Genomic DNA, 57,671 nt, shown 5'->3' on the forward strand with positions numbered 1-57,671 from the left:
GCCGTCTTCATTCATAACCAGCACGCGTTCAAGATTGTGTCGATTACCGATTTCAAAATCATTTGGATCGTGGGCAGGCGTTATTTTCACCGCACCTGAGCCCATTTCCATATCAACATATGAATCAGCAACAATTTCCATCTCACGTCCGACAATTGGCAGCACCACCGTTTTTCCGATCAGATGCTGATAACGCTCATCATCCGGGTGAACGGCTACTGCTGTATCGCCAAGCATCGTTTCCGGGCGGGTTGTTGCAATTTCAATTGTTTCACCGGTTTCTTTTATCGGGTAATGCATATGATAAAACTTGCCCTGGACTTCTGCGTATTCGACTTCGATATCGGAGAGAGCTGTCCTGGTAGCCGGATCCCAGTTGATAATATATTCACCGCGGTATATCAGACCTTTTTCATACAGGCTGACGAACACTTCACGGACAGCATTGGACAGTCCTTCATCAAGTGTAAACCGCTCTCTGGAGTAATCAAGACCCAGACCAAGTTTTTCCCACTGCGACCTGATAAAATCGGCGTATTCTTCTTTCCAGTCCCAGGAAACATCCAAAAACTTATCCCGGCCAAGGTTGTGACGGTTTTCACCTTGTTCCTTCAGCTTTGCCTCCACCTTTGCTTGTGTAGCAATTCCGGCATGGTCCATACCCGGCAGCCATAACACATCATAGCCTTGCATTCGCTTCATCCGGGAGATCGTATCCTGCATCGTTGTATCCCATGCATGGCCCAAATGCAAGCGGCCTGTTACATTTGGCGGTGGAATAACGATTGTGAACGGCTCTTTTTCCTTATCGCCTGTTGCCCGGAAAAAATTCCCATCAACCCAAAATCTGTAACGGTCTTTTTCGATTTCATTCGGATTATACTTTGGTGACATGGCTGTTTTGTTTTCTTCATCCATCATGAGTTCCTCCCTATAACACTTATTTAACAATAAAAAAATCCTTTGCATCCCGAAAAAGGACGAAAAGGATTTGTTTTCCGTGGTACCACCTTTGTTCACAGGCAGAAAGCACCTATGCACTCATAGCATGATAACGGTCAGCAACCGGCTTCTTCTACCGAATTCAAAGAAGCAGCTTCATGGGCGACCTTCCAGAATCATTTTCCCGGGAAATTCCCACCAGACATTCCCTCTCTATAGAGTAATCATTCTGTACTCTTCCCACTCATCGCTTGTAATGATTGTTATTAATCCCACATGTGACGCATGTAACTGTATAATTTGTAACTAATTTTACCGTTTTTACATAACAAAATCAACTATTAGAATAAGAATGGCACAAAACAGCCTGTTATATACATACAATATTAGAAAAACTCAGGCCTAGCCTTATCTTTTCAGAGATCAGATGCCGGAAGTCAGATTTTTAGAAATCGGCGAGGCAGCCGATTTCCGTATTGACAACGTCATCCGAAATTGTGTACTTTCTTTTCGCAATATAAAAACGAATGAGGTGAATAAAAAATGGCACGTTATTATCGGTATCGTCTACCACCTTGGGCCAGGAATTGCATTGTTGTTATCGAAAAAGTAACTTTGCCGATTTTAATTTTTCAGCTAATCCGCACATTACTGTTTCCTACTTCACTGGATGTCTTTTTACTGGGAGCATTGGTCGGTTTGTTTATAGCATTTTATCTGGAATGGATTTAAGACTCAGATTCATTAGTTGATTCAGCCATGTCATCATCATATTCTGCAAATTCAGCCCACTTAAGACCAAGCTCTAATTGACGAAAAGCTGACTGCAACATTTGTGTCTGCTTGATCATGGTTTGCTGGTCAGATTTTACCGTATAGTTATCAATAAGTGATATGTAATGAGAAGGATCAAGCAAATAAATGGTAAGTAATTGTTGTTCACTTGCCGTTAATGAATTCATACGATTATATGCCGGGAATAGTTTAGCCAGTTGTGCCGGTGATTGCTCATAATTGCGCGCTTGCCTTTGAAGCAGTATTGACAGGTCTGAAACAGCATTATCATATGTTGCTTCTTCCCAATTTATCAAATACGTATGGCGGTCATGAAGAAAGTGAGATGATTTTAAATCCCCGTGGCATAGGCAATAATTCCATTTCTCTTCATTTTCCAGTTCGTTCATGAACCGGCCGACACGATGATCCAGTTCATTCAAAACATTTACAAGCACGTGATAATGTGTGCACACTTGCAGCTCAAACGGTGACATGAAACGATTCTGTTCAAAAAGCTGCACATAGTTTAATAATTTATGTTGGAGGTCTGAACATTCTTTCCGGTACGTGTCAAATCTCTCCAACACCGTTTCCATTTCAACCGATATTGATTCTTTTGTTTTTGCATGGATGTTTCCGATGGCTTCATATGCATTGGTGGTCGCCTCTTCATCACTTGGTTGACCCTCTGGGATCCAGGGTGTCAGATAATAATAATACGAATCATCCATTATGACGTAAAAATTGGATTGATCTGTTAAATAAACCGGTAATATGTTTGTTAAATGAAATGCGGATGCATGATGATATGTTTGTTCCCATGCTGAAACGGTATTTTCCGTCAGCTTGCTTAGCTTTAGTGCATACGTATTACGGCCATCACTCACCTTATATACGCGATTTGTTACCTTTTCGATCTTAGCTGGAATCAGGCCATAGGATTTGATTACCTTCTCTATTGTATACACACTATGATTTCACCACCTTTTGACAAGAAGCAGATACCCCTTACCGAAGAAGCAAGGGGTGTTTACTTTTTTATCCCGCATGTAACTGGCAGTAAGATCCCACTGCAAAACTATGAGGTTAAATCAAAGTGGGGAAGTGGGAAATCAACGACTGAATGAAATGTCACTTTATTTGTTTTTCTTATATGGAATATATAATAGTTGCCCTTCTTCCAGGTTTTCTTCATTCAAATGATTTTGTTTTAAAAGCTGAAGTGCAGAGATTTCATATCGTTCCGCAATGGACTCTACCGTATCGCTGACCTGGACAATACACAACCGCATTTTTGCATATGTTTCTTCCTCATCATCCCTGAACATATCTGCCAAATAACGGACATCTTCCGGTGATGACAGACTTTCATTACTCTCATCATGGTATGCTGACTCAGTGTACTCTACTGATATCGGTGATTCGGCCGGGCTTTCCTGAGATTCCATTTCCGGTATTGAGGGTTCCTGCTGCGGACTTTCATGATAGTCCGTCCCCAAAAACTCAGCAAGTGTTTGCGATTTCTTGCCTTTCCATCTCTCTTTTTCAGAAGTTGTCTCCTGTTCTGTCAACTGATCTTTATCCTGCCCATCTTCTTGAGGCAAAACCGGTGGATGCTGTGTCGTTAAATCAGTTTCTTCAGGTTCTGATTTCTCATTATCAATTTTTATATCAAATTCAAACGTCTCCTCGTCCCTGGGTGTAGCTGCAGACTCTTTTTTATCTTCCTCTTCATACGTATTGATGGCTTCATCACTGATACCATGTATTTCGATAGTCGAACTTAGTTTCAGCTGATTCTGATTAGGCAGTGTATAATCAAACGATTCGACACCTACCATGACATCATCCATATCAGCCACACGATATGCCGGAACAGAAATTTCAACGGGAAACCGATGTGTGAACTCCGCCTGATCATCATCAAGGCTGACGACCTTTTCCACATATCGCCTCGAATGATAATCATCAAAGTCAACTATATCTTCATCTTCTCCCTGGGTGAGAGGTTCTTTTCGGTAAGAACCATGGAGTTCAATAACACCCCTGATTGATATATAGTCACTGAATGGTTGTATGGAAATTTCCGGATCCAGCGAAATTCCAGTCATTTCACCTACTTCCTGTCCTTTTTCAAAAAAGAGCGATTCATCTAAGTCAAAACGAAATATTTCCTGGTTATTTTCCAAATGATTTCCTCCCTTCAATATATATTCCATATACTTATACGTCTTTAATTCAACTATATGACCCCAAATTGGATGATATGCTATTCTATAGAAATCGCCTCCAGTGTTTTTCGAACTGAGGACATACAAAAAAAGCTATCCCGAAGTTGGAATAGCTTTTTGTCTTTCATTTTCGATTGATCCCTTATAAGGCTATTTTCGCTGTTAATCTTTACTTTTCTATTTTTGAAAATGCTTTATTTACCGCTTCAATTGTTTTGTCAATATCTTCATCGGTATGCGCTGTTGATAAAAATACACCTTCAAATTGAGATGGCGGCAGAAGAATACCTTCTTCAATCATTGCCCGGTAATATTGAGCAAAATAGTCTAAATTAGCATTTTGTGCTGTTTCAAAATTAATGACCGGCTCATTCGTAAAGAAGAAACCAACCATTGATCCGGCACGGTTAATCTGAAGTGGTATGTCATAATCGATCGCTGCCTGCTTATACCCTTCTGCCAGTTTATCCACTTTTCGGTTTATTTCTTCGTAGGATGACGCATCCAGAGCTGTTAGCGTTTCATAACCTGCTGTCATGGCAAGCGGATTACCGGATAATGTACCTGCCTGATAAATCGAACCGGTCGGCGCGACACTTTCAATAATGTCACGTCTGCCGCCATAGGCTCCAACCGGGAGGCCACCGCCAATTACTTTCCCTAAGCATGTCATATCCGGTGTCACACCGAAATAGCCTTGCGCACTATTATAACCAACCCGGAAACCGGTCATCACTTCATCAAAAATCAAAAGGGATCCGTTCTCCTCGGTTATTTTTCTTAACTCCTGCAGAAAATTTTCTGTCGGCGGCACAACGCCCATATTACCTGAAACAGGCTCCGCAATCACAGCAGCAATATCATCACCGTACTCAGAAAATGCATAACGTACGCTTTCCACGTCATTATAAGGAACGGTAATGGTATTTTTGACAATCGACTCCGGAACACCCGGACTGTCCGGCAATCCCAGGGTCGCAACACCTGATCCGGCTTTAATAAGCAACGAATCACTATGACCGTGATAGTTGCCTTGAAATTTAAGGATTTTGTTACGGCCGGTGTATCCGCGAGCAACCCGCAAAGCACTCATTGTAGCTTCCGTACCGGAGTTTACCATACGCACCATTTCTACTGACGGAACACGATCAATGACAAGCTCGGCAAGTTTATTTTCCATGATAGTCGACGTACCAAAACTTGTCCCTTTTTCAGTGGCTTCCTTTAAGCTCGAAACAACACGATCATCGGCATGTCCCAAAATTAAAGGGCCCCAGCTTAATACATAATCGATATATTCGTTACCATCGATGTCCGTAATTTTAGAGCCTTTTCCCTGTTCCGTAAAAATCGGGGTCATGTCCACAGAATTAAATGCACGTACTGGTGAGTTCACACCACCAGGCATTAAATCCACCGCTTTCTTATGCGCAGCTTCTGACTTTTCAAAGTTTCGCATTATTCATCACCTCAGATTCGAAATTTCCAATTCATATGTTAATCGCACTTACCCATTAAAACCGGGGATTACTTAACTGCCAGCAGATGTCCGGCTGACCAATTATCCAAAGCGGCAAAAAACACTCAACTGAATCCATTTCATTTTATTCCTGAAGCCATTTTGCCACATCTTTTGCAAAATATGAAATAATTAAATCCGCTCCTGCTCTTTTCATGGCGGTTAATTTTTCAAGTACCAGTTCTTTTTCATCGACCCATCCGTTCATGGCAGCTGCTTTTACCATAGCATATTCGCCACTTACATTATAGGCGACGACCGGTTCATTGATATGATTACGTACATCACGGACGATATCCAAAAATGATAAGGCTGGTTTGACAATCAGGAAGTCTGCACCTTCTTCGACATCTGTTTCTGCTTCACGCAGCGCTTCACGCCGGTTTGCCGGGTCCATTTGATATGTTTTGCGGTCGCCGAACTGTGGTGTGCTGTCAGCTGCCTCACGAAAAGGGCCGAAAAATGCTGATGCATATTTTACAGCATATGACATGATTGGTATATTTTGGTATCCAGCTTCGTCCAGGCCCTGGCGAATAACCGTAACAAACCCGTCCATCATATTGGAAGGTGCAATGATATCCGCTCCGGCCTCTGCTTGTGATACTGCGGTTTTAGCCAATAGCTTCAACGATTCATCATTATCAACATCATGGTTGTGAATGACACCGCAATGTCCGTGTGATGTATATTCACACAGGCACGTATCAGCAACTACGAGCATTTCCGGTGCTTCTTTTTTGATAACACGGGTTGCTTGCTGAACAATTCCGCTTTCTATAAAAGCACCAGTTCCTTGTTCATCTTTCTCATTCGGAACCCCAAACAGCATCACAGCTTTAATCCCAAGTGACTGCAGCTCTTCCATCTCTCGTTTTACATGGTCCAGTGAAATTTGGAAGACACCTGGCATGGATGGTACTTCATTTTTAATATGTTCCCCTTCAACGATGAAAAGCGGATATATAAAATCATCCATTTTCAGGTGATTTTCACGGACAAGCGAACGCATTGCCGCTGAAGAGCGCAAACGGCGGTGCCGCTTAAATTCCCATTCATTACGCATGATCATCTATCCTTTCTGTTCGAAATAGTCACCCATTCGGGCAAGCATCCCATCAATTGTAAACTCATCCGGAACAAGCAGATTAACAAACCCGGCTTCAGACGCCCGTTTCTCGGTTGTGGTACCGATACAGGCAATTGGCAGGTTATAATTAAGCTTCGTTTCCTTCATCTTCATAAACGCATCAACTGAAGATGGGCTTGTAAATGTTATAACATCAAGATCATTTTGTGTCAGTATCGCATTTAACTTCTCTTTCATGGCAAAGTGATAGCCTGTTTCATAGACTTCCAATGTCTGAAATTGAATTCCGTGCTCCTGGAACCAATCGGGAAGCTCATTACGGGACCAATTTCCACGAACAAGCAGAACGGGTTCCTCCATATAGGCATATCCAGCAAAGAATTCGTTGGTCATTGTTTCAGCATTATATGTGGTCGGCATAAAATCTGCACGATAACCATAGCTTTCCAGGGCACGTGCTGTTTTTCGCCCCACAACAGCAAACTTGGCTTCCGAAAAGAGACCCTGATCCACATGATAGTCATTAAGAATTTGAAAAAAACAATCAACACCATTAGCACTGGTAAAAAATAGCCATTTGTTTTGCCTTTGATTCTGAATCAGGTTTATAACGTCTTCATCATACTTACATGAGATTTTTAAAAGGGGGACTTCGACAGGTATCCCACCGTATTGTGAGACTTTACGTGCGAATTCTTTTGCTTGCTTCTTTTCCCGCGTTATTAAAACTTTTTGTCCACCAAGCGGAGCAGCCATTAACTGTCAAGCTCCTTTTTAACGGCTTCAACAATTTCCCTGGCACCCTGGTCAATTAATTTCTGCGCTGCCTCTGTGCCGACTGTTTTCGGATCGGTTCCGCGCACCACTTCCTTTAAGATTGTTTTTCCGTCAGTTGTTCCGACAAAAGCAGTCATCACAATCGTATTACCTTCTAATGCCGCATGTCCTCCAATCGGTACTGAACAGCTTCCTTCCAATAATTTCAGAAATGTCCGTTCAGCCGTTACGGTTTTGGTCGTATCAGGGTCATTTATACGATCAAGCAATTGACGGAGTTCATGATCATCCGCGCGGCATTCAATTGCCAGAGCACCTTGTCCAACCGAAGGCACGCATACATCCGGCTCCAAATATTCAGTGATTAGTTCTTCACTTAATCCAACACGTTTTAATCCGGATACCGCCAAAATGATGGCATCGTAATTTTCTTCATGTAATTTTCGAATGCGCGACTCAATATTGCCGCGAATCCATTTAATTTCCACATCAGGACGTTCTGCGAGAATTTGTGCCTTTCGTCTTAAACTGCTCGTGCCAACGATCGCACCAGCAGGCAAATCTTTTAATAGCACATTATTTTTGGCAATATAGGCATCCCGATGATCTTCCCTGACTGGTATTGAGGTGATTACAAGACCCTCGGGCATTTCAGAAGGCATATCTTTCATACTATGTACAGCAAGGTCAATTTCCTGCTCATACATCGCCTTTTCGATCTCTTTAACGAAAAGAGCCTTGCCGCCTACTTTTGATAATGTGACATTAAGAATTTGATCCCCTCGTGTCACAATTTTTTTGATTTCAAATTCATTGGTAATACCAGCCTGCTGCAACTGGTCAACCACCCATTCCGTTTGGGTTAATGCCAGATTGCTTTTGCGTGATCCAACTACAATATTGCGCATCCGGATTCCTCCTTAGTATAAGGTTGACTTTAAATTCAGTGATTAATAATGTAAATGAAAGTTGGACAAATTACTGAACAGCAGGAAATTAGTCAGTAAAATAAGAAATGCTGCTGAACTGTACATTGATATAGCCTTCCCCTGGTAACCTTTTCCCAATCGTAACAGTAAGTAAAAAACATAAACGACAAGAACAAGTATTGATCCAATCGTCTTCAGGTCAAACCAATAAAACTCGGCATTTGCAGCATATGCCCAGGTAACACCAAGAATAATCGAAATTGTCAGGAGCGGCACCCCTATCGTAACTGCTTTAAACGATAACGCATCCAGCTGTTTCAAATCACCAATCCGCCACATCCAGCGAAACCCTTTTTTGTTCTTTAAAAACCGGTATTGGATGAGGTACATGAGTGAGAAAATAAATGAAACAGTGAAAAAACCATAAGACACAAATGCCAATGTTATATGCGCAATCAGCATTTCATGCACCAGCTCAATTCCCTGCCCTTGCATATGATTTGTTGCTCTGGTTGAAACAAATAATAAAAGAATAAAAAAACCTAATAAATTAATGAAAAACAACATAAATTGAACACGAAAAAGCTTATTGAGAATGAGTGATAACGTTATCAGCACCCAAGCATAAAAAGACAAGCCATCATATAATGTTAGTACTGGAAAACTCTTCTCTATAAATACTTGCTGTAATAAAAAAACGGTTTGCAAAAGCCAAACCATACTAAGTAACCAGAAGGCTGTTCTGTTCGCCTTCCGGTTATGCTGTATAAAATCAATAAAGTACCCTATCAGGCTTAATCCATAAATGATCAATATGATTTCGTAAAGCCATTTTGCTTCAGTCATAACAGAGACCCTTTCTCCTATTGTGTTGATGCATTATTTGCAATAGGAAAGGATACTTCTTCATTTGTTTCTTTTTTAGTATTGTTTTTTTCTGCCTGTTTCTGTAATTCATCCTGGACATTCTCTTCTATGCCAAAAATATCAATAAATTGCTGAAGTGCTTCTTCCTTATTTTCGTTAGCTGCCAATTCCTTAGCCTGTGTGACCGGTTGTTTCAGCAGCTGATTCACAATGCTTTTCGTGTGTTTGTTCAATACTTTTTTCTCACGTGCCGTTAAATCCGGCATTTTACGTTCAATACTTTTCATTGTCTCCGCTTGTATGGATAACGCTTTTTTGCGAAGTGCCGATATGACCGGGACAACGCCAAGTGTTTGCACCCACTCATTAAACGCAACAATTTCTGCTTCAAGCATATTCTCAATACTGTCGGCTGCTGCTTTTCTTGTTGCCAGATTTTCATCAACAATATGTTGCAGATCATCGATATCGTATAGGAATACATTATCCAATTCAGCTATTGCAGGATCCAAATCTCTTGGTACGGCGATATCGAACAGGAACAGCGGTTTACCTTTGCGTTTTTTCTGGATGGTTTGCACTGTATTCTTTGATAACACAACTGAATCAGCGCCGGTTGAACTAATCAGGATATCAGCATCCTGCAGTTGTTCATGCAATTCTTCGACAGGTTTTGCATCTCCCTGGAATGTCTCCGCCAATGATTTGGCTTTTTCGAGTGTACGGTTGACAACCGTAATATGGGAGGCTCCGGATCCATGGATATTTTTTGCGGCCAATTCACCCATTTCACCGGCACCATGTATGACAACATGCTTCTTCTTTAAATCGCCAAAAACTTTTTTCGCCAGCTCAACTGCCGCATAACTGACAGATACGGCATGTTCGCCAATCGCTGTTTCTTTATGCGCTTTTTTGGCAAAGGTGATGGCCTGCTTGAACAATTCATTAAATATTGTTCCGGTCGTATTATTTTCCTGGGCTGTCAAAAACGAATGCTTTACCTGACCTAAGATCTGGGTTTCGCCCAAAACCATTGAATCAAGCCCTGTAGCCACTCGGAATAAATGTTCAACGGTTGCATCACCTTCCGTTATTCGCAAGTAAGGTGAAACATCTTCTTTATCAACCTGCAGCCAGTCAGCAAGAAATTGCTTAATATAGAAACGACCTGTATGGACCTGGTCGACAACTGCAAAAATTTCTGTCCGATTACAAGTGGAGACAATTACATTTTCCAAAATGCTTTTTTGTTCCTTCAGCTTTAACATGGCGTTGTCAATATGGTCTTCGGAAATCATATACCGTTCCCTGATTTCCAGCGGGGCTGATTTGTAATTGAATCCGACTTTGAGCAAATGCACGCTAAATACCTCCAAAAAAATCATTAAAACATAAGTTTATTACTATTATAACATGGACAAGTTCTTACATTTATCTTAAAATGTGAACAGATTTTGAAACAAAACTTTTGGTTCAATCGTACTTCATTGTATTGTATGTTAATCCGTTTGTACTTTATCACATGCTCATGAAAGACGCAAGAAATCCGCCAGACGCGCCCATGTTTATGAAAGAAGGTGGACAGTTTGAAACGTCAGCATTCTTTTGCTGCCTATATATTAATCGGCATAGGTGTTTACTTTTTATTGCGAGAGCTGAAAATCCCGATTATAACCGATTTTTATTCATGGCCTACACTGCTTATTATTATTGGAATCGCATTACTTATACATAGCTATACATCGAAAGATTATCAGCATTTGTTAAGTGGAACGATTGTTCTGGGATTGGGCATCCATTTTCATGGATTAAATCATTATACTTTCTGGATTGATCATTGGGCGGTATATCCGCTGATTGTGGGGATTGCGGTGATTGTACGCAGTCTGAGAACAAAACATGGCCTATTTACCGGAATCTTAATCAGCGCCATATCCATCCTCTTAATATTTTCAATCCGATTGCCGGCAGCATTCGACTGGGTTTACGATTTAACCGCACTTCTGGAACGCTTTTGGCCGCTCATTTTGATTGGGATCGGGATATATTGGCTTAAAAAGAAAAGATAAAAAGAGGTTGGGACATAACCAAAATGATCAATTCTAAAGATGAACAATAAATTACTTTAGCGGAGTATATTTCCGTAGCGGTATATATGCACCAACTTAAGTTCGGATTTCCCTTTAGTAAAAGCGCTTTTGTCCCAATCTCTTTTTATCTGACGGTTACAGATATTGTCTGATCGCATGCCATGCATCGTCTTTTCCCTCGCCGGTTTCTGCTGAGAAGGGAATGATAATATCATCTGCTTCAATATTTAATACCTGATGTGTTTGTTTTAAATGTTTGCTGCGTTTTCCTTTAGGGACCTTATCCAGTTTTGTTGCAATCACGATAACCGGCAGTTCATAATACTTCAAAAAATCATACATGACAACATCATCTTTTGTCGGCTCATGCCGGATATCTGTAATCATGACACAAGCATTCAGAACGTCTCGTGCCGCAAAGTATTCTTCCATCATGACGCCCCATTTTTTCCGTTCCTGTTTAGAAACTTTTGCATACCCGTAGCCGGGAACATCAACAAAATAAAACATGTCATTTATTTTATAAAAATTCAATGTTTGCGTTTTACCCGGTTTTGATGATGTCCGGGCCAGATTTTTCCGTTGGATGAGTTTGTTTATAAACGATGATTTCCCGACATTTGACCGGCCTGCCAGTGCTATTTCAGGCAGCCGTTCATTTGGATACTGTTTTTGGCTGACTGCGCTTATGACAATTTCAGCATCAGTTACTTTCATGTTTTTCCCCCGTCAGCGTATAGTTTAACACTTGGTCCAGATGATTCACTTTAATAAACGTTAGACCATCACGCACACTTTCTGGTATATCTTCAATATCTTTTTCATTTTCTTCAGGAATAATTATCTTTGTTAAACCTGCCCGATGCGCACTCAGCGATTTTTCCTTCAAGCCGCCGATGGGCAGGACACGCCCACGCAATGTGATCTCACCCGTCATGCCAACTTCTTTCTTCACTTCCCTGCCGCTTAATGCCGAAACAAGCGCTGTGGCCATTGTAATACCTGCTGAAGGTCCATCTTTGGGTGTCGCACCTTCAGGGACATGAATATGAATATCATATTTCTCATGAAAATCAGGATCGATATTCAATTCATCGGCACGGGACCTGATATAGCTGAATGCAGCCTGTGCTGATTCCTGCATGACGTCACCAAGCTTCCCAGTAAGGGTCAACTTGCCCTTTCCAGGATAATGGGAAACTTCAATCGATAATGTATCACCACCAGCTGCCGTATAGGCCAAACCGGTAGCTGCTCCAACCTGGTTCTCCTCTTCCATTCGGCCATATCGGAAAAGAGCTTTCCCCAGTAGTTCTTCAATCGTTTTTTCAGTAACAATAACACGCTTTTTCTCACCGGAAATGATTATTTTTGCTGCTTTTCTGCAAAGTTTCGCCAGTTGCCGTTCAAGATTGCGCACACCGGCCTCACGTGTGTATGTTCGAATTAATTTCAGTAAGGCCTCATCACGGATTTGAAGATTGCTTTTGTTCAACCCATTTTCTTTCAGCTGCTTGGGCAGTAAATGTTCTTTGGCAATATGGAGTTTTTCGATTTCAGTATAACCGGCAATATTAATAAGCTCCATCCGATCCAATAAAGGCCCCGGAATGTTATTAACATAGTTGGCGGTGGCAATAAACAGCACATTGGATAAGTCATATGTTTCTTCAATAAAATGGTCGCTGAAATTGCTGTTTTGTTCAGGATCCAATACCTCCAGCATAGCTGAAGACGGATCTCCGCGAAAATCACTGGCCATTTTATCAACTTCATCAAGTAAAAATACCGGATTGACTGACTCTGCTTTTTTCATCCCCTGGATAATTCTGCCGGGCATTGCGCCAATATAAGTCCGGCGATGGCCGCGGATTTCAGCCTCATCACGAACCCCCCCAAGGGAAATACGGACGAAATTCCGGTTAATCGAACGGGCGATTGAATTCGCCAATGACGTTTTTCCGACCCCCGGCGGCCCGACAAGGCAAAGTATCGGTCCCTTGATTGATTGTGTTAATTTCTGGACTGCAAGGTATTCTAATATCCGCTCTTTCACTTTATCCAATCCATAATGATCTTCATCAAGTATGTCCTGTGCTTTGTCGATTTCAATCATATCTTCCGTTTTTTCGGTCCAGGGAAGCACAAGCAGCCATTCAATGTAATTACGGATAACCGAACTTTCAGCAGAGCTTTGGGGTACTTTTTCGAATCTGTCCAATTCTTTCATGGCAACTTCAACGATTCGCTCAGGCATATCTGAATCCTTGACTTTTTCTCTTAATTGTTCGGCTTCACCGGATTTGCCATCTTTTTCGCCCAACTCTTTTTGGATTGCCTTTAATTGTTCACGCAGGTAATATTCCTTTTGTGTTTTTTCCATTGAATTTTTGACACGCTGGCCGATTTTCTTTTCCAGATCAAGAACTTTCTTTTCATTTGAAATCAATTGGACCAGGTATTGCAATCGTTCTTTCACATTCACCATTTCCAATAAATCCTGCTTGTCTTTTATTTTCAGGGACAGGTGTGATGTGACGATATCAGCTAATCTGCCTGGTTCATCAATATCAGAAACGGTGGCTAACGTTTCCTTTGTTATTTTTTGTGAGACTTTTATGTATTGTTCAAATTGTCTGAGCAATGAACGCATAAGTGCTTCCTCTTCATTCTGTTCACCACGTTCATCTTCCAATTCATTAACTTCAACCGTGAATTCCTCATTTTCATCCACAAAACGGCTGATCTCCCCACGGCGAAGCCCTTCCACCAACACGCGTATTGTGCCATTGGGAAGTTTCAGCATTTGTTTAACGTATGCTATTGTGCCTATCCGGTAAATATCCTTTTTTTCGGGATTGTCCAAGCTCACTTGTTTCTGAGCAGCGAGAAAAATGGTTTGATCCCCCATCATTGCTTTTTCCAGAGCCGCAACGGATTTATCACGTCCAACATCAAGGTGCAATACCATCGATGGAAAGACGAGTAAACCACGCAATGGCAGGAGGGGCAATTGTTTAGCGTCGGTAGTCATTGTATGTATACCTCCATCTATACTGGAATTATTATGTAAGCGGCAGTTCAAAAATCCTGGCAAAACCACCCGAAAGTCGTTTTTCCTCTTTTGCACACTCACTCGGGTTAGCTTTATTTGATTAAAGTCTATAGAAAACTTCTTTCTTTGTAAATCAATTGGTTTGATTATTAGTATTGCCAGGCAGATTAAAACTACTCACACAGTTATTTTATTGAGCCCTAAACATAGAAAGAGACTGACATCAACAGTCAGCTCCACTTTTTTGACAGCCTGTAAAAGGAGTCCAACAAATGTCAGTCCCTGATATTTAAATTTCATTCATTGTGACTATGCGCTTTCTCTGGGTAATTTTTCATTTTCATCTTGTACCGTACCATCGCTGAATACCAATTTAGGTCTTCCGTTCTCTTTCTTAACTGTATCCTCTGTAATGATACATTTTTCAATATCCTCGCGCGATGGCAGTTCAAACATCACATCAAGCATAATGCTTTCAATGATTGAACGTAAGCCCCGTGCCCCAGTTTTCCGTTCGATTGCTTTATGGGCAATCCCTCTAAGGGCGTCTTCCTCAAATTCAAGCTCAACATTATCAATTTCAAAAAGCTTTTCATATTGTTTAACAAGAGCGTTTTTAGGCTTCGTCAGAATTTCAACAAGGGCGTCCTCATCCAGCGGTGTCAAACTGCCGACAACCGGAATTCGGCCAATAAATTCAGGTATCAAACCGTACCGCAGCAGATCCTCGGGCAGTACTTTTTGCAGCAGCTCACTCTGATCCATATCCTGCTGTGTATTATCAGAACCGAAACCAATCACTTTCTTACCTAATCGGCGTTTAACAATTTGGTCTATTCCATCAAAAGCACCACCGACAATAAACAAGACATTGGTCGTATCAATTTGAATAAATTCCTGATGCGGATGTTTGCGTCCGCCCTGTGGCGGCACACTGGCAACCGTTCCTTCCAGTATTTTTAAGAGCGCTTGCTGTACACCTTCCCCTGACACATCACGGGTAATGGAAGGATTTTCGGATTTACGGGCAACTTTATCGATTTCATCGATATAAATAATACCTTTTTCAGCTTTCTCCACATCATAATCTGCCGCTTGAATCAGTTTCAGTAAAATGTTTTCAACGTCTTCCCCGACATAACCCGCTTCTGTCAATGACGTTGCATCAGCCATGGCAAATGGCACATTTAGAATTCTTGCAAGTGTTTGAGCCAGTAATGTTTTACCAGACCCAGTCGGTCCCAGCATAGCGATGTTACTTTTGGCTAACTCAACATCATCAGAATTTTGGGACGTATTAATTCGTTTGTAATGATTATAAACCGCTACAGACAAATTCTTCTTTGCTTCTTCCTGGCCGATAACATAATCGGCAAGGGTTTCATTGATTTCTTTTGGTTTGGGAAGTTCTTCAAACTCAGTTGCTTCTTCTGTGCCAAGTTCTTCTTCCACAATCTCCGTACAAAGTTCGATACACTCATCACATATATAAACGCCTGGACCAGCTACTAATTTACGAACTTGATCCTGACTTTTTCCGCAAAATGAACATTTTAATTGTCCCTTTTCTTCATTAAATTTAAACATTACATTTTCACTCCTAAAAGGTTAAATCTGCATTTCATCTTTTTGGTTACATTTTAACTTAACGTCATCATATCAAATCAAAATGTGAAAACAAAATAATAACTCTTTTTCCAGTACATTTTAGTATGGAGCCATTTTTTAACAAGCAACAGGGAACCTAATCATCATTTTGGAAGGAAAATACTTAAAATTCCCAATCCTTATTATCGTATGTTGAATGGACGGGATAGATACCAAAATCGGAGAAAGTTTAAAGCAAGGTGCGACCATCCGCACCTTGCTTTAACATGTTTGTTCATTGAATTCATAACTGAAATTACACGGTTTGACTATGCTCGACCAAAAACTCAATTGATTTTCTGGCTTTGAGATCTTCTTTAAGCGCATCAGCATTTCCGCCTAAAATCTGTTTCAGCTGATCGACATCTGTTCCATACATAGATGCCATATTGCTTAGCTCTTCTTCAACATCTTCATCTGTCACTTCAAGGTTTTCTGCATTGAAAATAGCTTCAAGCGTTAAATTCGTTTTGACACGCTTCTCGGCATCTTCACGCATTTGTTCTTTCAATGCATCTTTGTCCTGACCAGAGAACTGATAATACATATCCAGTGTCATGCCCTGCATTTGGAGACGCTGTTCAAATTCCTGCAGCATGCGGTCCAATTCCGTTTCAACCATCGCATCCGGAATCGTCACTTCTGCATTATCCGAAGCTTTTTCAATCAACGTATCGCGTTTTTGATTTTCGGCATCCTGTTCTCTCTGGCTTTGCAATTCTTCTTTTTTCTTTTCTTTCAGTTCAATCAGTGTTTCGACTTCTTCATCAACATCTTTGGGCAAACTCATCATCCAAACTCAGGCAATTTCTTTCGTTTGACGTCATGAATTTTTACAACTGAATACAGCTTCTTTTCCTGCTAATGCTCGGCATGAATAATCTTCAGGGAATGTAACATTTAATTTTCGTTTCCTCGCCGGAAAGCTTTTCGACAATTCTTCTCAAAACCGGAATAAATTGACTGAGCCGTTTTCCAGTGGATATCTTCACCTTTTCCGCCTTCAAAGCCTCTCCGTCAATGAATCCTTCAAATCCATCACAACGGGTCGCCTTCTTCAATGTTTACCTTCTCTTTAACAATCAATTCAGCATGATGTTCACGCTGATGCTCCAATTCATGGTCGACATCTCATCTGTTACTTCAACCGTTTCTCTTCCACTTCCAGGCCTTTAATAGTCACATGTGACTTCCGGTTTCACATTGACAGTAGCCTTGATATAAGATCTTTCCTTTTCGAATTTGATCAAATGTCTACTTCCGGCTGCTCAATCGGCTCAAATTCCAGTGTCTTCGATAGCTTTTGATAAGCATCCTGAAGTACAATGTCACAGCATCCTGATATAAAGACTCGACACCGAAACGTGATCAAAAAAATTTTACGCGGAACTTGCCTTTACGGAAAGCCTGATTTGGCACATCCTTAACAACTTTTTTGAAAGCCTGATCCAATGCTTTATCAAATTCATCGGCAATGACAAACGTCAGCAGGCCTTGATTTTCTTGTTTTTTCCCAATTTTGGACAATAACATACCTCCAAATCTATTATTCCTTTAAATTTTAAACGATTCATGATAACATAAATTTATAAATAGCAAATTTGCAACCAACATTATAACATAAAATATGGCGGCCTTTCAAAGCATTACAGGTCATTTGAATCTGTTATTTATGCTTCTATTATGTGGCATATAAAAGCTTCACATATTTTAATTTTCTTCCATATAATTGGATTACCTGTCTGCCTTCATTTGAACGATTTTTCGTATGTATATCCAAATACTCTTCGCCTATTTTCGTTAATGCCGATGCAATCGTGCTCGCGTCATCTTCTCCTGGCGCATCGGGTAACGTAACATAGAGATAAATGCCGCAATAATTGTTCATTAACTGAAATAAAGTTGGATTAATCATGTTCAAGCTCACTATATAATCACCAATGTTTGCTGCATCGTTGAAATGAGATTCTAACGCTGCTATGTGGTCCGGCTTGGATTGTCCACTTTGCACCAAGCTTATGTATCTTCACTTTGCCTGTGATCCTTTTCTTTCAGCCATATAAAATGGCGTTTTAGTGGACGGATGTACGCGATCATCCGTTAAAAGTGATTTCATCTGTTCGTTGGGTATATCCAATTTTACGAATTTGTCAAACTAAAAGTATACTGATATGCATGATTTCTCAATCAAACCGCCTAAATAAATCATTTATGTATTCAGGTGTTTTTTCGATTCGGATATCATGCAGCATCTTTCGGCTCATAATCATATAAGTTTGCTGGAACTGTTCTTCATTTCAGCCGGCACCAGGTCTGATTCCAATTCCTGTTCAACCTGATTCATGAGCAATTGATATTGACTGGTCTGAAATAATATTGTTAAGTAGATATGGACGTAGTGATAATAGTGTTCATCTTTATGTATTAACAACGATTCACAAAAGTCCTGTGCTTCCTTGTATCGGTTCAGTTCCATCAGACACATTAACTTGCCGATCATAACTTCATGATTCTGAACGCCATACCCTAATAACTGATCAAGTTTCGCCAGAGCTTCTTCGTATCTTTTCTCTTTTAGTGCCAAAAGGCTCTCTTCTTCTAAAGTCATTCGCCATTTCGGAGAAGAATGACATTTCCCCCTTGTTACTTTCCATAAATTCACTCCTTTCTGTTCAAATAAGCTATTTAATGGGACTTAACCGCTTATCCAATGATAAGGCTATATTCTCCTTGGTTTTAACTCAATCGTCTTGAAATGTGGATCCTACATCAGCTACATGAGGGAATAAAAATCATACTATAGCCGTACCTGGTTTATTTGAAATAAAACTGCTATGTAATAATACCTCATAGATAACATATTCAACAATTATTCATTTTTATATCGTATCATATACAATACTCTTACCGCTATACTATTGACAAATTGTTTAAAAGTACATATAATAAATCTTTGTCCGTCAAAAGAAATTCGCGCGGGGTGTAGTTTAGTGGTAAAACCTCAGCCTTCAAGCTGATGTCGTGGGTTCGATCCCATCACCCGCTCCATAACATATGAATGTCAGTAGCTCAGCAGGATAGAGCAACAGCCTTCTAAGCTGTGGGTCGCGAGTTCGAATCCTGCCTGGGAACGCTACCTGAGAAAACTCGGCTCCCGCCTCGTCTTTCCAGAGGTCAGAGGCCGGAAGTCACTTGAGGAAATCGTGAGTTAGCCGATTCCATATTGAAAAACGTCATCCGAAATTTTATAACTTTCTTTTCGAAAAAACCCGGTATCTTGTCGTCAAGGTACCGGGCTTTTTTAAAATAATTCGTATTAGTCAGCGTATTAAGCATTTCAAAACTCAAGTTGTCTTAATCTCAACATGCGGATAAAGACGTTTTCATGGATAGTCATCAACTCGTTCTCCAATCAGTCGTATAAAAAATGAACATCAATATCATCTAATGTTCATCATTCATCACGACATATGTTTTTTTTCGGCTCTCCGCGAGGCAGCAGAACACTGCCTGGGACCCTCTCAGCGGTATGTGTATGGCCGAAACAGACGACCTGTGCATGTTGTTCCTCGCCCCGATAGCGAATAGCGAGCGGATTTGATTTGACCTGATGCAGGTGCCCATGCGCAATAAAAAGGTTCAAGTCACCAAATTGTGCTGACTTGCTCTCAGGAAACTGGCATCAGTTATCGCAATACCGGCAACTTGAATGAATCCTTCCAGTGCCGGGTCGTCATTTCCAGTTCGAATCACCGGCAGTGGATTTTATGATCGACATGATGACGTTTGTTAATGGCTGTAAGTTCTGCCTGTTGAACGTGACTATCACGACAATTAATACACTTGGCATAACATATCACATCTGCTACCGGCAACTGTTTTGACCACTCTTCAAGCTGATTAATGGCATCGCTCCGGTGACTGGATGCTTGTTTTCCTCAGTGGAGCTTCGGCCCATTGTTTGTGTACCATCAAGGTATAAAAATAGGATCGTAGCCAAACCCATATGCCTGATGTGAGGTCGAAATTTCCCTCACACTGCCCTTTTTTAAATATGGTTGCCTCACCCGGCACAGCTAACCGCCAGGATACAAACAAACGTGCAGTGCGATCAGGCGTATCGATCGCCTGTATTCGTTCAAGCACTTTGTCGATGTAGCCTGATCATTTTGTTGTCACCGGCGTACCTTGCCGAATAAATCCCGGCCGTCCTTCCAATGCATCAATGACCAGACCGGAATCAATCCGCCAGAACAGGGCGTCTGCAGTAACTCTGAAATTTGTTCAGCTTTCAATGCAGCATTTTCTTCAAATGTCGTTCCTGTTTCCTCGATATCGTCTATTTCACGGGATAACTCCAGCAGCGAAAGAGCATTTATTCCGTAGTTGGCAAAGAATGACTTGAAATTCTTGTGCTTTACCGGCATTTTTCGTGGCAATAAATCAGTTCATTCATGGTGAATCTTCTTTGGTCTGTTTGTTCACCAATCCGGTAAGCGAGTTCGCCAAGGATTGTCTTTGGGATTGGTATTCAATCCTGCATTCCATCACCGGCAAGTCCCCAGCATGTTTGCAGCTGATTATTTGTAAACGTTGCTCCTCCCGGTCCCTGTATTTCGATAAATTCACCTGCTTCCGTCATACAACGTCATATCACAGCAGCTTCAGAGTCTTCCTGGTATTCAAATCAAGCAATTCTGCCCGTCGAAGAAATACCAGGAAAGGGCGGCAAGAAAATCTGTGACAGGCATTTTTAATGGGTTTAGACTGAAGTAACGTATTTAAAAGCTAAACAACGGCAACAAATGCTCCTGTTATCGAAGCTGTTTCGGGTACCGCCATCAGCCTGAATAACGTCACATCAACCAAACAGTACGTTCACCGATTTGATTCAAATCGACAACTGATCTTAGTGCACGTCCAATTAAACGCTGAATTTCCATCGTTCTGCCGCTTACTTTTCTTTAGAGATCACGGATATTACGCTGGCTCCGTCGCTCTCGGAAGCATGGCATATTCCTGCCGTGATCCAGCCTTTCCCTGACTCGCATAAAAGGGCACCCGATCTCAATACTTTGCATGCATATACTTTTTGTGTCACCAATTCAATAAGTAGACCCTTCGGATGTTTAATATAATCGGTGTTAATCGTTACTGGTCGTAATTCGTTAAACTCGCGCTGGTCATTTCTCAATAGAACCTATGCCTCCTTAACTATGCATCCACGGTTTATCCTAACATATTTTTTACAATCAGACATGAATTATGAGTATCAGGGCGAAAAGAAAAAGACTGCTCAGCACAGCCTTTTTTAACTATAGCTTTTTCAGCAGAGAAAAACGATTGGGCCGTTACGGGGTTCTGTATATGCTTCCCGTTTTCATTAAACAGCGTCTCAACATCCTCCACCTTTACTTCAAACAGCTTCCACGCTTCATCTTGTGTCAGTGTTCGTACAACGTTTCCATGACTTCATTGGAAATGACAGCATCATCCGTGTTCTGCAAACTTCTGATGAAACCAACTTCAAGCACACATCGGTTTAAACTTGGATCACTGGTCATTTCTGTAGATTATTAGAGACATGCTGGCAAATTGGTTATCAGCTCCGGCCTTCCATTAATGTCTGAATCATAGATCCGTATAAACCACTATCTTCCGCATCAATATATTGGTGACAGGTACAAAATATTGATTGTCACCTTGAGCAGATGGGTAGTACATGTGGACAGTTCGTTTGCCATCAAATCCACTGAATTGGATTGAACCAGGTTTATACATTCACTCTGAAATAGCCATCACCAATAGGCGTCCATCAACAGGCATTGTCTCCTGTGGTTTCCGTTAATACGCAGTTCATGTTATCAACACCATCAAAAACTGTTTACTGTTGAAAGTCCATGGCTTGCAGTATTCCAACCTCATTTCCGCCTGATAATTTCTCGAAATTCCTCAGAGACATCGACAAACCATTGTTCCGTTATCTTCCAGGTTCAATCCAAGTATTTGCGTACCTGCTGGTAATACAGCCTGAAATCCATTTGGCATATGATGTAACGGCCCGTCTATCACGAGATGTTCTAACGCTTGTTCTGGCTACCTGATTGGATTCGCTTTGGGCAGTTGTAATGTCTGGAAGCTACCATTACCATGGAATCAAGTAAATATAACTGTCTGTCAACCGTTTCAGGTGTTGTTCCCTCATCCTCTTCAGCTTCTTTCCTGACTTCCTTCCTCCTTCGTATTTACTTCTTCACCTTCACCTGTTCATCTTCCAAATCATCGACTGTTTCAGCATCTTGCGGGATCCATTTCTTCGTTATTTATGAATTGTTCCCCTGAAAACACCCGATAATTATAATAGTTGAGAAACACCGTTAGGCTTAATAGCATAGACTGCGCTTTCTGGCATGTTTTTCCCTCCTACGATGGTTTGTACTATTATATATACGAGCTCACAAAAAATTTAGACCAACCTGTAAATAAAAAATTGAATCCTCTCTGAACAAAAATATCAGAAAGGATTCTGGATGACAGCTTTTCCGATCGTAAACCGACTGAAATAATCAGTGGATTTCCTTGAAATACGCTCAGTAATCATTGCAAATAACCCTATATCACCGGTTGCATAAAAATTGGTGATTGGTGTTATTCCTCCTTGATACAAAGATCATGGAAATCGAGATCGTACTGGCCTCTCGTGCCGTTTCTTCACTCGATGAGATAACCATAACCTGATTTCCAATCACTTTTTGAATCGTATCTTTGATTAACGGATAATGTGTGCATCCGAGAATCAGTGTATCAATATGATTTTGCTCCTTCAAAGGCATTAACGACGTTTCTACAATTTCATCAGCCTTGGCACCGGATAAAACACCCTGTTCAACCATTGGAACAAACAATGGGCATGCCAGCGGGTTAACATGAATATTGGCATTAATGTTTTGCAATGCCTTTGTATAGGCATCACTTCGAATTGTTCCTTCTGTTCCAATCACACCTATATGGGTGTTTTTCGTGAACTTAATGGCTGCGCGTGCCCCGGGATTGATGACCCCAATAACTGGAATCGACAGTTGATTCTCCAGTTCATTTAAGGTAAAAGCTGTAGCTGTATTACATGCAATCACAAGCATCTTAATGTCCTTATCAAGTAAAAAATTCACCATTTCCCATGTGAATGTTTTAACCTCATCTTTGGATCTTGGCCCGTACGGACATCTCAGTGTATCACCTAAATAAATTAATCTTTCACCCGGCAGCTGACGCATAAGTTCATGAGCGACTGTCAAACCGCCCACACCGGAATCGATTACTCCTATTGCCTGATTCAAAAAATCGCCTCTTCTTGCTGTTATTTTTGGTCCACATGCTGCATTTCTTCATACAGAAACGTTAACATATCGTTTAATGTTTCAGTTTGTTCTGTTGAAAAGTTTTCCAGTACGTCACCTAAATATTCCTGACGTTTTTTAATCACTTCATTTATAATCGTTCGCCCTTTTTCCAAAACATGAATTCTTACGACACGCCGGTCTTTTGTATCTCTCACCCGTTCAACGAGCTGGTTTTTTTCCAGCCGGTCCACCAGATCTGTTGTTGTACTGAATGCCAATCCATTTTTATTTGAAAGTTCTCCAATTGTTAAATCACCTTCAATGAGGAACTGCAAGGCGATGAATTGCGGTGACGTGATTGGGTAATGATTGAGTATTTTTCGCCCGTTCTGTTTGATCATACCAGATATGTAGCGTAATCGTTTTTCAAGATTTGCAATTGTTTCTGATGATATATCCTGATTCAAGACGGGTGCCCCCTCATGAATATTCCAATTTTATGTACATATTTTAACATAACATGACAAAAATATCAGTTTATCTTACGGAACCATATCATTTAAGCTGAGAAAAACTTTCCCGGATCCTGAGAGTAGTGTGACTACTGTCATAATATTTAACTTCCTCCAAAATGTGCTCACCGTTTACACATATCTTCATACACTAATAGTGACTAAATAATTTACCCTTCATCTGCAGCTCTTTGACAGCAAGGAGGGGTTATCACTTGAAGGACAACGAGTACAAACCGAAGCAACTATTAACGAAACGCGAAAAAGAAGTATTTGAGCTCTTAGTACAAGATAAAACAACAAAAGAAATTGCCCAGGAATTGTTTATATCTGAGAAAACGGTCCGGAACCATATTTCCAATTCAATGCAGAAATTGGGTGTCAAGGGGCGATCACAAGCTGTCGTAGAACTTCTCCGCATGGGGGAGTTAAAGCTTTAGGAAAAACCGACTTTCTTTTTAGGAAGTCGGTTTTTTCCTCTCTATGTTGTCTGCCAGTCGCTCTTTTATGGAATCAGATAATGGGGCTGGTTTTCCTGTTTCAGGATTTATGTATACCATTCTTCCGCGTCCTGTTAAACAAAGATGTTCGTCTTCATTTAACGCCATGTAATGGACGTCCAGAGATGTGTTGCCAACATGATCCACTTTAACATATAACGTGAGGTTCTCATTAAAATAGATCTGCTTATGATAATCACATTGCAGATCCGCCACTATTGGCATTGCTGCGTCACTTTGATTATCAAAAAGGCCTGATGCTTTTAGAAATTCAATGCGCGCTTCTTCAAAATAAATAAACGGTGACACATTATTCACATGCCCAAACATGTCCGTTTCAGAAAAACGGATTTTGACCGGAATAAAAAATGAAAATTCAGACCGCCATTCTTGCATGTTATCAATATATGAAATCCTGCCCAATTCATTGCCTCCTTATTAAAAATGACCCTCGCCAATAGGCAAGCAAGGGTCATCATAGATTAATAGATTTAACTTAATGTGCTTCGTCGCTGCCAAAGAAGTTCTTGAATGCTTGAATGTTTGTAGCACGGTTCATAGCAGCAATTGATGTAGTTAATGGTATACCTTTAGGACATACTTGAACACAGTTCTGTGCGTTGGCTGCAGCCTGAGATGCCTCCATCTTCATCAAGCCATCCAAGCGTTCACTTGCGTTCATTTCACCTGTGGATGGGCATTGAACAAACGCACTTTGTGGACAGGCCCGCCCGATAAAGTCAGATTTGTCATTCACATTCGGACAAGCCTCCAGGCAAACACCGCAACTCATGCATTTGGACAGCTCGTATGCCCATTGGCGTTTTTTCTCCGGCATACGCGGCCCCGGACCAAGGTCATGTGTCCCGTCGATTGGTATCCATGCCTTGACTTGTTTCAATGCATCAAACATCTGTTCACGATCAACAAACAGATCACGAATGACCGGGAATGTGCTCATCGGCTCAAGATGGATTGGCTGCTCCAAATCATCCACCAGCGCTGCACATGATTGCCGTGCTGTTCCATTAATAACCATGGAACAAGCACCGCAAACCTCCTCAAGGCAATTCATATCCCATTGAACCGGTGATGTATTCTCCCCATCGGCATTTACAGGATTTCTTTGTATCTCCATCAGCCCGGAAATAACGTTCATGTTTGTTTTATATGGTATTTCAAAGGTCTCTTTATAAGGAGAAGCATCCGGGCTATCCTGACGTGTAATGACAAACGTAACAGTACTTTGCTCAGCCATTTCAACCTACTCCCTTCATTTTTGTTTGGAATAATCGCGCTTACGCGGTGTAATATGGGAAACATCCACATCCTCGTAAGTAATGACAGGTTCATCATTCTCTTTATCATACTCTGCAATCGTCGTTTTCAGGAAGTTCTCATCATCTCGTTCAGGGAATTCCGGCTTATAATGTGCACCACGTGTTTCATCACGTTTCAGAGCGCCGTTTGTGATCACACGGGCCAGGTGAAGCATGCTTTCAAGTTGGCGTGTGAACATAACACCCTGGTTATTCCAGCGGGACGTATCATTGATATTGATATTTTCCCAGCGTTCCATCAGCTCTTTAATCTTCTTATCTGTCTCTTTCAGCCTGTCGTTATAACGGACAACGGTTACGTTATCTGTCATCAATTCTCCCAGTTCTTTATGAATCTGGTAAGCATTTTCAGTACCATCCATTTGCATCAATTTCTCAAATTTATCCTGTTCTTCTTTTTCCTTGTCTTCAAACAGTTTTGACGGTAAGTCGTCAACGTGTTTATCCAGACCGTCGATATATTCAATGGCTTTCGGACCAGCTACAGTTCCGCCGTAAATAGCCGAAAGCAATGAGTTGGCACCTAAGCGGTTTGCGCCATGCTGTGAATAATCACATTCACCCGCAGCAAAAATACCCGGAATACTGGTCATCTGATTATAATCAACCCAAAGACCGCCCATTGAGTAGTGAACAGCAGGGAAAATTTTCATAGGGACTTTGCGCGGATCCTCGCCAACAAATTTTTCATAAATCTCAATGATACCGCCCAATTTGACATCAAGTTCTTTCGGATCTTTATGGGACAAATCCAGATAAACCATGTTCTCGCCGTTAACGCCGAGCTTCTGATTGACACAAACATCAAAGATTTCGCGTGTTGCCACATCACGTGGCACCAGATTACCGTATGCCGGATATTTCTCTTCCAGGAAGTACCATGGCTCACCGTCTTTATATGTCCAGACACGTCCACCTTCACCACGTGCCGATTCACTCATCAGACGCAGTTTATCATCGCCGGGTATGGCGGTTGGATGGATTTGAATAAATTCACCATTCGCATACTTAGCACCTTGCTGATATAGTATACTGGCTGCTGAACCGGTATTAATCATCGAGTTGGTGGATTTGCCAAAGATGATTCCGGGACCGCCCGATGCTATGATGACAGCATCTGACGGGAATGACTTAATCTCGTGTGAACGAATATTTTGACCAACAATGCCGCGCCCGACATTGTCTTCATCAATAACCGCGCCAACGAACTCCCAGCTTTCATATTTATTAACCAGGCCTTCCACTTCATAACGGCGGACCTGTTCATCCAGAGCGTACAACAATTGCTGTCCCGTCGTTGCGCCTGCATACGCTGTGCGATGATGCTGTGTACCTCCGAAACGACGGAAATCAAGAAGCCCCTCAGGTGTGCGGTTAAACATGACACCCATACGGTCGAGCATGTTAATGATGCTTGGAGCCGCATCACACATGGCTTTTACCGGCGGCTGGTTGGCAAGGAAGTCACCGCCATAGATCGTATCATCAAAGTGAATATCTGGTGAATCGCCTTCGCCTTTCGTATTGACAGCACCATTAATTCCACCTTGAGCACACACAGAGTGAGAACGTTTGACAGGCACAATAGAAAACAAATCTACATTCACACCTGCTTCAGCTGCTTTGATCGTTGCCATAAGGCCGGCTAAACCGCCGCCAACAACAATAACTTTCCGGTTACTCATATGGATTACTCACTCCTTGTTCTCTGTATTAAAAGGTTGTTTGCGTACTATTAAACACCGTACGCAAATTGAATCAGTGTTCTGACACCTACATAGCTAAGAGCCAGGAAGACAATCAATGTTAAGTATGTAACAATCTTCTGGGATTTTGGTGATTGTGTGAAGCCCCATGAAACCAGGAAACTCCAAAGACCATTCGCAAAATGGAAGGTCGTTGATATAACACCAATAATATAGAACCAGAACATGACCGGGCTCGCAAGAATATTTTCCATCAGGTTATAATCCAGTTCCTCATTGCCAAGACCGATTTGAACACGTGTCTCCCATACGTGCCATACAATAAATACAAACGTAATGATACCGGTTACCCGCTGCAGGTAAAACATCCAGTTACGGAAATAACCGTATCGTCTTGTATTGTTCTTTGCAACAAAGACAATATAAACCCCTAATATTGCATGAAATAGAATCGGCAGGTAAATAACCAGGATTTCCAACGCTAAACGGAACGGCAAATCATGCATGAATCCAGCCGCCTGATTAAAGCTTTCTTCACCATACACAGCAAAGTGGTTAACAACCAAATGCTGAATAAGAAAAATCCCGATCGGAACTACCCCTAACAAGGAGTGGAGCCTGCGGTAAAAAAACTCTCGATGTTCTGCCATTTGTTACCCCCCTTGGTTTAAATGTTAATATTGCAGTCAGTACACTTTTTTGACAATGAACCTTACTTACTTTTATTGCCCAAAAATGTACAATTTATGACATACTTATTGTAATCCTAACTATGATAAGCGTCAAGAAAAGGACCAGGACATTTTGCTAAAATATGAAAATTTAACTGATGCTGCTTGCACTTTGACGCTATTGCATAGATAATGAAATCAGATATAATTTTTAGATTAACCAATGTATCTTACGTGCATTAGTTATGGGAAAGGATGACACCAATGTCTAAAAATCACGAATCCATGCCTGTTACACTTCTGGATCAACTGCATACATCAGGAGCTGGATATGATATGATCCGCTACATCGGTTTACCCGATATGTTCGGTACCGAGTCCAATACGCTCCTCTATTTCATGGGTAAAAACCTGGCCAGAAAACTTAATATAGAGTCCATATCCGATATTGTTTATGCCTTTGAAAAATTAGGCTGGGGTCAATTAGAACTTTTTAAAGAAAAAAAGAAAGAACTTGTTTTTCAATTAATGGCAGATTCGGTCGTATATCGTTTAAGTGCTCCTCTTGAAACTGAATTCCGCCTGGAAGCAGGCTTTTTGGCAGAATCAGTCGAACAAATTAAAGAACGGTCATGCGAATGTCGTGAAGAACTTCATAAGAAAATTCATCAAATCGAATTCACCGTATTATTTACCGATTAAAATTATGGACTGGATTTCACTCAGATTTTCTCTGTATCAATAAGTCTTTGACGATCTCATTTTATTTTTCATATCATACTAAGGGGGCGGAACAGATTACGTTGTTTCGCTCCCTTCTTCATCATTTAAATGCGTCAGAATATTTTGAGCAACGTCTTGCGGAACACCCAGTTTCATAATATTTTCCAGGGACGTATGTTTGATTTCGTTAACGGATTTGAAATGCGTCAACAGTAATCGCCTTCTTTTCTCACCAACTCCGGGAATATTATCCAGCTTTGACTTGAATAAATTTTTCCCGCGCAACTGTCTGTGAAATGAAAGGGCAAACCGGTGGACTTCATCCTGGACCCTCTGTACAAGATAAAATGCCTGGGACTGCCTGGATAATTGAATAACCCCAGGTGGATCACCATACAACAATTCACTTGTTTTATGTTTATCATCTTTTGCAAGTCCGCACAGCGGAACATCCAACCCCAGTTCATTTTCCAAAACATCGAGTGCAGCGCTCATCTGACCTTTTCCGCCATCGACAATAATCAGGTCCGGAAGTGGTGACTTTTCCTTCAGTACGCGTGTATAACGGCGGCGTATCACTTCCCGCATCGTCTCATAATCATCCGGCCCTTCAACATCTCTGATTTTATATTTGCGATACTCTTTTTTATCAGGTCTTCCATCTGTAAAAACAACCATTGCCGACACAGGATCAGTCCCCTGGATATTGGAATTGTCAAACGCTTCAATGCGATGAGGGGTTTCAATATGGAGTGCTTCACCCAATTTTTCCACTGCTTGTATCGTTCGTTCCTCATCACGTTCAATCAGCGAAAATTTCTCGTCCAGTGCAATTTTTGCATTTTTCATGGCTAATTCCACAAGTTCTTTTTTCCTGCCGCGAAATGGTGTGTGTACATTAATTTGCAGTAATTCACTTAATAAATCAGTATCAGTGCCGATTGGCAGCAGCAGCTGTTTCGGCTTCAGATGGTGCTGATGTAAATAGAACCTCCCGATAAAACTGATAAATGTGTCGTCGGGATCATCAAAAAATGGAAATATCGACACATCCCGTTCAATTAACTTTCCCTGTCTGACAAAGAATACTTGTACACACATCCACCCTTTGTCATAACTGTAACCGAATAGATCCCGATCCACCGAATCATTTAATGTCATGCGCTGTCTTTCCATGACAGCTTCAAGATGCTGAATCAAATCACGCAGTTCTTTTGCTCTTTCAAAGTTCAGTTCTTCACTTGCTTCCTGCATTTTTTTACTCAAGTCGTCTTTAATCGCTTTGTGTCCGCCCTGCAAAAATGACGTTATATTTTGGGTGATTTCCTTGTATGTTTCTTCCTGTACCGGTGTTTCACTGCAGGCCAGACATTGTCCCATGTGGTAATATATACAAGGACGACCCGGCGGATTATTGCACTTACGCAGTGGATACAATCGATCAAGCAGTTTTTTTGCTTCCCTGGCTGCCAGAACGTTCGTATAAGGCCCAAAATACTTTCCTTTATCTTTTTTTATATTCCTTGTGATAAGAAGCCTCGGGTGCCGCTCATTAGTGATTTTCAGATACGGATAGGACTTATCATCTTTTAGACGGACATTGTATCTGGGGTCGTATTTTTTAATTAAATTCATTTCCAGAATCAATGCTTCCATTTCGGATGTCGTCACGATATACTCAAAATCCTGAATTTCCTGCACAAGCCGTTGTGTTTTTTTATCATTTGCACCGGTAAAATAAGACTTGACCCTGTTTCGGAGCACTTTGGATTTCCCGACATAAATGACAGTATCATGCTTGTCTTTCATCAAATAACATCCGGGCTGCAACGGCAATACTGCGAGTTTTTCCTTTAGTTGCTGGTTCATCTGCCTACTCATCCCCTGAAAATAGTGTACCAGATTATAGAGAATCCCTTGTCACTTAATGTAACAAGGGATCATATAACACGTCTCTCGTACTATTATACACCTTAGGAAGCATGTTTGTTAATTAAATCAACCAATGCTTCCTTAGGCTGAAAACCGACAACTTGATCAACGACTTTCCCATCTTTAAACAATAGGAGTGTTGGTATACTCATAACACCGTATTTTCCGGCGGTTTCCTGATTTTCATCAACATCCAGTTTGACAATTTGTACTTTATCTTCCATTTCACCGTCTATTTCTTCCAATACTGGTGCAATCATTTTGCAAGGTCCACACCATGGTGCCCAGAAATCAGCTAACACTAGACCCTCAGCTGTTTCCTGTCCAAAATTTTGATCAGTCACATGTTCAATTGCCATTTTTATTTCCCTCCTCAATCACTTAACTGTGGTTAGAGTATATCATCGTTAGTCGTTCCTCGCGAATAGTTTGCTTATTCAAACTGAAGACGACGTGAAAGGTGCCGATTAGCCAAAAAGATCTGACCGGAAGCGATCAGATCTTTTCTCCGTTTAGCTGTTTTCTCAAAGATTGTTGTTTTTAGCACAAAACCCATAAAGTGAAACTTCATTCAGCGGAGCGTATTTTTCCGCTGAAGCAAAGGAACAAAGGCTAAATTCGTCACGTCCTGTGACAACGCCTTTGTGACCCGCATCGTGCGGGCCCGAACCGTATCGGGCATTTAGGGTCAGTTAGCCGCCGTATTTTGGCGGATTACTGACCATTAGATGCAGGATAAACTGCGAATTAGAGTGCTTTGATTACACATAAATAAATATAATTATAATGCACAAAACAGCGGAGGAAATACACGGAGACTCCAGCGGGAGGATAGGCATAGGTGAGACCCCGCAGCGCGTCAGCGCGAGGAGGCTCACCAGCCGCCCGCGGAAAGCGGAGTGTATTTCCGGAGCGGTATTATTGCGCACAATATTTTACTATGTCGCTGTTTATATCAACTAAGCAAAAAAGTTTATGAAAAGAAACTCCGGTTTAAACGGCGACTTTCTTCAGTTCTTCCGTCAGTTTTGGAATGACTTCGAATATATCACCGACAATTCCATAATCCGCTACATTGAAGATGTTGGCTTCAGGATCTTTATTGATAGCAACAATCACTTTTGAGTTTGACATACCGGCTAAGTGTTGAATGGCACCGGATATTCCGACTGCAATATATAAATCAGGTGTTACGACTTTACCGGTCTGACCAATTTGCAGGGAATAATCGCAATATTCTGCGTCGCACGCACCGCGTGAAGCTCCGACTGCTCCTCCTAAAACATCAGCCAGTTCATATAAAGGTTCGAAGCCTTCTTCACTTTTTACACCGCGCCCGCCGGCAACAATGACATTTGCTTCAGATAAATCAACACCGTCAGAAGCCTTACGGATGACATCTTTAATAACGGTATGAATATCTTTGACATCAACGTCTTTTGTGCTCACTTCACCGGAACGTGAATCATCACGGTCTAATGCCGGAATATTGTTCGGTCGAATCGTCACGAACGTTAAGCCGCTGGTGATGGCCTTTTTCTCAAATGCCTTTCCGGAGTAAATTGGCCTGATAAACACAGCTTTTTCCCCGTCATTCTCAATATCTGTCGCATCCGAAATCAGACCTGTTTCCAGTTTTGCTGCAAGCTTTGGTGTTAAATCTTTCCCGATTGCAGTATGACCCATGACGATACCATCCGGTGATTCATCATCAATAACTGCCATAATTGCCTGTGAATAACCTTCTGATGTATACTGTTCCAACTTGTCATGCTTTACTGTAACAACACGGTCTGCTCCATGATAGATTACTTCCTGGCCTTGTTCATTCAGTTCATCACTGCCGCATAAAACACTGACAATCTCTGCCTCGGAATCGATTTTTTTAGCAGCTGCCACCGCTTCAAACGTTACATTACGCAATTCCCCATCTCTTGCTTCCCCTATAACAAGTAATTTATCGCTCTCTCCGATAAGTTTAAAGTACTTTTGCATCATCTTTAAGCAGGGAGACCAATTCCTTCACCTGGTCATCAATCTCACCTTCAAGAATCCTTCCTGCTTCTTTTTCAGGAGGCAGAAATACATCAGTTGTTTCAGTTTTTGCTTCGACATCATCTTCATCCAGATCCAAATCATCAATTTCCAGTTCTTCCAATGGTTTTTTCTTGGCTTTCATGATGCCAGGAAGTGATGGATACCTGGGCTCATTTAATCCTTGCTGACAAGTTATCAAGAGCGGAAGATTTGTTTCAATTTTTTCGACATCACCTTCAACATCTTTATCAATATTTGCAGCGTCTCCATCAATTTCAAGCGCAGTGATCGTCGTTACACAATTGATTCCAAGGCCTTGTGCAAGTCTTGGTCCGACTTGCCCGCTCGCTTCATCAATGGCTACGTTTCCTCCCAGAATGAGATCGGGTTCCTTATCTTCAAAGTAGGCTTCAAGAATTTTCGCTGTGGTGAACTGATCACCATCCTCTAAATCATCTTCTGTATTAATCAGGACGGCTTTATCCGCTCCCATCGCAAGGGCCGTGCGCAATTGCTTCTCAGCTTCTTCATCACCGACTGTCACAACCGTAACTTCCCCATCGTGTTCATCGCGCTGTTTAATGGCTTCTTCCACGGCATATTCATCATATGGATTGATGATGTATTCAGCACTTTCATCTTCAATTTGGCCATCAGATACAATAATTTTTTCTTCTGTATCAAATGTTCGCTTTAACAATACGTATATGTTCATGTATGTCATCCTCCTTATAGTGTAATGATTTCTTTATTTGTCCCGGAAGTTTGGTTTACGCTTTTCAATAAAGGCCTGCACGCCCTCTTTTGCGTCTTCAGAACCAAAAATTCCGGCAAATGCTTTTGCTTCTGCCTGGATCCCGCTCGCAAACTGATCTGTTTTGGCATAAGGGATTAATCCCATCACAGCATTTATGGACAGTTTGCTTCCGGCGGCAATTGTTTCTGCCAGCTCAAGTGCTTTATCAAAAACGTCTTCCTCTTCCACAACCTGATTCGCAAGTCCGGCCGCTTTCGCTTCTGAACCACTGATTGGCTGACCGGTCAGAATCATTTCATATGCTTTTGCCGTTCCAACATAATTCGGCAATCGCTGTGTTCCGGCAAAGCCAGGTATAATCCCGAGTGTTACTTCGGGCAACCCAAGTTTGGCATGTTCCGTAACAATCCGGATGTGGCAAGCCATTGCAAGTTCAAGACCGCCTCCTAAAGCAGCGCCGTGGATAGCAGCAATAACCGGTATTGGAAACTGTTCAATCCGGTCAAATAATTGCTGACCTTTTTCAGACAGAGATTGATAATCAGATGCGTTTTGCTGGGACGTAAACTCTTTAATATCTGCACCAGCGGAGAAGAATTTGCCTTCTCCCTTCAAAACCACTGCTTTCACTCCGAAATCGGTTTCAATTTTGTCCAGGTTATCACTTAAATCACTTAATAGATTACTAGATAAAGCGTTTGCCGGCGGACTTTGAATCGTAAGTACCACAACATTGTCTTTCACTTCATAAGCCAGTAAACCCAATGCAGTTCCCCCCTTCTTCTATGTTTTTTCGTAAAGACCGGCCGTGACAAATTCGTGTACATCTGTCGCTTGCTGGATAAGATCATATTTTTGTTCTTTCATGACCCAATTGGTGACAATTTCATCCAGTGTGCCAAAAATCATCTGTCTGACCAGCGGAATACTGAGATCTTCACGGAAAACCTTTTCCTGAATCCCTTCCTTGATTATATCATCAATGACAACAAGATAGGGCTTTAAAACCTGATTAATTTCCAATCTGAGTCTTGTGTTGGATTGTCGTAATTCCAACTGTGTAACAATTGCCAGGTGACGATCTTCCGCAAGCTGCCGAAGATGCATTTCCATTAATGTGAATAATTTTTCATCAGCAGTACTCTTTTCACTGATACCGTGTGCAATTTTCTCAATGAACTGACCCATTTTTTCTTCAAAAACAGATATCAGGATATCCTCTTTATTTTTAAAATAAAGGTAAATGGTGCCATCTGCAACGCCTGCTTTCTTGGCAATCCTGGATACTTGTGAAGCATGATAACCATTTTCTGCAATGACTTCTACGGCCGCTTCAATAATTTGATTGTACTTTGGTTTATTTTTTTTCATGACTAACTCCTTAGCAATCACAATACCATTAAATGAATGAATAATCATTCACGTTTTATTCTATATCGTTATGAAGCATTTGTCAATATAGTGGTGTGCAAATTGCTGAATCAAGAGTTGGTATGTGTATGTTTCACACGGTCTCACTTGCAGCCGTTTTTTCTTTTTCCTCATCAACCAGCTGTTGGCGCAGCACTTTTCCGACGGCTGTTTTTGGCAGCTCATCGCGGAATTCATAGATTCGGGGAACCTTGAATCCAGCCAGATTTTTACGGCAAAATGTGTTTAACTCTTCTTCATCTGTTTCATAACCGGATTTCAGAACAACGAACGCTTTGACCGTTTCGCCGCGGTATGGATCTGGAATCCCGGCAACAACTGCTTCCTGAACTGCTTCATGTTCATATAATACTTCTTCAACTTCCCGTGGGTAAATATTGTAGCCCCCGGCAATGATCACACTCTTTTTCCGGTCTACAATGTAAAAATAACCATCCTCATCCATATAGCCCATATCACCAGTGAACAACCACCCATCTTTCAGGACGTTATCGGTTTCTTCCTGGTTGTTCCAGTAACCTTTCATGATTTGCGGTCCCTTGACGGCCACCTCACCAACTTCACCGACGTTTGCTTCTTCGCCGCTCTCCAGCATGATTTTTGCATCTGTGTCAGGCCACGGCACACCAATACTGCCGTTAACACGCTTACTCCATATGAAATTGGCATGTGTGACCGGCGACGACTCAGTTAATCCATACCCTTCCACCAAATTACCATTGGTAATGTTTTCAAACTCTTCCTGTACCTCCAGCGGTAATGGTGCAGAGCCGCTAATACAGGCATTGATTGATGACAGGTCATATTTTTGCAGGTCTGGATGGTTCAATAACCCGACATAAATCGTTGGTGCGCCAGGAAACATGGTTGGTTTTTGTTTCTGGATTGTTTTAAGCACATCTCCTGCATCAAATTTGGGCATCAGAATCATTTTGGACCCATACATAATGGACATGTTCATAACGGTCGTCATCCCATATACGTGGAAAAATGGCAGTACACCCATAATCCTTTCCTCACCGGGTTTGGTTTTGTATAACCATTTTTGGCACATTTGCACATTGGAAACCAGATTGTAGTGGGTAAGCATCACGCCTTTTGGAAGTCCGGTTGTTCCGCCGGTGTACTGCAATAATGCCAAATCCTCTTTTGGGTCTATATTAACTGGGGTATAGTGTTCATTACCATTATTAATAATCGATTGCCAGACATGTGTGTCGTTTGATTGTTCCACTTTAACTACCATGTTATACTCTCTCTTCTGAATGAAAGGGTATATCAGGTTTTTAGGAAAAGGTAAGTAATCCTTTATACCTGTTACAATTGTATGTTTTAGCTCGGTATTCCCACGTACATTTGTAACGCGCGGCAACAAAATATCCAAACAAACAATAAATGTGGAACCTGAATCATTCAGCTGATACTCAAGCTCTCTTTCTTTGTAAAGCGGATTTGTTTGAACGACAACCGCCCCTGCAAGCAATGCCCCATAATAACTGATCACGGCCTGTGGGCAATTTGGCAGCATAATCGCGACCCTATCACCCTTCTTTAGACCCAGAGACTGAAAATAACTTGCCAATTTCTTTGCCTGAGAATAGATATCTATAAATGTCATTTCCTTTCCCATGAAGTGAAGCGCTTTCTTTTCAGGGAAATTTTCAGCATTCATCGCCAAAAAGGAATCAAGCGGCTTCTCATCATACGCAATCGTTACCGGAATTTCATCCGGATAGTGCGTATGCCAGTTCTTTTGTTCCACCATGAATTTTCCTCCTTTATTATTTGATACCCCCATTATACCGATAAATGTGTATTTTTTGAATCTTAATACTGCATTTTATGAAATTTTTTAAAAGCGGGTTCAAAAAGGAGGATAAAAAGGACCGGGAAGTTCGAGGCGGCGCAGTTTCGAGCAGCGGGCTTCCACAGGATGTGGTGAGTTCTGCGTTGCCCACAGGACGTGGGCGGTTTTAGCAGAACTTCCCCTATGCTTTTAAATACATGAGCACAAGGATTGCTTCCCTGAATCCGCATCGCACGCAGGAAAAGCGGTTTTCTTTTCCAAGGAGCGGAGAAACAAGTCAACGGAGAAATTCGATGTGTCATTTTTACCGGACTTTTTGAACAACCACTTTAAATAAAATAGAAAATCCCGACAACCAAAAACACCACAGCTACAACAAACATTATTTTTGCCAAACGTTCCAGTAACAATTTAAACTCCCCCAATACTTGCGCCAATAACGAATGCTAACCCGACCGAGATTAGCAGCGATATAAGCCCGACTGCTTTATTTCCATGTCCGATTTCCTCATCGATTTTTATCGATGGTGTCATGAATTCAAAGATGATATAACCAAGCAGTAATAAAATAAATCCAAAAGTACCCCAACCTATCATCTCAAGTAACGAATTATTATGTTCAATGGCGTATCGAAAAACGATGGCAATACCGAATATTTTCCCACCGGTTGCCATGGCGACTGCAAGATTGCCATTTTTGATTTCCTGCCAGTTGCGGTAAGATGTCACAAACTCGAAAATGGCCAGAAATACGATGGTACCAAGAATAACAACGCTGTATCTTGCAGCCGTTTCAACCAGGATATTTTCCCAAAAACCAGTCATTTTCAACAAACCCCTTTGTTAAACCAATCACTTCAATTCCAGAACGGTTACACCGCTGCCGCCTTCTCCTGCAGAACCAGGTCTGTCTGCTCCAATTCGCGGGTGATTTTTAGCAAATTCTTTTACACCCTTCCGAAGTGCTCCTGTCCCTTTGCCATGAATGATGAAAACTTTCGGATAACCTGCAAGTAAAGCATCATCAATGTATTTTTCCAATCTGGCAAGAGCGTCCTCATATCGTTCACCACGTAAATCAAGCTCTGTTTTGACGTGATAGCCGGAACCTTTAACAGTCGTCAGTGGTTTTTCTTTAACGGAGCTTTTATTCTTAACAAGCTGGATCTCATTACGTTTCACTTTAACCTTCATAATACCGACTTGAATCAAGTAATCATTTTCACCTGATTTTTCAAGAACTGTTCCGCGCTGATTTGCCGACAGCAGCTTAATTTCATCGCCCGGATTCAATTCTTGTGTTGCTTCGTTTATTTGTTTTGATTTATCCGCTGATTTATCAGTCAGATCCGGTTGTGCTTCTTCAAGCGATTTACGGGCTTCAATCCATTCATGTTCTTTCAGCTGTGCATTGGTTTTCACCTGCCGTATTTCGTCAACAATCGTTTCCGCTTCATCACGGGCTTTTTGTAAAGCTTTGTCTGCTTTATCTTCTGCTTTTTTATATAAGTCCTCGCGTTTATTTTCAAACTGCTGCCATGCTTTTATGAGATCGTCCCGCAATTTTTCACTTTCCTGAAGTACGTTATGTGCCCGATCGTAATCATCTTCAGCCTGACGCCGGGACTCATCGAGTGAAGCAATCATATTTTCAACACTTTCAGAATTAACGCCAACCTTATTTTTCGCCTGGTCAATCACTGATTGCTCCAGCCCCAGGCGTTTGGCTATATCAAATGCATTACTCCGGCCGGGTACACCAATCAATAGCCGGTAAGTAGGCTCCAGAGTTTCCACATCAAACTCCACGGATGCATTAACTACATGTTCACGGTTATAGCCATAAGCTTTTAATTCCGGGTAATGAGTTGTTGCCACAACACGAGCGTCACGGGACACAACATCATCAAGAATGGCCATTGCCAATGCAGCACCTTCCTGTGGATCGGTCCCTGCACCAAGTTCGTCAAACAATACTAAAGATTTATGGTTAACCTGATGGAGGATCGAAACAATATTCATCATATGTGATGAGAAAGTGCTCAAACTTTGCTCGATTGACTGCTCATCGCCAATATCAGCAAAAACATTCTCAAAAACCGCCATTTCACAGCCGTCAGCAGCAGGAATTTGCAAACCGGATTGCGCCATTAACGTAAACAAGCCAATCATTTTCAATGCAACAGTTTTACCACCAGTATTTGGACCAGTGATGACAATAGATGTGTAATCCTTACCAAGTGCCACATCATTGGAAATGACTTCATCTTCAGATATCAGCGGATGACGTGCTTGTTTGACATTGATAATACCGTCATCATTGATCATCGGCATCGCAGCATTCATTTGTCTTCCCAGTTTGGCTCTTGCAACAATGAAATCAATATGTGCCAATACTGAAACATTTTCGGAAAGAATCGCTTCAGCATCAGCAATGTCTGCACTTAACGCCCGAAGAATCCGGTCAATCTCCTGTTTTTCTTTTACTCTTGCTTCCTGCAGCTGGTTGTTCAAATCGACAACCGCTTTTGGTTCCATAAACAATGTGGCACCAGAGGCCGATTGGTCATGGACAATCCCACCTACAGCCCCGCGGTACTCTTGTTTCACCGGCAGGACATATCGATCATTTCGAATCGTTATGATGGCATCCGACAACATCTTGCTCTGGGACTTGGTATAACTGTCCAATTTATCCCGTACGTTACTTTCAAATGTGCGAATAGAAGAACGAATGCTGCGCAGCTTGACGGACGCGCTATCCATCATATTTCCCCGGTCATCAATGCAGCTGTTTATCTGTGTTTCCAGTTCCCGCAACGTGACAATTCGTCCGGCAAGATCTTTTAAAATGGGTAAATGCTCTTCCATTTTTTCCAGGAAGTTTTTAACCTGGCGTGCCCCGTAAAGGGTATTGGCAACATCAAGGCACTCTTCAGCTGATAATACACCACCGATGACACTTCGTTTAATACTGGCGCGAATGTCTGCAATCCCACCTAATGGAATGGTCATATTCAACCTTAAAATTTGGCTTGCTTCGTCGGTTTCTGCTTGCATTTCCTTAACTTTGGCTGAGTCAGCGGAAGGTTTCAGGTTTGATGCCAGTTCCTTGCCAATCGTCGTTTCAGCCTGATTATTCAATTGTTCGATGACTTTATTAAATTCCAGCGTTTGCAGAATTCGTTCATTCATGTGGATTTTCTCCTTTAGATGGTTAAACGTATGCTCTTCTTTAGATTACTATTGACGCTTATTCATTTGTACGATTCATGAAGGCCATAAGTTTCTGCTTTGACCATGTATTGATGACAGTATCTGTTTTGATCCATCCTTTTCGGGCAGCACCGACACCATATGTCATATGATCCAGCATGTAATAATCATGGGCATCCGTATTGATGGCAATCTTAACACCGGCCTCCTGAGCCTTTCTCGCCCATTCATTGGAGAGATCCAGCCGGTTTGGGTTGGCATTGATCTCCAGTGCTGTATCCGTTTCTTTGGCACGCTCAATCAGCTGCTCAACATCCACATCATAACCTTTACGCCGGCCGATAAGCCTGCCGGTAGGGTGCGCAATCAGGGAAACATAAGGATTTTCCAGCGCCGCATTCAGCCGTGCCATTATTTTGTCCTGTGATTGATTAAAACTTGAGTGAATTGCACCGATGACAAAGTCCAATTCCTGTAAAAAATCATCCGCAAAGTCTAACGTGCCATCAGGTAAAATATCCATTTCAACACCGGCAAAAATATGGATATCATCGTATTTTTCATTTAAATTGGCAATTGTTTCCCGCTGTTTACGCAACCGTGTTTCATTTAATCCATTGGCAACTCTGAGAAACCTGGAATGATCCGTAATCGTTATATAATCATAATTTTTCACGCGTGCCTGGTTAACCATTTCTTCCAATGATTGCGCACCATCGCTCCAAGTCGTATGCATGTGCAGATCCCCGCGAATATCTTCCAGTTTAAGCAATGAAACAGGTTCACGGTAGGACTCCACTTCTCCGGTGTTTTCCCTCACTTCGGGTGGGATATAGTGCAAGTCAAAGTGCTCAAAAAATTCCGCTTCACTTTTAAATGTCAGTGTTTCACCTGTTTCCTCCACTTCCAGACCATATTCGTTAATTTTTTCACCTTGTGATTTGGCGAGCTGCCGCATAGCGACATTATGATCCTTTGAACCTGTAAAATGATGTAACGTTGAAGCAAATTCATCCGGTTTAACAATCCGAAAGTCCACATTTATATCGTAAACATCCTCAAGGGTGACTGACACTTTCGTATCCCCTTGTGCCACGACTTCCTTTATCCGCCCCATCTCTAACAGACGTTCACGAACAGTCTGAAAATCTTCAGATGCAATAATAAAATCAATATCTTTAACGGTTTCACGCATCCGCCTCAGACTTCCGGCACGTGAATAATCATGAATCGCTTCAATCGTATCCAAGTAGTGTTCGATCATCTCAGCAAGCGGAAGCATTGTGGCAATTGGCAGGCGTTCGGGGCGCTCATTAGCCTCTTTCAATGCTGTTAGGATTTTTTCGGCAGACTTTTTCCCGAATCCTTCCAGCTGCTCGATCTGGCCTTTTTCACATGCTTCCTGCAGCGAGTCAGCATCCGTAACGCCAAGTTCCTGATATAGCTTTGCAAGTTTTTTACCGCCGAGTCCCGGCAAATCCAGCAGCGGCACTAAACCTTGGGGGACTTCCTTTTCCAGCTGGATTAGTGTTTCGGACGTTTCATTCTGGATAAATTCATTAATGACGGAAGCTGTTCCCTTGCCGACCCCTTTTATTTTAGTGAAATCCTCAATATCCGTAATGGAACGGTCATCACGCTCAAGTGCCTGAGCCGCCTTCCGGTAAGCTGATATCTTAAATGGATTTTCAGCCTTAAGCTCCAAATGAACAGCAATTTTCTCCAATAACTTAATAACATCTTTTTTATTAACAGGCATATAGACTCACCTTCTTTATTAACAGTCAAAAAGCTTTTTTCGTAAATTTTGTTGCTTTTAGTTTTCATAGTTGATATAAATTGCGACACACTGAAATTTTGAGTGCAAATAATACCGCTCCGGAAATACGCTCCGCTTTCCGCGGGCGGCTGGTGAGCCTCCTCGCGCTAACGCGCTCCGGGGTCTCACCTATGCCTATCCTCCCGCAGGAGTCTCCGCGTATTTCCTCCGCTGTTTTGTGTTTTATAATTATATTTATTTATTGTGTAATCAAAACTCTTTGTGGTTGTTGATTGGAGTGGAGGGCAGGAGACTCCTGCGGGAAAAGCACGTGTCTAGACCTGAGCAGCGGCGGTTTTCCGCAACGGAGGCTGAAGCCGTGCCCGCGGAAAGCGACTGCCCGAAACGGAAATCAACAAAGCACTCTATGTCGCAGTTTATAGATTTTTTGTCAAAAACAGTAGCCTTGAAGTGAACAGCCATTATAAAGGCTGATTCAAATAAGACTATACTCATTGTACACAACATACAACCGTATTGCCTACTATTTGAACCAGCCTTTGATTGCCGCAAATCAGTTGCTATTAAGCAAATCATCCATACTGGTAAACCATAAGGACCTGATTTGTTCAGATAAAAATGGTGTGTTTTCAATGATAAACAATGCTATCGATGAATTATTTATCCACGATTGGATTTCAGTTAAAGGCGTCAATGCCAAAATAAACAATACTATAAAAATCAACAAGTATATTTCAACAAATCCCAGCACAGCACCGAGCAATTTGTTTAGTGAATGCAATATCGGCAATTCAGCCACGAAATCAAGCATCGATGCTATAATCTGCAGCAGTATCTTAACCGCAAAAAAGATAATGGCGAACGCTATAGCATTGTAAAAGGCACCTTCAAGCGGTAACGCCTCCAGGAAATCCGCCCATGCACTATTGTCATCCAACTCAGGATATGGAATCCATAATGCCAGACGTGATGCCAGCTCATCATAATATAGAGCGGCAAGGATGAATGCTGCAATAAAACCGATTAAATGAAACGCCTGTAAAATGAACCCGCGTTTCAAACCGATTAAAAACCCAAAAATCAATAATACAATTAAAATAAAATCTACCATTTGCTATTTATCCTCTTTCTTATTTTGAGATCCCAATAAAGCCGCATAGTCTTCTTTTAATTTCATATAATCATTCATCGTATTAACAGCAGTCAGTACAGCCAATTCTGTCGTCGTAAGCTGTTGGTTCATTCCATGAATTTCACGTATTTTCTGGTCAACCTGACTGGCAACCAAACGGACTTGACTTGGATCTTCATTCCCGACTACTGTATAATATTTATTATATATCTCAACGGTTACCCGTGTTTTATCATCCTGGGTCACACTCGATACCCTCCATTAATAAATTTTCATGAGAACATACATAATATATTTTTTTCAGTAACTATAAACGTTTATCATCTTTAGCGTTAAAATAATCGACTATATCATAACACAATAACGGTCATTCAGGAAATCCAAATTGTTCAACCGGGGGCTTATCGTACGGGAAATTCCAGGTTATAAAGGTTTCATTATTAAACAGTGTTTGCTACCGTTTAACATAGCAAATCAATTGGAGGATCAAAATGCCACAAAATGTATACGTCTTAACAGCAGATATCATTAAAAAAATGAAAAATCATTATACTGATTATTTACAAACAACACCACAAGGCGCTATTTTTCGGGCCAAGACAGCAAATGCAGTGATAACCGCCTACAAATCCGGTAAAGTTTTGTTTCAGGGGAAAAACCCTGCAGCCGAAGCGGATAAATGGACCGAGATAAAAGAAGATGAGCCGGTAACGCCAAAAAATACCCGGAAGCAAACCGGATACACACCGCCGGATACACTTTTGTCAAGCAGTCATATCGGTTCGGATGAAGCAGGGACGGGAGATTACTTTGGTCCCATCACAACCGCAGCTGTTTTTGTCAAACAAGAGGAAATGGAACTATTGAAAGAATTAGGTGTAAGAGATTCCAAGAATTTAAAAGACGCATCCATCCGGAAAATTGCCAACGATATTCTAAAACTTGATATGCCGTATTCACTTTTAGTTTTGCGAAATGAGAAATACAATCAGCTGCAAAGGCGTGGCTGGTCCCAGGGCAAAATGAAAGCTATGCTTCACCACCATGCCATCACCAACGTCCTGAACAAAGTGAATGCTTCTGAAACAGATGGCATTTTGATTGACCAATTTTGTGAACCTGATGTCTACAAACGCCATATTGCTTCCGAGAAAGAACAACTGCCTGATAACACATATTTCATGACAAAAGCCGAAAGTTATTCGATCGCGGTAGCGGCTGCATCAATCATTGCCAGAACCAGCTTTTTGAAAGAAATGGATCACTTATCGGAAAAAGCAGGGTTCACACTGCCTAAAGGTGCATCGGGAAAAGTTGACCAGGCAGCCGCCCGCATCATCAAATCAAACGGCCGGGAAATACTGGACACCTGCGCCAAAACCCATTTCGCCAATACGAAAAAGGCTTTTAATCGTGTATAAGAAAAACTCAGGCCTGGCCTCGTCTTCCCAGAGGTCAGAGGCCGGAAGTCAGACTGAAGAAATCGGCGGGGCTTCCGATTTCTCTGTTTAAAACATTACCCTGAATTCTATGCTTTCCATATAAGAAAAGAGGAGGCACCGGATACTGGCGCCTCCTCTTTCAAACTACGATCTTACGTACGCATTAAATTTCTCATTTACCGTTTCAACGATTTTCTGGTAAGATTGCTCGACTTCATTGTCTTTCAGGGTTTTTTCCGGATCCTGGTAGAATAAGCTATACGCAATGGATTTCTTGCCCTCAGGTAAATTTTCACCTTTGTAGACATCGAAAACCTGCACATTTTTAACCAAAGGTGAACCGGTTATTTCAATTGTTTCCTTCATCTCACCGGCGTTTACATCTTCATCCACAATAAAGGCAATGTCTCTGGCAACCGATGGATACTTCGGAATCGGCTGGTAATCAATTGTACCCGTATTGATTCCCAATACATACGCCAAATCAATATCAAACACATATGTTTCTTTTAGATCCATTGATTTTTCAAGTGATGGATGAACCTGCCCGAAGAAACCAATGACTTCATTATCAATCGAGATTGTGGCACATCTGCCCGGGTGCATCTCGGGCAACCTGGCCTGTTCAAAGGAAATCGGCGTGTTCAAAAAGTCGAATAACCCTTCGATGATACCTTTGACCAAATAAAAATCCACTTGTTTTTTCTCCTGCTGCCACGGATGATTCATCCATAATCCGGAAAGCACTCCTGCTAACCGCAATTTTTCATCCGGATATTCTGAAAGCATTTTTTCATCTGAAACGAACACATTTCCAAGTTCAAAGTAATGAATATCCGTTTGAGTTCGGGCCCGATTATATGCCAGGGATTTCAGCAATTCCGGCAAAATACTCAGACGCAAGTACCTATGATCCTCACTCATCGGCATGGAGAGCTGAACAGGATTTGGATTTTTCTCACGCAGTTCAGGACTGACCAGTTTATCAATCTTTGCATAATCGGTTAATGAATAAGTGATCGTTTCCATTAGCCCTGCACTTTGCATATAGTTCTTAACTGACCGTTTCAGTTTCTGTTTTTGCGTTAACCCGCCGGCCTGGGACGCTCCTTCAGGCATCGTATATGGCAAATGGTCATAACCGTAGATTCGCGCTACTTCCTCAACCATATCCTCAAAAATGGTTATATCCCCGCGCCGGGTAGGTACATGAACAGCAAATTTATTCTGTTTCTGGTCGAGAGGAAACTGCAGCTTGTTTAAAATCACGGCAATATCCTCTGTTGTAATCGTTGTACCAAGCCGTTTATTAATGTCGCTTGTTTCAAACGTTACGGTCTTCTCATTGCGGTCCAGTTCATCAAAGGCAACAGGATCAGCTAAAATGGTTGCACTTGCGTATTTTTCAAGCAAATGACATGCACGCAGCCCCGCACGTTCTACCCGGTTCGGATCAACACCTTTTTCGAATCGCGTGCTTGAATCACTGCGCAGACCGGTATCTTTGACAGTTGTTCTGACGGCAGATGGGTCAAAATAGGCAGCCTCAAGCAAAACAGTTGTCGTATCTTCATTCACTTCCGTATTCAGACCGCCCATCACGCCAGCAAGCGCTACAGGTTCTTTTCCATTTGTAATGACAAGATTCTCATTGGATAGTATGCGTTCTTCACCATCGAGCGTTACCATTTTCTCACCATGGCGGCCGCGACGCGTGACAACTTCATCAGAGCCAAACCGGTCATAGTCAAATGCATGCAGTGGTTGGCCATACTCCAGTAAGACAAAGTTTGTAATATCCACAACATTATTGATTGGACGGATACCTGCTGCAATCAGGACATTCCGCATCCACAATGGCGACTGCTTAATCTCAATATCTTTGGCAATAAAAGCACCATAATATGGGTTTAAATCAGGATCTCCCACATTCACCGAAACATAATCAGCTGCTTTTTCACTTGCAGGGTGCACGTCTTCATTCGGCAGTGTCACGTCCTGATCAAGAATTGCCGCCGTCTCATAGGCCACACCAAGCATACTTAACGCATCTGCACGGTTCGGTGTCAAATCAAACTCCAGTACAGCATCATCTAAATTAAGAAGCCGCTCGACACTCTCACCTGCTGTCACATCATCCGGAAACACAAAAATACCTTCAGAAACGTCTTTTGGGACATATTTTTCATCGATACCAAGTTCCTGCAGCGAGCAAATCATACCATTGGATTCAACGCCACGGAGTTTCACTTTTTTGATTTTGAAATCATTCGGCAGTACAGCCCCGGGTTTCGCAACCGCTACCTTTTGACCTTGCGCAATATTCGGGGCACCGCAAACGATCTGCAGCTGTTCGTCACCTGTGTCAACCTGGCAAAGACTCAACTTATCAGCATTTGGATGTTGGTCACAAGATTCAACATAACCGACAACCACACCACTGCTTTTTCCGGCAACATATTCAATCCCATCCACTTCGATTCCGGTTCTTGTGATTCTGTCCGAAAGCTCTTCAGGACTGACGGATTCGATATCAATATAATCTTTAAGCCAGTTTAATGATACTAACATTACTGTGCCCCTCCTTTTTCATGGTGAAATTGTGTCAGGAACCGCATATCATTGGTGTAGAAATGCCGGATATCATCAATACCATATTTCAGCATGGCAATTCGATCCGGTCCCATTCCAAACGCAAAGCCTGTATATTTCTCTGAATCATATCCGGCCATTTCCAGAACATTCGGGTGCACCATTCCGCCACCAAGGATTTCAATCCAGCCGGAATGCTTACAGACAGAACAGCCGTCACCTTTACAAACTTTACAGGAAATATCCATTTCCACAGACGGTTCCGTAAATGGAAAAAAGCTTGGACGCAGACGGATTTCCCGATCGCTGCCGAATATACTTTTGGCAAAATTATCTAATGTCCCTTTCAAATCACTCATCCGAACATTTTTATCAACATAAAGTCCTTCAATTTGCGTAAACTGATGCGAATGCGTGGCATCATCCGTGTCACGACGGTAAACCTTCCCAGGGCAGATCATTTTAACCGGCTGCCCTCCACCGTATTGCTGCATGGTTCTTGCCTGCACCGGTGAAGTATGTGTCCTGAGCAGCAGCTCGTTTGTAATATAAAATGTATCCTGCATATCGCGTGCCGGATGACCTTTAGGCATGTTCATGGCCTCAAAATTAAAATAATCCGTTTCCACTTCCGGACCTTCTTTCACTTCATAACCCATCCCAATAAATAAATCCTCAATTTCCTCGATGATACTTGTCAATAAATGCGGTCCGCCAACTTGAGGCGGCCGGCCAGGCAATGTGACATCAAGTGCTTCGTTTTCAAGCTTTGCTTCCAATGCGGCCTGCTCAAGTGCTTCCGTTTTTTCGTCAATTTCATTTGTAATGGCCTCACGCACCTTGTTGGCAATCTCACCAACAACCGGGCGCTCTTCCTTGGAAAGTTTGCCCATCCCACGTAAAACACTTGTCAAAGATCCTTTTTTGCCTAAGTAAGTTACTTTTATATCCTGAAGCTCTTTTAAATCGTGCGCCTCTTTTACTTTCGAGAGTGCTTCCCGGCGAATCGTTTCCAATTGCTCTTTCATCAATATACCTCCTTATGAAGTGACGCGTGGTAAATATTTGCCATATAAAAAAGCCCCATCCCACTAAGGGACGAGGCTCTTATTTCGCGGTACCACCCTTGTTGACACAACAGTTCTGTGTCCAACTCTAACATGATAACGGATCTAATATCCGGGTCACCTTTACTTTGACAAAGGTCCAAGTGCCAGCTCCAGAGTGAAATGACAGCAATTGTATCAGCCAGAGATGCTTTCAGTCCGTGACACCTCTTCCCTTGTTGCCGTACATTCCATTACTGTCTGTCTCTATCCAAGCTTTTAAAAAACAGTCTGTAAGTTGCTCATTTCCTGAATCAAATTTATTCTATTATAGATAATTTGCCGGGATTATGCAACTATTTACTTATCGAATACATTAAAATGCCTGCTGCAACACTGACATTTAATGATTCAGCCTGTCCGTATATCGGGATTTTCACGGATTGATCTGCCAATTTTACGATATCGCTGTTAACGCCTGCACCTTCATTACCTACGATCAATGCAACTTTATCAGACACATTCGTTTCTTTAAATGAAATGGCATCCGTTAGTGCTGAAGCCCATACCGTGAATCCTCCTGCCTGCAGATCAGGTATTTTTTCCAGCAAATTACCATGCAAAATCGGTAAGTGGAATAAGGAACCTTGCGTTGCGCGAATAACTTTATCGTTGTACAAATCAACTGTGCCATCACCCAGCATAACCATGTCAAAGCCAGCTGCATCTGCAGTTCGAATGATCGTACCCAGGTTGCCGGGATTTTGAATCGAATCAATTAACAACACCGTATTAGCGGCAGATTCTATTGGGTGTTTTATTTTAATGGTCGCAGCAATTCCTTGAGGGGTTTCGGTCATGGTCATATGCTGCAACACTTTCCGGCTGACATAAGTGGCGGGATAATCGCCACACCATTCCGGACCTTCCACCCCTTCCACTAAGATAACCTCTGTAATCTCCCAGTTACTTTGATAGGCTTCTTCAATTAAATGGAAGCCTTCGATCAAAAACATGCCGGTTTGTTTGCGGCCTTTACGGTTGTGTAATTTCATCCATTGTTTGACTTTGTGATTTTGCAGTGACGTAATCATTTCATCCATCCCACTTTGTCATTTTCTTATCTTATCATACATATTTTATGCTTTGCCGGTCAAACTATCGTTAGTTTAATCAAACAAAAGAGGTGGTTTCATGGACCTGAATTTACGAAAAGCTATTTTATCCAATATTGCAGAAAATGATCAGGAACAATTGGAAGCAACCATTACGGATGCTATTCAGGACGGCGAGGAAAAAATGCTTCCGGGTTTAGGTGTACTATTCGAACTGATTTGGAAACAATCTGATGAACAGGACAAGCAGGAAATGATTGAAGCATTGGAACAAGGTGTTCAACAAGCCAATACCAGCAGTTAAAATCTGACTCAAGATGGGTGTTTTGACATACACCTGTCTTTTTTTTGAAAGGCTGTTTTCTCAAATATTGTTGTTGTTGCCGCAAAATCCATAAACTGCGAAATAGTGAAAATTCTCATTAGTGAGGCTTCCTCCTGTTCTGATTAGCGTTAAGTGCTTTGCGACGCTCCGGCAACATACTTCGCTTTCCATGGGCACGGCCTCAGCCTCCTCGGAAAGCAAAGACCGCTTTCCTCCGGGGTCTTCGGACACGTGCTTTTCCCATAGGAGTCTTCGTATATTGCCTCCGCTGTCAGCGACTTTCTGCATTTCGAAAGGATGAAGTCCGAGAAAAAATTGTTTAGCGGGTTTTCTCTCACTTGGACTGAACAGAACACTAAGCTGCGGAAAAATGCGAGACTCCTGCGGGAAAGGAACAGTCTGAAGACCCCGCAGCGAGCGGTCTTTGTGAGCGAGGAGGCTGAAGCGTTCCCCGCGGAAAGCGAGTATTTTTCCGCAGCGACGAACCAGCACTTAACTCCGATAGAATTGGAGTAAGACATTCCAAAAGTTACGTCGCAGTTTACATCGACTACGAGGTTAAAAAGCATCAATCTTACGAAAAGAGCCTTTTGAAAAATTGTTGCTCTTTTTTCTTTTCCGGTATAAACTATAAGTAGCATGGTGAGGAGTTGGATTTTATGGATATACGGGGGCTGCAAACATACATACAACAACAAGCATTGGCAACCATGACATCATCGGTATCCGACAACAGTACAGGAAAAACGCCAATCACAGACGTGACGTTCAAGCTGATGCTCCAGCAGCAGATAGGAAACAATACCCCAGTTGATCGGGGGGCATCATCTTTCAGTACCCCCATGAATGCTGGGACAAATCATTCGTGGACAGATTCATTACCGGAAACGTCCAGCCGGCCAAATCGTGACATAAACAGTAACTTGCCTTTAACAGCAGCCAAAACCGATATGGCATCAACAGATAAGTTTGATCAATACATAACACAGGCTGCTGAAAAATATGGTATTGATCCGCACTTGATTCATTCGGTCATTCATGCAGAATCAAGTTATAACCCGAATGCGAAAAGTTATGCCGGCGCACAGGGACTTATGCAGCTCATGCCTGCAACGGCTTCAGATCTTGGTGTTACCAATGCCTATGACCCGGAACAGAATATCGACGGCGGGGCAAAGTATTTAAACCAAATGCTTAATAAATATAACGGCAATATTGAAATGGCGCTGGCCGCATACAATGCCGGCCCGGGTAATGTGGATAAGTACCAGGGGATACCGCCATTTAATGAAACACAGCAATACGTTGAAAAGGTTATGAATCGTTTATTTGGCATAGGGATTATGTTTGGAAAACACCTGGAATTGAAATTCAGGTGTTTTTAGTTTTCCTTTATTAAGAGGATGCCAATCGCAGGTTACGTGTGCGGGATGTCATCCATCGCTGATACTTTCCTGAAGATATAACAATAGCACACCAAAACATTTGGCATGCTACTGTTCCGCATTTATTCAAATCCAACCCGATTAACCGAGTTTTATTTCTTTCACTTTATCTGCATCCAGTTTCTTAATCGTTGCGACGATCAGTTTTACCGCATTTTCAAAATCATCACGATGCAGAATCGCAGCATGTGAATGAATATAGCGTGTTGCAATTGTGATTGATAAGGACGGAACGCCGTCTGCAGTTAAATGAATTGAACCGGAATCTGTTCCACCACCTGCCATCGATGCAAATTGGTACGGGATATTTTGTTCATCTGCCGTATCGACAACTATATCGCGGACACCCTTATTCGGCACCATAGACGCATCATAAATAATGATTTGCGGTCCTTTGCCGAGTTCGCTGTCTGCATCCTTATCAGAAACACCTGGCATGTCACCGGCAATGCCAACATCAACGCCAAAGCCGATATCCGGCTGGATGGCATGAGCTGATGTACGGGCACCACGCAGACCAACCTCTTCCTGAATCGTTCCGACACCATAAACGGTGTTAGGGTGCTTTTCACCTTTCAGCTGCTTGAGCACTTCAATCGCAATCGCGCAGCCAATCCGGTTATCCCAGGCTTTAGCCATCAGCATTTTCTCATTCTTCATTTGCGTGAATTCAAAGTAAGGAACAATGGAATCACCAGGGCGGACCCCAAATTCCTTTGCTTCCTCCCTGTTTGATGCGCCGATATCAATAAACATATTTTTAATTTCCACAGGTTTTTTACGTTCTTCGGCAGTTAATACATGCGGTGGTTTGGAGCCAATCAGACCGGTTATATCACCACGAGCCGTCATAATGGTTACACGTTGGGCCAGCATCACCTGATTCCACCATCCACCGACAGTCTGGAAGTAAACAAAACCTTTGTCATCGATTCGTGTCACCATGAAACCGACCTCATCCAAGTGACCGGCCACCATAATTTTCGGCCCGTTTTCCTCACCGGATTTTCTCGCAATCAGGCTTCCCAGGTTATCCGTATACACGTCATCGGCATAAGGGGAAATATATTTCGCCATCATTTCTCTTGGTTCTTTTTCATCTCCGGGAATACCGCGTGCATCTGTCAAATCTTTTAACATTGTATTCGTTTCGTCTAAATCTGGCATATGTATGAACCTCCTTATATTATCCTTTATCATTATAACGCTAACACTGAAAATGACAAAATATTTTTAACTAATAACCCTGATTTTGACGTTCATAATTGATCTCATTCTTTCTTAAATAGGCATCTTTGACAGCCTGTTCATCAAAACCAAGCACGATTCCCAGCTGTACATAGTTTTCAAACAGCTTTTTATAATTTTTATCTGATGGTTCCCGGTAGAATGAAATACATGAATCGTATACACGATTAAACTGGCCTGTTTCATCTATTTCACCAGGTTTAACCGCTTCGGAATCATACCTGAATCCTTTTTCCAGTCCCAATGATAAAATAAAATGAATACCGTCAACATATTCTTCCAAAATAATGGTTTGTTTATTCCTCGGCTTCATGCTCCAAAACTTAAAGCACCTTGTTTCATTGGCGAGCTCACCCAACTCCACAAGTAACGCCAAATACTTCTCACGGAATATGTCCTTGTCCGACAGATCATACTGCGACTCAATATAAGTATCCAATTGCTTCTGCATCGTATATAATGATGACCAATTCATTTGCCTAACCCCATTTCACTTATTTAATATTAATTGTAGCATGAAATCACAATAATAGTGAAACCTGTCGGAAAGCTGAAACGTACTTATAATATCAAAACGTAACAGGGAGACGGTAGATATGATTGTTCTCTTATTCCGATTACTTATTCTCATAGCCCTCGCTCTACTCGTCTATACGATTATTCAATATCTTCGGAATCCGAACAGACAACTGCAAATTGCTAAGGCTGCCAATACGTTCTATATGGTGGATGACCAGGATAATGCCAAAAAAAATATCCAATTTACGTACAAAAGCTGTTTGTTTGAAGGTGAAAAGTACATCGGTGCCACGGAAGATTCATTTGAGGTAGTCGACATCCATATATTCGCCCGTGATACCGATGATCTGGAAGGCATAACACGCGATGATTTATATTTTATTGAAAAAGAATTACTGATTCGCTATCCCCATGCCGCCATTACGTGGAAATATCCAATTAATAAATTGATCTTAACTACGATTGATTAAGGCTGTTTTCCCAAAGGTTGTTGTGTTACCCGCAAAAACCCAATACTGCGATGTTATGTGCGGATCTTGGTGTATCCCATTCAGGAAGTCTCTTGAGTCTGCAGGTGGAAATACGCGTAGACTCCAGCGGGAGAAAAGGCCTCGATGAGATCCCGCAGTGCACACACTGTTTGAGTCAGTTTATATCGAATACGAGGATTAAAAGCAGCAAACTTTACGGAAAGAAATGCGCACCCGCCGGTAGGGTGCGCATTTCATCATGTACTGACCTGGAAAAAGTCGTTCCATTTTATAATAATTTCTTTCCTCCGTAGAATGTAGAGGAATGGTATAATACGAATAAAAACATGAGAATGTAAAATGGAGATAAGCTTGATATCGATTGACCAACAGATGTATAGACAAACGCCAGTGGAATATTTGACCAGTAAGGAAGACTTTGGTATATCCTGAAGTTCTCCGATATTTCAATCAGACATAATGATAACAAATGAAAGTGAATAAAGGACGAGCCTTAGAAGGGCAATTGGTGACGTTTGTGAATTCAGAACTGTTCCATTATTTCCGCTTCAAATGTACAAGCTTTTCAAACGTTTGGGGCATCCAGCGAATAACAGTATAAAAAAATGATTACTGGATAACGTAATACCAATGAGGGAGTATAATGTACCGGCCACAGCTCCGAAAGAACCCACTGAATACATATAAAGCACCGGAGAAAAATAATGGCCTTAATAGTGGAAACTGATAAATAGTATCTGTTTCAATAAACGCCATTATATTAAGTGCCAACTGCTCCATGACTTACCTCCTTTACTCACCTCTCTTCCATACACCAATACATGTTTATGACATGAGACGAGCTTTTATGACAGGATATTAAACAAAGCAACTGAAATAAACTGGATTATAATAAGAATCATTTCTATAGTGCTTAATCATACACAAAATAATGACTAAAGGTGCGGTGAAACACCTCCTGAAACAGCAATAATTTCTCCTGTAATATAGTCGGATTGGTTACTTGCTAAAAATAATGCTGTATTTGCAACATCTTCAGGCTTGCCTAATCTTTTTAGTAACGTTCTGTCACGGTAATAATCCAGAGTTTCTTTGTCCATTCTATCCAAAACAGAAGTTTGTATGACTGCAGGAGCTATACAATTAACATTTATATATGGCCCTAACTCCATAGCGGCTGTTTTCGTAAAAGATGCTACAGCCGCTTTAGCTGCTCCATAATCTGCGTAGCCAGGTTCTCCGGCAAAGTTAATTGATGAGATGTTGATGATTTTGCCACTTTCACTTTCAATCATTTGTGGTGCTATTAATTTAATACAATTAATACCGCCTTTCAGATTCAAATCCATTGTTTGGTCCCAGCGTTCGTTTTCCATTTCCAGTATTGGCTGATCCATTTTTTTGGCACGTATTCCTCCAACTATGTTAACCAAAATATCAATTTTTTTATATATCCCAATTGCTTTATTAACAACCTCTTTAATTTCTTTTTTATTAAGTACGTCACTGCGCAAATAAAAAATATTTTTGTTGCTACCATTTTCATCAGTAAGCATATCTATGGTTTGAAGTAATCTGTTCTCGGAAATATCAGTCAGGACTAATTTTGCGTCTTCTTCATAGAACCTTTTTGCAATAGCCTTACCCATTGGACCACCAGCACCTGTTATCATGACAACCTTGCTTTTTAAGTCCATTACAGTCACCCCTTTTTAATGATCAATCGTTTCAAATTATGTCTATCTTATTGTTCACACTAGCCAAGCATACTGTGTCCTCCATTAACACTGATGACCTGACCGGTGATCCAATCGGAATCGTCGGACAACAAAAATAAAATAGTTTCTGCAACATCATTTACAGATCCAAGTTTTTTTAACGGATACTGTTTCACAATTTTGTTCATCGTTTCGTCATCAAAATCAAATGTGCCTTGATCGATTAAACCTAAAGAAGCCGTATTACATTGGATATTATCGTTTCCCACTTCCCTCGCCAGTGATTTCATAAAGCCGATTGTTCCATTTCTTGCTGCACCTGAAACGATTAAATGTCTATCTCCAGTCCGTGCTGAGTCTCCGACAATATTGATAAACTTTCCTTGCTTTTTGTCCTTCATTGAAGGCACAAACGTATATGCTAGGTTTAATACACCATTAAAGCAAACATCAATTTCCCGTTGCCATTCCTCTGGTTTATATTTAAAAAATGACTTCATCTGTGCCCATCCGGCATTGTTCACAAGTCCATCAATGTGACCAAAATCCTTGTCAAGCTGAACCTTCATTTGCTGTACATCATTGTAAATCGCGATATCTCCTTTAACTGTTATCGCATTTACCCCAAGTTCACGGATATCTTTTGCTGTTCGTAAGGCTTCTTCCTCTGATCCCAAATAATGTACAGCAATGTTTGCCCCTTTACTTGCGGCATTCAATGCGATACCGCTCCCTATTCCTTTTGCAGCACCTGTGATAAGTATATTTTTCCCTTGCAGTTCTTTCGTCAAAATCATCAGCTCCCTAAGTTAATGCTAAAAAGAAGTGGAGGATTCACCCACACTTCTCTTCTCTTTTCTTTTGATTACATTAGAACAATGAAGCAATTCTTTTATTTCCCGCTAAAAACTGCTGCCCTTTTTTCCAAAAAAGCTTGTGTTCCTTCTTTTTTATCATTTGTTCCGTATAATACGGCCTGTACAAGGTTTTCAATCACCAATGCTGTATCCATGTCGGAATCATACCCTTTATTGACTGCAATTTTTGCCATTTGTACGGCTAATGGTCCTTTTTGAATAATTCGATTCGCTTTATCTTTTGCCGTTTCAAACAGAGTCTCCTGAGATACAATTTTGGATACCAGTCCAAGCTGTTTCGCCTCTTCCGCAAGTAAAAATTCTCCTGTTAAAATCATATCCAATGCTTTACCTTTTCCTGCAATCCTGGATAGACGCTGCGTACCACCTGCGCCAGGAATAACTCCCAAATTTAACTCAGGTAAGCCCAATTTAACATTCTCTGAGGCAATGCGGATATCACATGCTAAAGCAAGTTCAAAGCCGCCGCCTAATGCATATCCATTAATAGCAGCAATTGTTGCTTTTTTGCTGTTTTCAATCTGCCGATACACGTCAGACATACTTTCCGCTGCAAATGCATCTATGGATTCTCTTTTTTCGAGCTGGTTAATATCGGCTCCTGCAGCAAACGCTTTTTCACCTGCACCGGTAAAAATAATGACACCGATATTATCATCTGCTTCAATTACCTCCAATGCAGATAACATTTCTTTTACCGTTTCCCCATTCAACGCATTTCGTACTTCCGGGCGATTCAGTGTAATTGAAGCAACTCTGTCCTCTTTACTTAATAAGATATTGTTATACGCCATTTTACTTACCCCCATTTTGATAACTACGCTGCAGCTGACCGGCTATAATATTTTTCTGGATTTCTGATGTACCCTCATAAATTCTAGTAATTCGAGCATCACGATAGAAACGCTCGATAGGATATTCCGATATATAACCGATTCCCCCATGAATTTGTAAAGCCTTATCAGCTACACGATTGTATGTCTCGGAACCCATTAATTTTACCATTGCCGCCTCTTTAATTACTTTTTCATTTCGATCTACCATCGATGCCACCCGATAAACAAATGACCTGAGAGCTTCAATTTCCATCGCCATCTCCGCTATATAATGTTGAATAATTTGCTGTTCAAAAATCGGTTTGCCAAATTGAACTCGTTCCTGGGCAAAATCAATGGACATCTCCAGTAATTTATCACTGGATCCTAAATTCCTTGCTGCCATGCCGGCTCTTCCGTTGGCAAGAATTTTCAAGGCATTGATGTAACCCTGTCCAACCTCTCCCAAAACATTCTCTTCCGGGACCTCACAGTCTTCAAAGAAAACCTCGGAAGAATGGGATCCATGCAAGCCCATTTTATCTTCTATCTTGCCTATTTCCAGACCCGGTGTATCTCTTTCGACAATGAAAGACGTTATTCCTTTTGTCCCTTTATCCGGATCAGTTACAGCCATTACTGTAAAAATACCAGCTATTGGGGCGTTGGTAATATAATGTTTGCTACCATTTAAAATATACTTATCGCCTTTTTTTACAGCTACTGTTTTTAAATTGGATGCTTCTGAGCCTGCACTCGGTTCTGTCAATGCAAAAGCGCCTATATTTTCTCCGGAAGCCATATACGGTAAGTATTTGCGTTTTTGTTCCTCGGTACCGAGTTCGGAAATTCCGACACCGCCAATTCCTGTATGACCTCCTATGACAGTTGTATAACCATTATGTGTTCTTCCAATCTCTTCAAGCACCGCACATTTTGCAAGCATACTTAACCCAAGCCCGCCAAATTCTTCAGGAACACTTAAGCCGAACAATCCCATTTCTTTTGATTTCTCCATGATTTTTTCAGGAATATCATTTTCCTGTTCAATTTTCATAGCATTGGGTTCTACTTCATTATCGATAAAATGACGAATACCTTCTTTTAACTCCTGGACTTCTTCTGGAAGCTCAAAACTCATCGATTATACCCCTTTCAGTTCAGGTGAATGTAAACAGGTCGAGATATACTTCCTGCTTACCCGCTAAACGTTTATTGTCTGAACA

Annotated in this window: 52 protein-coding genes, 2 tRNA genes, 3 pseudogenes and 1 other annotated feature (1 of these 58 running past the window's edge); of the genes and pseudogenes, 10 read left to right on the forward strand and 47 right to left on the reverse strand. The window is 41.6% G+C overall.

All coding sequences use genetic code 11. The annotated features are described in order from the left end of the window. Nucleotides 1-918, reverse strand: the 5' end (the start) of a protein-coding gene (locus Len3610_RS08230; RefSeq protein WP_176449596.1) for a valine--tRNA ligase. It extends 1,728 nt beyond the left edge of the window; only the first 918 of its 2,646 coding nucleotides appear in the window; the start codon lies at nucleotides 916-918; its stop codon lies beyond the left edge, outside the window. Between the two features lie 55 nt (nucleotides 919-973). After that, nucleotides 974-1,199, reverse strand: a binding site (T-box leader). 286 nt (nucleotides 1,200-1,485) lie between these two features. Between Len3610_RS08230 and Len3610_RS08235 the strand changes: the two genes are divergently transcribed. Beyond that, complete coding sequence (locus Len3610_RS08235; protein ID WP_176447524.1) at nucleotides 1,486-1,674, forward strand: hypothetical protein; 189 nt, start codon at nucleotides 1,486-1,488, stop codon at nucleotides 1,672-1,674. Here Len3610_RS08235 and Len3610_RS08240 read toward each other — a convergent pair. From Len3610_RS08240 to hemA, 8 genes are all read right to left on the reverse strand, one after another. Beyond that, nucleotides 1,671-2,687 (reverse strand): phosphotransferase, encoded by a 1,017-nt coding sequence (locus tag Len3610_RS08240; RefSeq protein ID WP_176447525.1) that lies wholly within the window; start codon nucleotides 2,685-2,687, stop codon nucleotides 1,671-1,673. The two genes, Len3610_RS08235 and Len3610_RS08240, sit on opposite strands and share 4 nt — an antisense overlap. Before the next feature lie 168 nt (nucleotides 2,688-2,855). Then, entirely contained in the window at nucleotides 2,856-3,908 is a 1,053-nt protein-coding gene (spoVID, locus tag Len3610_RS08245; protein WP_255259844.1) for a stage VI sporulation protein D, read from the reverse strand. Nucleotides 3,909-4,119: 211 nt separating this feature from the next. Then, on the reverse strand, nucleotides 4,120-5,409 hold the full coding sequence (gene hemL, locus Len3610_RS08250; protein WP_176447527.1) for a glutamate-1-semialdehyde 2,1-aminomutase: 1,290 nt from the start codon (nucleotides 5,407-5,409) through the stop codon (nucleotides 4,120-4,122). A 145-nt stretch (nucleotides 5,410-5,554) separates the two neighbouring features. Then, nucleotides 5,555-6,535: a porphobilinogen synthase gene (gene hemB, locus Len3610_RS08255; protein WP_176447528.1), complete on the reverse strand. Its 981-nt coding sequence runs from the start codon at nucleotides 6,533-6,535 to the stop codon at nucleotides 5,555-5,557. Between the two features lie 6 nt (nucleotides 6,536-6,541). Further along, nucleotides 6,542-7,315, reverse strand: a complete 774-nt coding sequence (locus Len3610_RS08260; protein ID WP_176447529.1) for a uroporphyrinogen-III synthase — start codon at nucleotides 7,313-7,315, stop codon at nucleotides 6,542-6,544. Next, nucleotides 7,315-8,244, reverse strand: coding sequence for a hydroxymethylbilane synthase (gene hemC / locus Len3610_RS08265; RefSeq protein WP_176447530.1), 930 nt, complete (start codon nucleotides 8,242-8,244; stop codon nucleotides 7,315-7,317). The genes Len3610_RS08260 and hemC overlap by 1 nt, the downstream gene beginning before the upstream one ends. A gap of 42 nt (nucleotides 8,245-8,286) precedes the next feature. Further along, entirely contained in the window at nucleotides 8,287-9,111 is an 825-nt protein-coding gene (locus Len3610_RS08270; protein WP_176447531.1) for a cytochrome C assembly family protein, read from the reverse strand. 17 nt (nucleotides 9,112-9,128) lie between these two features. After that, nucleotides 9,129-10,496 carry a glutamyl-tRNA reductase gene (hemA, locus tag Len3610_RS08275; protein WP_176447532.1) on the reverse strand — a complete coding sequence of 456 codons (1,368 nt, stop codon included), beginning with the start codon at nucleotides 10,494-10,496 and terminating at the stop codon, nucleotides 9,129-9,131. 216 nt (nucleotides 10,497-10,712) lie between these two features. Between hemA and Len3610_RS08280 the strand changes: the two genes are divergently transcribed. Further along, entirely contained in the window at nucleotides 10,713-11,204 is a 492-nt protein-coding gene (locus tag Len3610_RS08280) for a LiaI-LiaF-like domain-containing protein (protein ID WP_369693658.1), read from the forward strand. Nucleotides 11,205-11,360: 156 nt separating this feature from the next. On the opposite strand, the gene yihA is transcribed toward Len3610_RS08280, so the two are convergent. The 8 genes from yihA to Len3610_RS08310 form a co-directional block, all read right to left on the reverse strand. Next, the gene (gene yihA, locus Len3610_RS08285) at nucleotides 11,361-11,942 is read right to left on the reverse strand and encodes a ribosome biogenesis GTP-binding protein YihA/YsxC (RefSeq protein WP_176447534.1); all 582 of its coding nucleotides are present in this window, start codon (nucleotides 11,940-11,942) and stop codon (nucleotides 11,361-11,363) included. Further along, nucleotides 11,929-14,259, reverse strand: coding sequence for an endopeptidase La (lon, locus tag Len3610_RS08290; RefSeq protein ID WP_176447535.1), 2,331 nt, complete (start codon nucleotides 14,257-14,259; stop codon nucleotides 11,929-11,931). Before lon ends, yihA begins: the two co-directional genes overlap by 14 nt. Before the next feature lie 330 nt (nucleotides 14,260-14,589). After that, nucleotides 14,590-15,867 carry an ATP-dependent protease ATP-binding subunit ClpX gene (gene clpX / locus Len3610_RS08295; protein WP_176447536.1) on the reverse strand — a complete coding sequence of 426 codons (1,278 nt, stop codon included), beginning with the start codon at nucleotides 15,865-15,867 and terminating at the stop codon, nucleotides 14,590-14,592. Between the two features lie 316 nt (nucleotides 15,868-16,183). Next, nucleotides 16,184-16,711 (reverse strand): SurA N-terminal domain-containing protein, encoded by a 528-nt coding sequence (locus Len3610_RS21765; protein WP_369693659.1) that lies wholly within the window; start codon nucleotides 16,709-16,711, stop codon nucleotides 16,184-16,186. Between the two features lie 100 nt (nucleotides 16,712-16,811). After that, entirely contained in the window at nucleotides 16,812-16,988 is a 177-nt protein-coding gene (locus Len3610_RS21770) for a hypothetical protein (protein WP_369693660.1), read from the reverse strand. Between the two features lie 307 nt (nucleotides 16,989-17,295). Next, on the reverse strand, nucleotides 17,296-17,454 hold the full coding sequence (locus Len3610_RS21775; protein WP_369693661.1) for a trigger factor: 159 nt from the start codon (nucleotides 17,452-17,454) through the stop codon (nucleotides 17,296-17,298). A gap of 154 nt (nucleotides 17,455-17,608) precedes the next feature. Next, complete coding sequence (locus Len3610_RS08305; RefSeq protein WP_176447537.1) at nucleotides 17,609-17,941, reverse strand: hypothetical protein; 333 nt, start codon at nucleotides 17,939-17,941, stop codon at nucleotides 17,609-17,611. Between the two features lie 252 nt (nucleotides 17,942-18,193). Beyond that, nucleotides 18,194-18,511 carry a tetratricopeptide repeat protein gene (locus tag Len3610_RS08310; RefSeq protein WP_176447538.1) on the reverse strand — a complete coding sequence of 106 codons (318 nt, stop codon included), beginning with the start codon at nucleotides 18,509-18,511 and terminating at the stop codon, nucleotides 18,194-18,196. A gap of 391 nt (nucleotides 18,512-18,902) precedes the next feature. Here Len3610_RS08310 and Len3610_RS08315 point away from each other — a divergent pair. Both Len3610_RS08315 and Len3610_RS08320 read left to right on the forward strand, forming a co-directional pair. Further along, nucleotides 18,903-18,975: transfer RNA gene (locus tag Len3610_RS08315), tRNA-OTHER, on the forward strand. A 15-nt stretch (nucleotides 18,976-18,990) separates the two neighbouring features. Then, a tRNA-Arg gene (locus tag Len3610_RS08320) sits at nucleotides 18,991-19,057 on the forward strand. A 324-nt stretch (nucleotides 19,058-19,381) separates the two neighbouring features. Here Len3610_RS08320 and Len3610_RS21780 read toward each other — a convergent pair. The 5 genes and pseudogenes from Len3610_RS21780 to Len3610_RS08345 all read right to left on the reverse strand — a co-directional run. Continuing rightward, a pseudogene (locus Len3610_RS21780) lies at nucleotides 19,382-19,594 on the reverse strand (metallophosphoesterase family protein); the annotation flags it as partial. Nucleotides 19,595-20,102: 508 nt separating this feature from the next. Next, nucleotides 20,103-20,366 (reverse strand): non-canonical purine NTP pyrophosphatase, encoded by a 264-nt coding sequence (locus Len3610_RS20820; protein WP_255259845.1) that lies wholly within the window; start codon nucleotides 20,364-20,366, stop codon nucleotides 20,103-20,105. Then, nucleotides 20,345-21,121, reverse strand: a pseudogene (gene rph, locus Len3610_RS08335) (ribonuclease PH). Before rph ends, Len3610_RS20820 begins: the two are co-directional and overlap by 22 nt. 1,320 nt (nucleotides 21,122-22,441) lie before the next feature. Continuing rightward, nucleotides 22,442-23,264: pseudogene (racE, locus tag Len3610_RS08340) on the reverse strand (glutamate racemase). Between the two features lie 20 nt (nucleotides 23,265-23,284). Next, nucleotides 23,285-23,734, reverse strand: a complete 450-nt coding sequence (locus Len3610_RS08345; RefSeq protein ID WP_176447540.1) for a MarR family winged helix-turn-helix transcriptional regulator — start codon at nucleotides 23,732-23,734, stop codon at nucleotides 23,285-23,287. A 260-nt stretch (nucleotides 23,735-23,994) separates the two neighbouring features. Between Len3610_RS08345 and Len3610_RS08350 the strand changes: the two genes are divergently transcribed. After that, nucleotides 23,995-24,219 (forward strand): helix-turn-helix domain-containing protein, encoded by a 225-nt coding sequence (locus Len3610_RS08350; protein WP_090239084.1) that lies wholly within the window; start codon nucleotides 23,995-23,997, stop codon nucleotides 24,217-24,219. An 18-nt stretch (nucleotides 24,220-24,237) separates the two neighbouring features. Here Len3610_RS08350 and Len3610_RS08355 read toward each other — a convergent pair whose 3' ends face one another. From Len3610_RS08355 to Len3610_RS08370, 4 genes are all read right to left on the reverse strand, one after another. After that, nucleotides 24,238-24,702, reverse strand: a complete 465-nt coding sequence (locus Len3610_RS08355; RefSeq protein WP_176447541.1) for an acyl-CoA thioesterase — start codon at nucleotides 24,700-24,702, stop codon at nucleotides 24,238-24,240. Between the two features lie 73 nt (nucleotides 24,703-24,775). Further along, nucleotides 24,776-25,537, reverse strand: a complete 762-nt coding sequence (sdhB, locus tag Len3610_RS08360; RefSeq protein WP_176447542.1) for a succinate dehydrogenase iron-sulfur subunit — start codon at nucleotides 25,535-25,537, stop codon at nucleotides 24,776-24,778. Between the two features lie 15 nt (nucleotides 25,538-25,552). After that, nucleotides 25,553-27,304 (reverse strand): succinate dehydrogenase flavoprotein subunit, encoded by a 1,752-nt coding sequence (gene sdhA, locus Len3610_RS08365; protein WP_176447543.1) that lies wholly within the window; start codon nucleotides 27,302-27,304, stop codon nucleotides 25,553-25,555. Nucleotides 27,305-27,354: 50 nt separating this feature from the next. Then, a complete protein-coding gene (locus Len3610_RS08370; protein ID WP_176447544.1) occupies nucleotides 27,355-27,975 on the reverse strand; it encodes a succinate dehydrogenase cytochrome b558 subunit in 621 nt (206 codons plus the stop codon). A gap of 285 nt (nucleotides 27,976-28,260) precedes the next feature. On the opposite strand from Len3610_RS08370, the gene Len3610_RS08375 reads away from it, so the two are divergent. Further along, the gene (locus tag Len3610_RS08375) at nucleotides 28,261-28,698 is read left to right on the forward strand and encodes a YslB family protein (RefSeq protein WP_176447545.1); all 438 of its coding nucleotides are present in this window, start codon (nucleotides 28,261-28,263) and stop codon (nucleotides 28,696-28,698) included. 96 nt (nucleotides 28,699-28,794) lie between these two features. Here Len3610_RS08375 and uvrC read toward each other — a convergent pair whose 3' ends face one another. From uvrC to zapA, 12 genes are all read right to left on the reverse strand, one after another. Next, on the reverse strand, nucleotides 28,795-30,588 hold the full coding sequence (uvrC, locus tag Len3610_RS08380; protein WP_176447546.1) for an excinuclease ABC subunit UvrC: 1,794 nt from the start codon (nucleotides 30,586-30,588) through the stop codon (nucleotides 28,795-28,797). Nucleotides 30,589-30,692: 104 nt separating this feature from the next. Continuing rightward, nucleotides 30,693-31,010 carry a thioredoxin gene (gene trxA, locus Len3610_RS08385; RefSeq protein ID WP_010532457.1) on the reverse strand — a complete coding sequence of 106 codons (318 nt, stop codon included), beginning with the start codon at nucleotides 31,008-31,010 and terminating at the stop codon, nucleotides 30,693-30,695. 634 nt (nucleotides 31,011-31,644) lie between these two features. Then, complete coding sequence (locus Len3610_RS08390; protein WP_176449597.1) at nucleotides 31,645-32,646, reverse strand: electron transfer flavoprotein subunit alpha/FixB family protein; 1,002 nt, start codon at nucleotides 32,644-32,646, stop codon at nucleotides 31,645-31,647. Beyond that, on the reverse strand, nucleotides 32,630-33,403 hold the full coding sequence (locus Len3610_RS08395; protein ID WP_176447547.1) for an electron transfer flavoprotein subunit beta/FixA family protein: 774 nt from the start codon (nucleotides 33,401-33,403) through the stop codon (nucleotides 32,630-32,632). Before Len3610_RS08395 ends, Len3610_RS08390 begins: the two co-directional genes overlap by 17 nt. A gap of 33 nt (nucleotides 33,404-33,436) precedes the next feature. Next, nucleotides 33,437-34,210, reverse strand: a complete 774-nt coding sequence (locus Len3610_RS08400) for an enoyl-CoA hydratase (RefSeq protein ID WP_176447548.1) — start codon at nucleotides 34,208-34,210, stop codon at nucleotides 33,437-33,439. 18 nt (nucleotides 34,211-34,228) lie between these two features. Continuing rightward, nucleotides 34,229-34,816, reverse strand: coding sequence for a fatty acid metabolism transcriptional regulator FadR (locus tag Len3610_RS08405; protein WP_176447549.1), 588 nt, complete (start codon nucleotides 34,814-34,816; stop codon nucleotides 34,229-34,231). Between the two features lie 133 nt (nucleotides 34,817-34,949). Then, nucleotides 34,950-36,641, reverse strand: coding sequence for a long-chain-fatty-acid--CoA ligase (locus Len3610_RS08410; protein WP_176447550.1), 1,692 nt, complete (start codon nucleotides 36,639-36,641; stop codon nucleotides 34,950-34,952). Between the two features lie 453 nt (nucleotides 36,642-37,094). Beyond that, a complete protein-coding gene (locus tag Len3610_RS08415) occupies nucleotides 37,095-37,508 on the reverse strand; it encodes a DUF350 domain-containing protein (protein ID WP_176447551.1) in 414 nt (137 codons plus the stop codon). A 27-nt stretch (nucleotides 37,509-37,535) separates the two neighbouring features. Beyond that, nucleotides 37,536-39,878: an endonuclease MutS2 gene (locus Len3610_RS08420; protein WP_176447552.1), complete on the reverse strand. Its 2,343-nt coding sequence runs from the start codon at nucleotides 39,876-39,878 to the stop codon at nucleotides 37,536-37,538. 58 nt (nucleotides 39,879-39,936) lie between these two features. Further along, entirely contained in the window at nucleotides 39,937-41,658 is a 1,722-nt protein-coding gene (gene polX / locus Len3610_RS08425; RefSeq protein WP_176447553.1) for a DNA polymerase/3'-5' exonuclease PolX, read from the reverse strand. A gap of 574 nt (nucleotides 41,659-42,232) precedes the next feature. Further along, nucleotides 42,233-42,790, reverse strand: coding sequence for a CvpA family protein (locus tag Len3610_RS08430; RefSeq protein WP_176447554.1), 558 nt, complete (start codon nucleotides 42,788-42,790; stop codon nucleotides 42,233-42,235). A gap of 3 nt (nucleotides 42,791-42,793) precedes the next feature. After that, nucleotides 42,794-43,057 (reverse strand): cell division protein ZapA, encoded by a 264-nt coding sequence (gene zapA / locus Len3610_RS08435; protein WP_176447555.1) that lies wholly within the window; start codon nucleotides 43,055-43,057, stop codon nucleotides 42,794-42,796. Between the two features lie 245 nt (nucleotides 43,058-43,302). Between zapA and rnhC the strand changes: the two genes are divergently transcribed. Continuing rightward, on the forward strand, nucleotides 43,303-44,232 hold the full coding sequence (gene rnhC, locus Len3610_RS08440) for a ribonuclease HIII (protein WP_176447556.1): 930 nt from the start codon (nucleotides 43,303-43,305) through the stop codon (nucleotides 44,230-44,232). A 165-nt stretch (nucleotides 44,233-44,397) separates the two neighbouring features. Here rnhC and pheT read toward each other — a convergent pair whose 3' ends face one another. From pheT to Len3610_RS08455, 3 genes are all read right to left on the reverse strand, one after another. Then, nucleotides 44,398-46,824 carry a phenylalanine--tRNA ligase subunit beta gene (gene pheT, locus Len3610_RS08445; RefSeq protein ID WP_176447557.1) on the reverse strand — a complete coding sequence of 809 codons (2,427 nt, stop codon included), beginning with the start codon at nucleotides 46,822-46,824 and terminating at the stop codon, nucleotides 44,398-44,400. Then, complete coding sequence (gene pheS / locus Len3610_RS08450; RefSeq protein ID WP_176447558.1) at nucleotides 46,824-47,873, reverse strand: phenylalanine--tRNA ligase subunit alpha; 1,050 nt, start codon at nucleotides 47,871-47,873, stop codon at nucleotides 46,824-46,826. Before pheS ends, pheT begins: the two co-directional genes overlap by 1 nt. A 374-nt stretch (nucleotides 47,874-48,247) precedes the next feature. Further along, entirely contained in the window at nucleotides 48,248-48,985 is a 738-nt protein-coding gene (locus Len3610_RS08455) for a TrmH family RNA methyltransferase (protein ID WP_176447559.1), read from the reverse strand. 100 nt (nucleotides 48,986-49,085) lie between these two features. On the opposite strand from Len3610_RS08455, the gene sspI reads away from it, so the two are divergent. Continuing rightward, entirely contained in the window at nucleotides 49,086-49,310 is a 225-nt protein-coding gene (sspI, locus tag Len3610_RS08460) for a small acid-soluble spore protein SspI (protein WP_176447560.1), read from the forward strand. A 680-nt stretch (nucleotides 49,311-49,990) separates the two neighbouring features. Next, nucleotides 49,991-50,716, forward strand: a complete 726-nt coding sequence (locus Len3610_RS08465) for a lytic transglycosylase domain-containing protein (protein WP_176447561.1) — start codon at nucleotides 49,991-49,993, stop codon at nucleotides 50,714-50,716. A gap of 141 nt (nucleotides 50,717-50,857) precedes the next feature. On the opposite strand, the gene Len3610_RS08470 is transcribed toward Len3610_RS08465, so the two are convergent. Both Len3610_RS08470 and Len3610_RS08475 read right to left on the reverse strand, forming a co-directional pair. Further along, on the reverse strand, nucleotides 50,858-51,943 hold the full coding sequence (locus Len3610_RS08470; protein WP_176447562.1) for a M42 family metallopeptidase: 1,086 nt from the start codon (nucleotides 51,941-51,943) through the stop codon (nucleotides 50,858-50,860). Between the two features lie 70 nt (nucleotides 51,944-52,013). Further along, nucleotides 52,014-52,499: a dUTP diphosphatase gene (locus Len3610_RS08475; protein WP_176447563.1), complete on the reverse strand. Its 486-nt coding sequence runs from the start codon at nucleotides 52,497-52,499 to the stop codon at nucleotides 52,014-52,016. A gap of 121 nt (nucleotides 52,500-52,620) precedes the next feature. Here Len3610_RS08475 and Len3610_RS08480 point away from each other — a divergent pair, with 121 nt between their 5' ends. Next, nucleotides 52,621-53,013 (forward strand): sigma-w pathway protein ysdB, encoded by a 393-nt coding sequence (locus Len3610_RS08480; RefSeq protein WP_176447564.1) that lies wholly within the window; start codon nucleotides 52,621-52,623, stop codon nucleotides 53,011-53,013. 956 nt (nucleotides 53,014-53,969) lie between these two features. Here the strand turns inward: Len3610_RS08480 and Len3610_RS08485 are convergent. The 4 genes from Len3610_RS08485 to Len3610_RS08500 all read right to left on the reverse strand — a co-directional run bounded on the left by Len3610_RS08485 (nucleotide 53,970) and on the right by Len3610_RS08500 (nucleotide 57,586). Further along, a complete protein-coding gene (locus Len3610_RS08485; RefSeq protein ID WP_176447565.1) occupies nucleotides 53,970-54,731 on the reverse strand; it encodes an SDR family NAD(P)-dependent oxidoreductase in 762 nt (253 codons plus the stop codon). Between the two features lie 59 nt (nucleotides 54,732-54,790). Continuing rightward, nucleotides 54,791-55,543 carry an SDR family NAD(P)-dependent oxidoreductase gene (locus tag Len3610_RS08490; protein WP_176447566.1) on the reverse strand — a complete coding sequence of 251 codons (753 nt, stop codon included), beginning with the start codon at nucleotides 55,541-55,543 and terminating at the stop codon, nucleotides 54,791-54,793. A 101-nt stretch (nucleotides 55,544-55,644) separates the two neighbouring features. Next, nucleotides 55,645-56,424 (reverse strand): enoyl-CoA hydratase/isomerase family protein, encoded by a 780-nt coding sequence (locus Len3610_RS08495; RefSeq protein WP_176447567.1) that lies wholly within the window; start codon nucleotides 56,422-56,424, stop codon nucleotides 55,645-55,647. A 1-nt stretch (nucleotide 56,425) separates the two neighbouring features. Next, nucleotides 56,426-57,586 carry an acyl-CoA dehydrogenase family protein gene (locus Len3610_RS08500; RefSeq protein ID WP_176447568.1) on the reverse strand — a complete coding sequence of 387 codons (1,161 nt, stop codon included), beginning with the start codon at nucleotides 57,584-57,586 and terminating at the stop codon, nucleotides 56,426-56,428. Between the last annotated feature and the right edge of the window lie 85 nt (nucleotides 57,587-57,671).

Origin of the sequence: Lentibacillus sp. CBA3610 (genome assembly GCF_013373365.1) — a bacterium.
Lineage (GTDB): Bacteria > Bacillota > Bacilli > Bacillales > Amphibacillaceae > Lentibacillus.

What these genes read in the sequence shown, in the direction of transcription:
- Len3610_RS08235 (WP_176447524.1), top strand. Translation starts at nt 1,486, where the DNA reads ATGGCACGTTATTATCGGTATCGTCTACCACCTTGGGCCAGGAATTGC.
- hemL (WP_176447527.1), bottom strand. Translation starts at nt 5,409, where the DNA reads ATGCGAAACTTTGAAAAGTCAGAAGCTGCGCATAAGAAAGCGGTGGAT.
- hemB (WP_176447528.1), bottom strand. Translation starts at nt 6,535, where the DNA reads ATGCGTAATGAATGGGAATTTAAGCGGCACCGCCGTTTGCGCTCTTCA.
- Len3610_RS08260 (WP_176447529.1), bottom strand. Translation starts at nt 7,315, where the DNA reads ATGGCTGCTCCGCTTGGTGGACAAAAAGTTTTAATAACGCGGGAAAAG.
- hemC (WP_176447530.1), bottom strand. Translation starts at nt 8,244, where the DNA reads ATGCGCAATATTGTAGTTGGATCACGCAAAAGCAATCTGGCATTAACC.
- Len3610_RS08270 (WP_176447531.1), bottom strand. Translation starts at nt 9,111, where the DNA reads ATGACTGAAGCAAAATGGCTTTACGAAATCATATTGATCATTTATGGA.
- yihA (WP_176447534.1), bottom strand. Translation starts at nt 11,942, where the DNA reads ATGAAAGTAACTGATGCTGAAATTGTCATAAGCGCAGTCAGCCAAAAA.
- lon (WP_176447535.1), bottom strand. Translation starts at nt 14,259, where the DNA reads ATGACTACCGACGCTAAACAATTGCCCCTCCTGCCATTGCGTGGTTTA.
- clpX (WP_176447536.1), bottom strand. Translation starts at nt 15,867, where the DNA reads ATGTTTAAATTTAATGAAGAAAAGGGACAATTAAAATGTTCATTTTGC.
- sdhB (WP_176447542.1), bottom strand. Translation starts at nt 25,537, where the DNA reads ATGGCTGAGCAAAGTACTGTTACGTTTGTCATTACACGTCAGGATAGC.
- sdhA (WP_176447543.1), bottom strand. Translation starts at nt 27,304, where the DNA reads ATGAGTAACCGGAAAGTTATTGTTGTTGGCGGCGGTTTAGCCGGCCTT.
- Len3610_RS08370 (WP_176447544.1), bottom strand. Translation starts at nt 27,975, where the DNA reads ATGGCAGAACATCGAGAGTTTTTTTACCGCAGGCTCCACTCCTTGTTA.
- Len3610_RS08375 (WP_176447545.1), top strand. Translation starts at nt 28,261, where the DNA reads ATGTCTAAAAATCACGAATCCATGCCTGTTACACTTCTGGATCAACTG.
- uvrC (WP_176447546.1), bottom strand. Translation starts at nt 30,588, where the DNA reads ATGAACCAGCAACTAAAGGAAAAACTCGCAGTATTGCCGTTGCAGCCC.
- trxA (WP_010532457.1), bottom strand. Translation starts at nt 31,010, where the DNA reads ATGGCAATTGAACATGTGACTGATCAAAATTTTGGACAGGAAACAGCT.
- Len3610_RS08390 (WP_176449597.1), bottom strand. Translation starts at nt 32,646, where the DNA reads ATGCAAAAGTACTTTAAACTTATCGGAGAGAGCGATAAATTACTTGTT.
- Len3610_RS08395 (WP_176447547.1), bottom strand. Translation starts at nt 33,403, where the DNA reads ATGAACATATACGTATTGTTAAAGCGAACATTTGATACAGAAGAAAAA.
- Len3610_RS08405 (WP_176447549.1), bottom strand. Translation starts at nt 34,816, where the DNA reads ATGAAAAAAAATAAACCAAAGTACAATCAAATTATTGAAGCGGCCGTA.
- Len3610_RS08410 (WP_176447550.1), bottom strand. Translation starts at nt 36,641, where the DNA reads ATGGTGGAACAAAAGAACTGGCATACGCACTATCCGGATGAAATTCCG.
- Len3610_RS08415 (WP_176447551.1), bottom strand. Translation starts at nt 37,508, where the DNA reads ATGACTGGTTTTTGGGAAAATATCCTGGTTGAAACGGCTGCAAGATAC.
- Len3610_RS08420 (WP_176447552.1), bottom strand. Translation starts at nt 39,878, where the DNA reads ATGAATGAACGAATTCTGCAAACGCTGGAATTTAATAAAGTCATCGAA.
- polX (WP_176447553.1), bottom strand. Translation starts at nt 41,658, where the DNA reads ATGCCTGTTAATAAAAAAGATGTTATTAAGTTATTGGAGAAAATTGCT.
- Len3610_RS08430 (WP_176447554.1), bottom strand. Translation starts at nt 42,790, where the DNA reads ATGGTAGATTTTATTTTAATTGTATTATTGATTTTTGGGTTTTTAATC.
- rnhC (WP_176447556.1), top strand. Translation starts at nt 43,303, where the DNA reads ATGCCACAAAATGTATACGTCTTAACAGCAGATATCATTAAAAAAATG.
- pheT (WP_176447557.1), bottom strand. Translation starts at nt 46,824, where the DNA reads ATGTTAGTATCATTAAACTGGCTTAAAGATTATATTGATATCGAATCC.
- pheS (WP_176447558.1), bottom strand. Translation starts at nt 47,873, where the DNA reads ATGAAAGAGCAATTGGAAACGATTCGCCGGGAAGCACTCTCGAAAGTA.
- Len3610_RS08455 (WP_176447559.1), bottom strand. Translation starts at nt 48,985, where the DNA reads ATGATTACGTCACTGCAAAATCACAAAGTCAAACAATGGATGAAATTA.
- sspI (WP_176447560.1), top strand. Translation starts at nt 49,086, where the DNA reads ATGGACCTGAATTTACGAAAAGCTATTTTATCCAATATTGCAGAAAAT.
- Len3610_RS08465 (WP_176447561.1), top strand. Translation starts at nt 49,991, where the DNA reads ATGGATATACGGGGGCTGCAAACATACATACAACAACAAGCATTGGCA.
- Len3610_RS08470 (WP_176447562.1), bottom strand. Translation starts at nt 51,943, where the DNA reads ATGCCAGATTTAGACGAAACGAATACAATGTTAAAAGATTTGACAGAT.
- Len3610_RS08475 (WP_176447563.1), bottom strand. Translation starts at nt 52,499, where the DNA reads ATGAATTGGTCATCATTATATACGATGCAGAAGCAATTGGATACTTAT.
- Len3610_RS08480 (WP_176447564.1), top strand. Translation starts at nt 52,621, where the DNA reads ATGATTGTTCTCTTATTCCGATTACTTATTCTCATAGCCCTCGCTCTA.
- Len3610_RS08485 (WP_176447565.1), bottom strand. Translation starts at nt 54,731, where the DNA reads ATGGACTTAAAAAGCAAGGTTGTCATGATAACAGGTGCTGGTGGTCCA.
- Len3610_RS08495 (WP_176447567.1), bottom strand. Translation starts at nt 56,424, where the DNA reads ATGGCGTATAACAATATCTTATTAAGTAAAGAGGACAGAGTTGCTTCA.
- Len3610_RS08500 (WP_176447568.1), bottom strand. Translation starts at nt 57,586, where the DNA reads ATGAGTTTTGAGCTTCCAGAAGAAGTCCAGGAGTTAAAAGAAGGTATT.